Raw genomic sequence first — 57,076 nt, 5'->3', positions numbered from 1 at the left:
CGCAGCAAACCTTTGTGACCGATCATTATCTGCAACACGGCAGCCGTAACTTTACTGCCAAAGCATCCAAGCGTTATCCTGAATTGCGCGTGTTGAAATACGCACGCAGCGTGTTCTATAACAACTGCTTTGATGATGCTTTGCTGGAAATGCGCGGTTTGATTATCGACGCGCACAACCGCATCATCGTGCGTCCGTTTAAAAAAGTGTTCAATTATTCGGAACGTATTGCCAAATGCAGCCGTTATCCGATCATAATCGGCGACGAGAGACTGGTAGATGCGGTGGTGAAAGTAAACGGCTTCCTCGGCTGCTGTACTTTCGTATCGCTTTCAGACGACCATCCGTCCCACGGCGCGACGTTTGACGGCAAAGTGCTGTATTCGACTACCGGCTCGCTTGATAGTGCGTTTGCCGACATGACCGCCGCACATTGCGCTCAATACGAAACCCTGTTCCACGCTTATCCAAACCATACTTTTTTGTTTGAAATCACAGATGCGAAAGACGTGCACATCATCCGCGAAGCATTGGGCGAAACCTTAATCGGCTGCATTGATGTGGCGACCGGCCGTCAATTTTCTGAAGCGGAATTGGACGAAATCGGCAAACAATACGGCGTTCGCCGTCCAGAAACGCTGAAAAACATCACGTTCGGCGAGCTGAAAGGCCGTCTGAAAAATGTGGAGCACGAAGGTTTTATGGTGTTTGATGCCCAAACCGGCGAAATGCTGTTCAAACTCAAATCGCCGTATTACTTGATTTCCAAGTTTCTGGGACGAAGCAACGAAGGCAACATCGGACGCAAGCTCGACAAACGCCACGTCGACGAAGAGTTTTACCCTTTAATCGACCACATCCGCGAACATCGCGAAGCGTTCAACGCCATACCGGAATTGGATAAGATTGCGTTTATCCAAGCATTCTTGCGGCAATTGTAAGGCCGTCTGAAAATATATGGAGCAACATGTATTTATTTTCCGCGCTCGTATGCTTCAATTTCACCGACTTTAGGTGCATAGCCGCTGTTTGTGTCGTGACGCAAGTCCAACCAGATATCGACCAATGCCCAAGCAGCCGGAGCGGCAATCACGTTTTGCCCCATACATAAAACCTGCGCATCATAGTTTTCCACCGAGCCGTGGAGCGTGAGTAAATCATGCGCCGTTGCCGCCCGTATGCCGCGCACCTTATTGGCGGCGATTGCCGTACCCACGCCGGTGCCGCAAATCAACAGCGCACGGTCGGCGCGTCCTGCCGCGACTTCTTCGGCCGCGGCAAACGAGAGTTGCGGATAGGTCCCTTCGGGCGAGGATAAATCGACCAAGCTGCTGACGCGCGGGTCGTTTTGCAGATGCGCTTTGAGCGCGTCTTTCAATATTGCGCCGTTGGCCGGCGCGGCAATAACCAAACGCATAAAAACTCCTTGAAGCACACAATAAACATTACTCAGCATACGCCCGCGCGTGATACGATTCAAGCCTGCAACGCAGAAAGCACGGTATGAGCAAAACCTACTTCACATCAGACCTACATTTCTCACATAAAAACATCGCTAAATTCTGCCCCCAATTTCGACCGTTCGATAACGTGGAGCAGATGGATGAATTTTTAATCCGGATATGGAATGAAACCGTTACGCCTGAAGATACGGTGTACAACTTGGGCGATTTTTCCTTTGCCCAAGACCATAAGCAGATAGAGCGCGTTTTGTCGCGGTTAAACGGGCAACATCACTTGATTTACGGCAATCATGATCATGTGATTCGGCAGTATGCCGATTTTTTCCGCAGCCAAACCAAGCATGACGGCCATCCGCTGCTGTCGTCCATACTGCCGTATTTGAAACTCAAATTGCCGGAAATTAAGAATACACTGGTTCTCTTTCACTATCCGATTCAGGAATGGGACGGCTGCTATCAGGGCTGGTATCACTTGTACGGCCATTTGCATGACAGGGTGGCGGAAATCAAAGGGCGTGCTTTAAATGTCGGATTCGATTTGCACGGCCGTTTTTTGACGGCGCAAGACGTCGATAAGTTTTTGTGTGATTTGCCTAAAATTTCGTATTTTGGTGAAGCAGGATTTAAAGCCAACTCGCCGGAAGAAGCGGCAGAGCTGGTGTCTCGGAAACTGGCGCAGTTAAATCAGGTATAATTTCAGACGGCCTTTGCGGATTTCCGGCAAAGGCCGTCTGAATATCAATTTCCCATTTTTGAGTGATACATGGAAAACCTTTTGGCTTACTTACTACAAAAAATCAGCCTCCCCAACCAAACCGGCAAGGACAAGTCATGAGCAGTAAGCCTTTGAAGTATCCCGTTTCCGCTTTGGTTGTTTTGTATGATAAAGACGGCAATATCCTGCTGATTGAACGCACGGCGCCGCAAGGTTTTTGGCAGTCGGTTACCGGCAGCTTGGAAGAGGGCGAGCGTATCGAAGAAACCGCATGGCGCGAAGTGTGGGAAGAAACCGGTATCCGCCTTGCAGACGGACAGCTGGAAAACTGGCACGACAGCACCGTTTATGAAATCTATCATCACTGGCGCCATCGCTATCCCAAAGGCGTTTTTGAAAACCGCGAACACATCTTCTCCGCCCAAATTCCGCGCGATACGCCTATCGTCCTGCAACCGGACGAACACGTTGCCTACGGTTGGTTTAGTGCGGAAGAAGCGGCAGAAAAAGTGTTTTCGCCTTCCAATAAACGCGCAATTTTAGAACTGGTCAAAAGGCTGAATGCCAAAAAGGCCGTCTGAATACGACAGTTTCACATTTTCAGACGGCCTTGGGTTTGCTATACTTTCGCCGTTTGACTCTATTTAAAATCAAAGGAAACCATCATGGCAGACTTCAATAAAATCCTGACCCCGGGCGATGTGGACGGCGGCATCATCAACGTTGTCAACGAAATCCCTGCGGGCAGCAACCACAAAATCGAATGGAACCGCAAACTGGCCGCTTTCCAACTCGACCGCGTTGAACCGGCAATTTTCGCCAAACCGACCAACTACGGCTTCATTCCGCAAACTTTGGACGAAGACGGCGACGAATTGGATGTATTGCTGGTGACCGAGCAGCCTTTGGCAACCGGTATTTTCCTGGAAGCACGCGTTATCGGTGTGATGAAATTCGTTGACGACGGCGAAGTGGATGACAAAATCGTCTGCGTTCCGGCCGACGACCGTAACAACGGCAACGCCTACAAAACTTTGGCCGATTTGCCGCAACAACTGATCAAACAAATCGAGTTCCACTTCAACCACTACAAAGACCTGAAAAAAGCAGGTACCACTAAAGTTGAATATTGGGGCGATGTAGAAGAAGCGAAACAAGTCATCAAAGAATCTATCGAACGTTGGAACAAACAAGCCTAATCGGTTTGCCCCATCCAATATCAAGGCCGTCTGAAAATCAGATTTTCAGACGGCCTTTTCATATCTCAGCAGCCTATCAATCCTTCAAGCATTTTCAAACTGATATTTCAAACGAATCAATCATATTATTTTAAATAATTGTTCCCTAAAGCCGAAATTTCAGACGGCTAGAGAATAGGTTTTCTAGATTGCAATTACAGCATCAGCCCCAAAACGCTTTTTCAAATCCTGCCGCGCATTCTGGTGGCAGTTCCCGTTGTAGTAAATCATGCAGAGCAGAATATAATTCTGGAGGTATGTCGCAGCTTTCTTCATCGTAGAACTCCCCGCCTGCTTTCCGCCATTCGCGCTCAAAATCATAAATTGCCAATAAGGTTTGCATTAGTATTGCTACGGAAGGGGCGATAAGGCGGCGTTTTTCTATTGTACCGTAACCTATTATCAACCAATAAACAGGACTGCCGGGAGCGGTGGTATCAGCAAAAAGAATTGAATCGTCAAACATTATGCCAAATATCGCCCATTCTTCACGCCAGCCTTGTGTAGGCAGATATTGCTTGGTCTTCCTATCCCAGCCGAAGGCCCAATCGTGCCAACTGTTGGGCAATTTGGGATAAGTCACCCATTGTAAAAACAGAGTTTCCATCTCCAGCCAATAATTGGCAAGTAGATTGTCGGAATGCCATATGCCGTCCATATGGCGGTAGAAGTCGGCTAATGCACCCAAATGTAGATGACGGTTACCTTCCAGTGGGGGCAGTTTCTGCAACGTTTCTGTATAGGGAAAACCAAAGGTTTGTGCGAAGGTGCGTATAAGGGAGTGAGGCATAAAGTTTGCTTGCTGTATTTTTACGGTTTAAGTCCGTGGAAGATAATGGATTATAGTGGATTTAATTAAAATCGGGCTTGACGCAGGCTAATGATGTAAGCCATCGATTTAGTTTATTTTTGATCTGCCAACGTTCATCAGTCAGAACATAAATATAGTAAATTCAAATTGTCTATAAGTTAGTGCGATATTTTGCCAATATAACAAAATCGTCTTTAAAACAAACAAACCATTCTTTCTCATTTTCAGACGGCCTCATTAAAGTAACGCCTATACCAAAAATAAGGAGTGCTTCAATGACTGCTACCACAACCGATCCACGAGCCAAGCTGCCTGAGACGCCTTTGTCCGGCAACGAAGCCTTGAAAGAGCGCAGCGATTATCTGCACGGTACGATTAAGGAGGAGTTGAAAGACAATTTTACCGGCGGCTTTACTGCCGACAACTTTCAACTTATCCGTTTCCATGGCATGTACGAACAGGACAACCGCGATATCCGTGCCGAGCGTACCGAACAAAAACTTGAACCCTTAAAAAACATGATGTTGCGTTGCCGTTTGCCCGGCGGCATCATTACGCCGAAGCAGTGGCTGGGTATTGACAAATTTGCCGGTGAAAATACGATTTACGGCTCTATCCGCCTGACCAACCGTCAAACCTTTCAATACCACGGCATTTTGAAAACCGATTTAAAACAGGCACATCAGGCATTGCACAAACTTGGTTTGGATTCCATTGCCACAGCCAGCGATGTCAACCGCAATGTGTTGTGTACCAGCAATCCGGTGCAAAGCACGTTGCATCAAGAAGCCTATGAATGGGCGGCGCGCATCAGTATGCACCTTCTGCCGCGTACCATGGCATATGCCGATGTCTGGCTGGACGGTGAAAAAGTGTTTACAACCGAGCCGACCGAGCCGCGTAATAAAGAAATTGCTGATGAGGTCGAGCCGATTTTGGGTAAAACCTATTTGCCGCGCAAATTTAAAACTGCCGTCGTAATTCCGCCCGACAACGATGTGGACATTCATTCCAACGATTTGGGTTTTGTGGCGATTGCAGAAAACGGCAAGTTGGTGGGCTTCAATGTATTGGTCGGTGGCGGCTTATCCAGCGAACACGGTAATACCAAAACTTATCCGAACATTTCTTACGAATTTGGTTTCGTTCCGCTCGAATACACCCTCAACGCCGCTGAAGCTGTTGTCAGCACCCAGCGCGACTGGGGCAACCGCAGCGACCGCAAAGCAGCGCGTACACGCTATACGCTGCAACGCGTCGGCGTAGATGTGTTCAAAGAAGAAGTCGAAAGGCGCATGGGCATTAAATTTGAACCTATCCGCCCTTACGAATTTACGCATCGCGGCGACCACATCGGCTGGGTACAAGGGCATGAAGGCAACTGGCATTTGACTTTGTTTATTGAAAACGGCCGTCTGCTCGATTATCCCGGTAGGCCGTTGAAAACAGGTATCCGCGAAATTGCTAAAATCCATCCCGGCGACTTCCGTCTGACGGCAAACCAAAATCTGGTGGTTGCCAATGTACCGCCCGAATTGAAAGACACGATTGATAAAATCGCCAAAGACCATGGCCTTATCAGCAAATCGATTACCATCCAGCGTGAGAACTCGATGGCCTGCGTTGCCTTGCCGACCTGTCCGTTGGCAATGGCGGAGGCTGAGCGTTTCCTACCAACATTCTCCGATAAAATTGACGAAATGTTCGCCAAATATGGTTTGGAAGACGAATACATCGTTTTGCGCGTAACCGGTTGCCCCAACGGTTGCGGCCGCGCCATGCTGGCAGAAATCGGTTTGGTCGGTAAAGCGGTCGGCCGCTACAACCTTTACGCAGGCGGCAACCGTGAAGGCACCCGCATTCCTCGTTTGTTTAAAGAAAACATTACCGAACCTGAAATCCTTGAAATTGTCGAAGGCTGGGTGGCAGATTGGTCTCGAAACCGTTTAGATGATGAAGGTTTTGGCGATTTTGCCATCCGTACCGGCATCGTCAAACCTGTATTGGACGCTCCGCGAGACTTCTGGGCATAATGCATACAACCAGATCCGCAAGTCTACAATAAGAAAATAGAGAAAACCAAAGGCCGTCTGAAAATCAGATTTTCAGACGGCCTTTTATATTGTGCGTATTTATATTAAAGATGGAATATAAACCGAATCAGCGACGGCGGCCAAAGCCCCGACCCATACTTGGGCGGCGGTAGTTGGAAGGCTGACGCGCGGTTTCGCGGTAACGCTGTTGCTGTTGAGCGTTTTGTTGCTGGGCACGCAGGGTGCGCGTATTCAGCTGTTGGCTGGTGCGTCTGTTTGGACGTGCGGTTTGATAATAGTTGGCACGGGCTTGACGTGCAATCGGGCTGTTTTGATTGCTTGCCTGTGTGAATTTGTTGGCCAATGCGTTGCCGATAAATGCACCGGCTGCCGCGCCCACCAAGCTTTGCAGCAGCCAGCTGCCGGTGGATTGGTCGTAGATATATTGTTGGCCGTCTGTACCGGTTACCGGTTGGCCGTTGTTGCCGTTAGCTTGTGCCTCGGCAGGAATGGTGTCTTTCACGGCTTCAGGCGTGAGCTGGTAAACCGTATTGTCTTCTTGTTGGCCGTTTTGTTGTGCCAACTGTTGTTGTAATGCTTCGATTTGTTTTTGTTGCTGCTCAAGCTGCGCTTGGGTATTGTCTTTGCAGGCAGCAAGGGCAAAAGTGGAAAGGGCGGCTAAGGCAATCAGTTTTTTCATTGTTTTTCCTGAGAGAAGTTTGTCTTTGCCGAGATTTCGGCGGAGTGTGTTCGCCTAATATTAAACCATTTCCCTGTTTTTCAAGTAGTTTTACAAAATAATATTGGAAAGTTGCGCTGCAAATGCACGGCTGTTGGCAGCCAGATTGCCCAGTGCGGGCATTTCGTGTTCGGTTTCGATAATCAGCAGGTTGGCAGGGCGGCGGGTGTGCAGGGACATTTGCATTTCAGCGGGAGAGAAGGGCATGTGATGGCGTTTGGCGAAAGCTTCGGCGCGTTTGTTGGCGGTTTTGAGCATGGGCAACAGGGTAATATCCAAATGGAAACGGCGTACGCCCAAAACCAAAATACGCGCTGCGAAGAAATCCGCTTCATCAGTAAAAACGTTGGGGCTGCTTTGATTGAAGTCGTGGCGCTCTGCGGCAATCAAGGTCGCGATGGTGCGTACTTGCGGAATCAGGGCTTCGCTGATGAGGCTGTCAGGCGAATCAGGCAAAGTGTGCATGTTGAGCATGCTGTGGTGGCTGTTGCTGTCAACGACCATGCGGCAGGTGTGTAACATTTGTGTTTGGCTGTGGATTTTAGTTGAGGCAGTCATGGCTGTATTCCTTATTTCTTAAAAATGGGTGGATTTAAGCGGCCATGGTGGGTATAAAAAAAGCCGCTCAAATGAGGCGGCTCTAATTTGCGTATTTTCAATTTGGTCTGTTTTAGACAAGCGCAAAAAAGTACCGCACGTTTGTGTGGTACCAATAGAAGAAAGTAGCAGAGCGTTGCGCGGTTTGCATGATGAAAATACGTCTTTAATGTATAAAAGAATGGAACGTAGTTTAAAACAAGAATGCCAGTAATTTCAATATCCAATCGACAAAACCCACCAATAAATCTACAAGTTGTTGTAATCCTTCCAATTTATTTTCTTTCGAGTGAGTCAAATTTGCACAATTATAATGCAAAACCGGGTGAATTGATAACAATCCGAGCAGGCTCTTTAAAAAGGCCGTCTGAAAACTGAATTTCAGACGGCCTTTATTTTTGTTTATCCAATCAATAAATGTCGCGTTGGTAGCGTTTGTCTTCGCGCAGGTCGTTGAGGTAGTCTTCGGCTTCGTCACGGCTGAGTTTGCCTTGGGTTTCGATGACTTCGATCAGGGCGTTTTCGACATCGCGTGCCATGCGTGTAGCGTCGCCGCAGACGTAGATGTGTGCGCCTTGTTGCAGCCAGTTCCAAACTTCGGCGGCGCGTTCGGTGATTTTGTGTTGGACATAGACTTTGTGTTCGCCTTGTCGGCTCCATGCGAGGTCGGCGCGGGTGAGGAGGCCGTCTTTGCGCCAATCGCTCCATTCGAGTTGGTAGAGGAAGTCGTCGGCTAGGCGTTGGTTGCCGAAGAAGAGCCAGTTTTTGCCGCTGTCGCCATTGGCGGCGCGTTGTTGCATGAAGGAGCGGAAGGGGGCAACACCTGTGCCTGCGCCGATCATGATGATGGGTGTATCGCCCTTTTGGGGCAGGCAGAAGTTGGGGTTGGGTTCGACAAAGACACGGATTTCGCTGCCTTCTTCGAGGCGTTCGCCCAAGTAGCCGGAAGCTGCACCGGTGTAGGTGTGGTCGTGGTGGTCGAAACGGACGACGCCGATGGTGAGGTGGACTTCTTCGCCGACTTCATCTTGTGCGGAGGCGATGGAGTAAAGGCGAGGGGTTTGTGGACGGAAGAGGCTGTATAGGGTTTGTGCGTCCAGTGGGTGCGGATAGGCGGCAAGTACGCCTACGGGCGGTGTGGCGGCGAGGTAGGCATCCAGTTGGGCTTTATCTGCAACTATGGTTTTGAGTTCCTCGTTGTTTGTTAATTCGGCGTATTGTTGGACGAATGCCGGTGTGTTTTGGGTGATGTCTGCGGATTCGGTCAGGGCGGTGCGGATGTCGGTTTCGCGGCCGTCTGAAAGTTGGACGGTTTCGTTGCCGTTCAGTTGGTTGAGGTCGAGGATTTCTTGAACGAGGTCGGCGGAATTAAGCGGCCATACGCCGAGCGCGTCGCCTGCCTGATAATACAAACCTGAGCCGCTGAGATCGATTTCGATGTGTTCGACGTCTTTTTCCGCGTCGCGCGAGGTGATTTTTTGGCGCACGGATAGGGTGGCTATGTAGGGGTTTTCTTTGGTGTAGATGGCATCGTTGCTTGGTGTGGCTGAGCTGTTTGGTGCAGCGGTTGTACTTGGACTTGTTGCTTGGGCGGTTAACTCAGCCACTTTGGGTACGACGGCGGCAATCCATGCGTCGGCATCGGCCTGGAATTCTAAGTCGCAAATGCCCAAGTCGTTCAGACGGCCTGCACCCAGTTCGGCAAATTTGGCATCAAAGTCTTTGCCTGCTTGGCAGAAGTTGGGATAGGAGGAATCGCCAAGGCCCAAGACGGCAAAGGTGAGTTTGCTGAGATCAGGTTTCTTTTTGCCGTAGATGAATTTGTACAAGGGTAGGGCTTCTTCGGGCGGTTCGCCTTCGCCTTGGGTGGAGGTAACCAAAAGGACGATGTCTTCGTCGGGCAGGGTTTTGCTTTTGAAATCGCCTGCGCTGCTGAGGCGGGCTTCTACGCCGGCGGCTTGAAGTTTGGCGTGTAGGGATTCGGCAACGCTGCGGGCATTGCCGGTTTGGGAGGCGGAGAGGACTAACACGCGGCGGCTGACTGCCGAAGCGGCCGTTTGCAGGGCAGATGGTTCGGCTACTATACCGGATACGCCTTGGCTTTGCGCCCAGCAATAGCCGGAGAGCCAGGCAAGTTGGGTGGGGGATAGTGTGGAGAGTTGGACGGAGAGTTCGGGGGGAAGCGGATTGGCTTGGCTCATTTGGATTCCTTTATTGGACGGCTATAACCGATTGTTTGAATAATGGACAGTCGCCACTTTAAACAGGCCGTCTGAAAAAAGGAAAGAATGCTTGGTTTTAATTTAAGATGATTTCGTTATATTCGGGAAGGTATTAGGCCGTCTGAGCATACCTGTTCAGACGGCCTTGGATTGGATAGAAACGAGATTTTCAGTTTCCGCTGGAGAGTTTCATCACTACGACGCCGGAGATGATGAGAAATGCGCCAAGCCAGCGGCCGAAGTTGGCAGCATCGTTGAAAAATACAACGCCTACCAAAAAAGCCCCTGCCGCGCCTATGCCTGTCCAGACGGCGTAGGCTGTACCCATCGGAATACTTTTTTGGGCAAGGTAAAGGAAGTATCCGCTGCCGACGATGCAGGCAAGCGCGGCGGCAAAGCCATGCCAGCGGTAGCCTTCCTGTTGTGCCAGCTTCAAGCCCAATGGCCAGCCGATTTCCAGCATACCGGCTAAGATTAAATAAAACCAACTCATAATATGTCCTGATAGTGTGTTAAGGTTTCAGACGGCCTTAGAAAGATTGTTTTCTTCCGAGAGTTCAACGCGTTGTCCGATATCTTTTAGATTGGAGTATTGTTCGACCAAGCGCGGTACATCGTCCAAGCTCATTGCAAACATCCATAAATAAGTGCTGACGGAATAGATATGGCCGGCGCTTCCGTAGCCTTTAAGCGTCATGTGTATAAAGGCGAAGCCGAACAATACGCTCATCGCCATGCCGATACTGAGATAGCCTAAGGCTTCGCGGTTGGAAATCAGCACGCGTAGTTTGGCAAACCAGCCATAGTGGCGGTAGAGCTGATGCTCGTTGCCGTCGCGGATAAGGTGGTTGTCGCGTTCAAACCGATTGTTTAAATGGAAATATAGGTTTTCGCTGATGGCGGCAAAACGCGGCAGCAACCATAAAAACAGGGCAAGTATCGCGACAGCCAATACGCCCACCCAAAATTCCAATATCAGCAACATCATACATGCACCGAAGATGGAGACCAGCGAAGTAGCAGCGATGGGCAGGTGTTCTTCAAAAAAACTGACAAACTCGCGCGATAGGGCAACGCGTGCGGTAATGGCGGAATGCGGTACTTCTCGCTTGCGCTGTTCCAAAACGACCGGGACGGCTATTTCAGTATAGATTTTGGTAAATGTACGCGTATCGGCTATCCTTCGGGCGGCGCCGATTATCCACATTAATAAGACCACCACACCATACAACATTGCCTGCCAGACGTTGCCTTCCATAACGGCATTAATCGCCCAGCCTCCAAACACGGGATATACCAGCAAGAGCAGATTATCCAAGCCGACGAGAGAGAAGGTTGTGATGAGTTTGCGGCGGTGTGTTTGACCGATGTGTTTCAACATTTTCCACATGGTTGCCCTCCTTCCTTATTTAGTATTGAGGGTTTGCGCCATTAATTCGGCCAACGCGTCCAAATCGGCAAACAGTCGGGCTGCACGTTTTTCACCGAAGGCGGTAAAAATTCGTTTGCTGAATTCCTGCATGTTTTGCACCAATGGTGCGGCGGATTCTTTGCCTTGCTCGGTCAGCGACAATAAGCGTTCGCGTTTGTCTTGTTCGCTTTCGTGAAATGTCAGCAAGCCTTGTTCCGCCAGCGTTTTGCATGTGCCGGAAACGGTTTGCTTGGGCAGGCTCCATTCTTCGCCTATGTGTTTTTGAGTGCGGCTGCCTTCGGTGGCCAAGGTGTAGAGAACGGCGAAGGTATTGTAGTTGGTGTTTTGCTATTTAATCCATTGGTCAAATGCGCTGTCTATGTGGCTGATACGCATGCCGAGTTGGTCGAGCTGATTCATAAATTGGTCTCAATATTGACTAATTGGATGCGGATTATAGTCATGTTTAGGACTAATTGCAAATGGAGGGCCGTCTGAAACAATCATTTTCAGACGGCCTTGAAACCGTTAAAATAATTAATGTAGAAACGATATATTCAAACTACGATAAACCTAATAAAACCATCTTCAGCACATACGCCATGATTCATTTCTTATCTCAAAACATCTCCTCTAAACAAGCCACTGCCATCGGGCTGCTTGCCGTTGCTTTGTGGAGCTTTGTCATTTCTCTGATACGCTCTTTGAGCCTGCATATGGGGGCAGTGGGCGGAGCGGCAATGATGTACACCCTGTCCACCGTATTGATTTGGCTGATTTTCGGCCGGCCGCATTTACGCAATTACAACCGCAGCTATCTGTTTTGGGCGAGTGTGTTTTTTGTCGGCTGCGAACTGTGTTTGTCGCTCTCGGTCGGTTTTGCGCAAAACGCGAGACAGGCGGTGGAAATCGGCATGGTCAATTATTTGTGGCCGACGTTTACCATCGTCGGAGCGGTATATTTCAACAAACAGCCGTCAAAATGGTGGATAGTCATCGGCTTTGTGCTGTCGTTTTTAGGGATTGCCACTGTATTGGGCGGCGATGTCGGCTTGTCAATTTCCGGCATCTACCACAATGTCCGCACCAATCCCGGCGGCTACATCATGGCATTTGCGGATGCGGTGTTTTGGGCGGCATATTGTACGCTGACGGCGCGCGTGAAAGCGGAAGGCAGCAGCGTCGGCTTTTTCTTTGCGCTGGTGTCGATATTGTTGTGGATAGAGTATTTTCTCAGCGGCGCGGATACGTTGAGTTTTGATTCCGTATCGCTCGGCTATGCCGTTGCCGCCGCGTCTTGTATGGGCTTGGGCTATGCAGTGTGGAATATCGGTATTTCGCGCGGCAACCTGACCGTATTGGCAGGCGCATCTTATTTCATTCCGGTATTGTCTGCGGTAGTGTCATCATTTTTGATTAGCGCGCCTTTGTCCATGACATTTTGGCAGGGTGCGGGAATGGTGTGCTTAGGGTCGATTGTATGTTGGTTGGCGACCCGGAGAAAACGGATGGTGTGAGGTAATATCCCATAGTTTTGCGATATAACGAAAACAGCTTTTTTAACAACCAAACATTCTTTCCCATTTTCAGACGGCCTGTTTAAAGTAGCAGTCAGTTTGAGAAATCACGAGAAATGGGAAAGAATCATGACCGTAGCTTCCGCTCCGCTTTTACGCTTCATTACCGCTGGCAGTGTCGATGACGGCAAATCCACCCTCATCGGCCGCCTGCTCTACGACAGCAAAACCTTACTGACCGACCAGATTGACAAGCTCAACCGTGCCACTGAAAACGGCGAAACGCCTGATTTTGCCAGTTTGACAGACGGCCTTGCCGCCGAGCGCGAACAAGGCATTACCATTGACGTGGCCTATCGTTATTTCGCCACGCCCAAACGCAAATTCATTATTGCCGACACGCCGGGACACGAGCAATACACCCGCAACATGGTAACGGGTGCATCGACCGCCGATGCCGCCATCGTCCTGATAGACGCAACGCGCGTCGATTTTTCCGGCAGCGAACCCGTCCTTCTGCCGCAAACCAAACGCCACAGCGCGATTCTGAAACTCTTGGGCTGCCCCAACGTCATCGTCGCCGTCAACAAACTCGACCTGCTCGACTTCGACGAAACCAAATATCAGGCCATTACCGCAGCCTACCGCAAACTGGCTGAACAAATCGGTCTCCAAGCCCAAATCCACTTCCTGCCCATCAGCGCGTTAAAAGGCGACAACATCGTCAACGCCAGCAGCCAAACCCCGTGGTATCAAGGTTTGCCGCTTTTACCCCTGCTCGAAAGCCTGCCCGTCAACCGCCAAAACGCCGCCGACCAAGCCACCCACTTCCCCGTACAGCGCGTCGCACGGCAAGACGGCAGCAGCAGCGACGACTTCCGCGGCTATCAAGGCAGGCTGGAAGCAGGTCGTCTGAAAACCGGAGACGAAATCAAAGTCCTGCCTAGCGGACACACCGCCAAAATCGCCGAAATCTACAATCCAAACGGCAAAACCGAATCTGCCGAGGCAGGGGAAGTGTTGACTGTCGTTTTGGATACCGATATCGATATTTCACGCGGCAACAGTATTGTTTCAGCCGACAGCGCCATTGTTCCCGAACAACAATTTCAAGCCGCGCTTTGCTGGTTTGACGATATTCCGCTCAATCTGCGCCGCAAATATTTGCTGAAGCACACTACCCAAACCACGCCCGTAAAAATCAGCGAAATTGCCTATGTTTGGGACGTGAACACCCTCAGCCGCGTCGAATCCGCCGAAACGCTCAAGCTCAACGACATCGGCAGCGTCAGCCTCAAAACCCAGCAGCCGCTTTCTGCTGCCGCATACGAAGACAACCATGCACAAGGCGCGTTTATTTTGATTGACGAAGCCACCAACCATACTGTCGCAGCAGGCATGATACGCAAAGTCAGTGAAACAAACAGTTTTGAAATTTAAAAGAAAGTTGCAATAAAAAAAGGCCGTCTGAAGTTTCAGACGGCCTGTTATTTTATCCAAGGCGAAATGCTTATGCGCCGTAAACCGGATATTTATTGCACAAAGCAGTCACTTGTTCGCGGACTTTGGCGAGGTTGGCTTCGTCTTCAGGGTTGGCCAATACGTCGGCAACCAAGTTTGCCAATACGCGCGCGTCGGCTTCGTTAAAGCCGCGTGTGGTCATGGCGGCGGAGCCGATGCGGATGCCGGAGGTAACGAATGGTTTTTCCGGATCGTTCGGGATGGCGTTTTTGTTGACGGTGATATGAGCTTTGCCCAAAGCGGCTTCGGCGGCTTTGCCGGTGATTTTCATCGGTTGCAGGTCAACGAGGAAAACGTGGCTTTCAGTACGGCCGGAAACGATGCGCAAACCGCGTTTAACCAACTCTTCCGCCATAGCGGCAGCATTGATTTTCACTTGTTTTGCGTATTGTTTGAACTCAGGTTGCAACGCTTCTTTAAACGCCACGGCTTTGGCAGCGATAACGTGCATCAACGGACCACCTTGCAGGCTTGGGAAGATAGAAGAGTTCAGCGCTTTTTCGTGGGTATTGTCACGGCACAAAATCACACCGCCGCGAGGGCCGCGCAGGGTTTTGTGGGTGGTGGTGGTTACGAAGTCGCAGAATGGTACGGGGTTAGGATATTCGCCGCCGGCAATCAGGCCGGCATAGTGCGCCATGTCGACAAAGAGGTATGCGCCGACTTTATCGGCGATTTCGCGGAATTTTGCCCAATCGATTTGTAGCGCATAGGCAGATGCGCCGGCCACAATCATTTTAGGTTTGTGTTCAAGCGCCAAGCGTTCTACTTCGGCATAATCGAGAACTTCGTTTTCATCCAAACCATAAGTAATGGCGTTGTAGAGTTTGCCGGAGATGTTAACGCTTGCGCCATGGGTCAAGTGGCCGCCGTGTGCCAGAGACATGCCCAAAATGGTGTCGCCCGGTTTCAAAACTGAAGCATATACGGCTTGGTTGGCTTGCGAGCCGGAGTGCGGTTGGACATTGACATATTCTGCGCCAAACAACTCTTTAGCGCGGTCAATCGCCAATTGTTCGACAATATCAACGTATTCGCAGCCACCGTAGTAGCGTTTGCCAGGATAGCCTTCGGCGTATTTGTTGGTCAATTGCGAACCTTGGGCTTCCATAACGGCACAGCTGACGTAGTTTTCAGAGGCGATTAGCTCGACGTGGTCTTGCTGGCGCTTGTCTTCTTGGGCGATGGCTGCTGCCAAATCGGGGTCATATTGTGCGAGGGTAACGCTTTTTGAAAACATGTTCTCGATTCCTTTGTGATGGGCTGAAAATATGGGATGGAGTGCTGCGGATTGGTTCAAGATGAACTATTTTTCTTGCATTGTCAACAATTGTGTCGGGTGTTTGGTTTCAGACGGCCTGAGATTGAAGGGTTTATTTGAAAATATCATCTTGTTTTAAATGAAAATCCATTTTTTCCAGAAGTGCGACCAAATCGGATTCGGCTTGGGCGGCTTTAAGATTTTTTGCCAGTTCTACCAAGGCTACTGCATTTAATCGTTCTTTCTCCAACCGTAGAGCTTCTTCGCTGAAGATTTTGATATTGTCTGCCGATTCGGCGGCATCTATTTTTTCAAATGGATAAAATGATTCTTCGTGCACGGCCAAACCGTCAGGCAAGGGGGCAGCATGGTTGAAATCGGCATCATTGACCGGCATCCATGAAGGATGGTTTTCAAGCAGGATAAATTGTCCGTCCATGCCGTTGATATGACGGAATAGGGTGGTTCGGCCATTGTGTAAACGCATAAGCCCGATTGTATGCCCAAGTCGGCAAACCGTCTAGAAACCTGTTTCTTTCCATTGGGACGATGGCTAATGGTGATATTATTAATTTTGACATAAAACAGTTTCGGCTTAAAAAAGACTGGATAAAACGCCCGTGTTTGTTATAATGAAGCTAAAGATTAATTCGTCCTAGTTTTTGGCAGCAGTACTTTTTTATTTAATTAACAAGAGAGGAAAACAAAATGTTTCCAGAATATCGCGATCTGATTTCTAAACTGAAACAAGAGGATGCACACTTTGCCCGTTTGTTTGAGGAGCACAACGAGCTGGACGATAAAATTACCGGTTTGGTGAATAACGTGGTAACCAGCGGCGCCGAAGAAATCGAGGAGCTGAAAAAAGCCAAACTCAAACTCAAAGACGAATTGTATGCCCTTTTGCAAAAAGCAGCAGGCAAATAATTAAAATTTGAATAAGGCCGTCTGAACGGTATGATGGAAATCTCAGATTCCCTTTCATGCCGGTTTAGACGGCCTTTTTAATTATTAGGCATTTGGTTATTTTTATTGGCTTAATTTAACGAATAATTGTAAATCACTCTTAATTGCATTGAAAACTCTGTTAAGTTTATTTAAAATCTCGAATAATTTTTATTTTGATTTTTAACAAACAAAGTTAAAGAGAAACGATGCAATGAAAACATTCACACTCGCCATTTTGCCTTTGGCGTTAATTAGTGCATTCTCACACGCAGCTGAAGAGAAAGCAGTTGAGCAGGCTGAAGTCGATACCGTTTACGTTACTGCCGAGAAGCAGTTGCAGCAATCGCTCGGCGTATCGCGTATTTCGAAAGACGACATTGACAAGCGTCCGGCCGTCAACGATATTTCCGAATTTGTCCGCACCATGCCGGGCGTCAACCTGACCGGCAATACAGCGACGGGTCAGCGTGGCAACAAACGCCAAATCGACTTGCGCGGTATGGGCCCTGAAAACACATTGATTCTGATTGACGGCAAGCCTGTGAACTCGCGCCAATCCGAGCGTATCAGTATGCGCGGCGAACGCAATACGCGCGGCGACAGCAACTGGGTGCCGGTTGAAGAAATTGAATCCATCACCGTTTTGCGCGGTCCGGCGGCAACGCGTTATGGCTCGGGTGCGATGGGCGGCGTGGTCAACATTGTCACCAAAAAAGTACCGAAAGAATTCAAAGGATCAGTGAACTATTACACTAACCAGCCGCAAGACAGCAAGGAAGGGGCAACCAACCGTGTCGGCTTCAACCTTGGCGGGCCGATTATCCAAGACGTATTGGGCTTCCGTATCTACGGCAATTTCAACAAAACCGATGCCGATTCCACAGACATTAACCGCGATTCTATCACCACTGTTACTACGAAAAACGGCCCGATACGGGAACGCGGACGTGTCGTTGTGCCTGCCGGACAAACCCGCACTGTTACCAACACCACCTATGGAGCGGCAGGGGTGGAAGGTGTGAAGAATAAAGACATAGCCGGCCGCCTACAATGGAAAATCAGTCCGTCACAAACCCTGATTTTAGACAGCAGCTACAGCCGTCAGGGCAATATCTACAACGGCGATTCGCAAAATTCCAATGCTGCCAATACACGGACCGTCATTACAGATACTGCCACAGGCGTGGTGATTTCCGACACCGATTCGACCCTGCGCGAAATTTACCGGAGCGGCATTAAGGAAACCGCTCGCCTCTACCGTTCCTCCTACGCCCTGACCCATGACGGCGCGTGGGACTGGGGCGACACCAAAAACGTATTGAGCTACGAACGCACCACCAACAGCCACCTGCCCGAAGGTTTGGCAGGCGGGCCTGAGGGCAGCTATGTCGGCACGGAATACGTCCAAAGCCGTCTGAAAAACCTGCGTTTCAGCAGCGAGGCCAACATACCGTTCAAACTCGGCGTAGAAAACGTACTGACCGTCGGTGCGGAATTTACCGACAGCAAACTGGACGATCCCTCATCCAACCGCCAAGGCTTTACCGACCAAGGCCAAACATCGACCTTCCCGGGCGTTTCCGCCATACGTGGCGGCAAAACATCGCAGCAGAACAAGGCAATCTATGTCGAAGACAATATTTCGCTGACCCCGTCCACCAAACTGATACCGTCCCTGCGCTACGACCACAACAGCAAAAGCGGCGGCAACTGGAGTCCCGCGCTCAACTTCTCCCAGCAGATCGGCGCAAACTGGCTGGTCAAAGGCGGCATCGCGCGCGCCTACAAAGCCCCCAACCTGTACCAAAGCAACCCCGAATTCATCCTGTACACGCGCGGTAACGGCTGCCCCGTGGAATTGGGCAGCGACCCACACTGCTACTTTATGGGCAATGCCAACCTAAAACCCGAAACCAGCGTCAATAAGGAAATCGGCATCGAATTCGAAAAAAACGGCTGGCAGGCCTCGGCAACCTACTTCCACAATGCCTACCGCAACAAAATCATCACCGGCACGGAAATCATAGCCCGCAGCAGCACCAGCTCAGGCATCCTCTACCAATGGGACAACTCACCGAGGGCGACTGTTTCCGGCCTGGAGGGCAACCTCGTCATCCCCCTGCACAACACGCTGAAATGGAGCAACAACTTCACCTACATGCAGAAATCGGAAGACTACAAAGGCAACCCCCTGTCGCTGATTCCGAAGTTCACTATCAACAGCACGCTGGCCTGGACGCCGAACGAACGCTTTGACGCCAACCTGACCTTCACCCAATACGGCCGCACCAAACCGCGTTCGGTCGCCATCAACAACATCGAACAAAGCGGCAGCGGCGGCAGCGGAGAAACCCTGGCTTCAGCCCGCAACCAAACCGTTTTGGGCGGATACAGCATCTGGGGCATCAACGCCGGTTACAACTGGAACAAACGCGTGGCCGTGCGCGGCGGCATCAGCAATCTGTTCGACAAAAAACTGTACCGCACCGGCAACGGCGCGCAGACCTACAACGAGCATGGCCGTGCCTTCTACGGCAGTTTGAAAGTATCGTTTTAAGTAGAAGCGTATTAAATCAGGCCGTCTGAAACGGTGTGAAATGAAATCTAGGATTTCTGACACATGGTTTCAGACGGCCTTCTGATTTTAAATTTAGAAGTATTTGTTGTTACGGAATTTGCTTCTCTTTTTGGAAAAGTAAAAGGGCGGTTTTGCCGCCCTGAGAATACAAACTACTTATTCGACCCAAGTCACCATTTCATCAATCGGCTTGCGTGATTTTTTAGTGATTTCTTTGGCGCGATAGCCGAATGTTGCCGCTACGGATACGCCCCATTCGTTGGCATCAAACAGGCCTTCTGCTGCCAATACTTCGTTCATTTTGTCGTAGTTGAAGCCTTCGATTGGGCAGGAATCGATGCCGATGGCCGCTGCACCTGTAAGCATATTGGCCAAAGCAATATAGGTCTGCTTGCCGCTCCAGTCAAAGAGTGCGCGTTGGTCGTCGGCAATTTTAATGTCGGTTTCTTGGAAGCTTTTGTATCTTGCCAATGCTTTTTCCAGTTGCTCTCCTTGCAGGCCCCTGCGTTCGGCAACACTGCGGAAGAACGGGGTATCGTAACGGGCATTTTTCTTGGCAAGGATAATCACCAGATGGCTGCAGTCATCCAGTTGCGATTGCATCCCCCAGCTGAAAGGCTTGATTTTCTCACACAGGGCTTTGTTTTGAATCACCAAGAATTTCCATGGCTCGGAGCCGACGGAGCTTGGGGAGAGGCGGGCAAATTCTAGAATCGCTGCAAAATCTTCTTGGCTGATTTTTTTGTTGGGATCGTAATAACGGGTGGAGCAGCGATTTTCGAATACTTGCAGCATTTGTTCGCGTGTAATTTGATTCATCTGGTTTTCCTAATAAATGAAGATGTTATTCCAATATCCGGTTCCTTTTGAGGCATCATTACCGGCATAACCTTAAGGAGGAAACAGGCTGGGGCAACACCATGTTAAATCAAACCTGACGGTCAGGCTATCTTTTAATTCTGAATTTCGCAAAAAAAATTCGATAAATATCAATATCAATACGAAAAGGCCGTCTGAAACTTTAAACGTTAAAGTTTCAGACGGCCTTTGATTTCAAATCCTAATTACAGATGAGGATTAATCAGGTTTTCTGGAGAGAGGATGCGGTTGAGCTCTTCTTCGCTCAACAGGCCGCGCTCCAGTACGACTTCGCGCACGCCTTTGCCGGTTTGGGCGCAGATTTTTCCGACCAAGTCGCCATTGCGGTGGCCGATGTATGGGTTCAGATAAGTGACCAAACCGATGGAGTTGAAGACGTAGTGTTCGCAGATTTCGCGGTTGACCGTAATGCCTTTGACGCATTTGTCGGACAGGTTGACCGCGGCATTGCCCAAGAGGGAAATAGTTTCAAACATACATTGGGCGATGACCGGCTCCATAACGTTCAGCTGCAACTGACCTGCTTCGGCTGCGAAAGTGATGGTGGTGTCGTTGCCGATGACTTTGAAGCAGACTTGGTTGACGACTTCGGGAATCACGGGATTGACTTTGGCAGGCATAATGGAAGAACCGGCCTGCAATTCAGGCAGGTTGATTTCTTTCAAACCAGCGCGCGGACCGGAAGAGAGCAGGCGCAAGTCGTTACAGATTTTAGACAGTTTGACGGCTGTGCGTTTCAATGCGCCGTGTACCATCACATATGCGCCGCAGTCGGAGGTCGCTTCGATCAGGTTTTCAGTCAGTTTGCAAGGCAGGCCGCTGACTTCGGAGAGTTTCTCAACAACCAAAGCCGCATAGCCTTTAGGCGTATTCACGCCGGTACCGATGGCTGTGGCGCCGAGGTTGACTTCAAGCAGTAGGGAGCGGGTACGGTCGAGGTTGAGGATTTCTTCTTCCAACAACACTTGGAAAGATTGAAACTCTTGTCCGGCAGTCATCGGCACGGCATCTTGAAGCTGGGTGCGGCCCATTTTCAAAACATCTTTAAACTCTTCGGCTTTTGCGGCAAAAGAGTTTTTCAAGATGGCCAGTTTGTCGAGCAATTCGCCGATGCTGTAATACACGGCAAGGCGGAAGCCGGTAGGGTAGGCGTCGTTGGTGGATTGGCTGGCGTTAACATGGTCCATCGGATTGACGATGTCGTAGTGGCCTTTTTCGTGACCCAAGACTTCTAATGCGAGGTTGGCAATGACTTCGTTGGTATTCATGTTGACCGAAGTACCGGCGCCGCCTTGATAAACGTCGGACGGGAATTGGTCGAGGCAGCGGCCTTTGACCAATACTTCATCGCAGGCTTTTTCGATGGCGGCCGCGATTTCCGGCTTGATGGCACCCAATGCGCCGTTGGCTTGCGCGGTGGCTTTTTTAACCATGACCATGCTGCGGACAAATTGCGGTACGTCGGAAATTTTTTGCGTGGAAATTTTAAAGTTTTCAATGGCGCGCAAAGTATGGATGCCCCAATATACTTCAGCAGGGATCTCGCGGTCGCCCAATAAATCGTGTTCGATTCGTACAGTCATTTCTCTTACCTTCTCGTATAGTTGTGTTGGTGTGCGTTATGCGTTTGGAACATTAGCCCAGTTTGGCAAGATTGTCCAGTCGGTAAGGCTTAATCGTCAGGGTGAAGGCGCGCTGCTTCGCGTTCCTTGGCAACCGTATCTTTGTCTTTCAGCTTCGCACCCAGGCCCAACATTTTTTCATATTCGGATTGTGGCGTTCCGTCATCCTGCATACCGAACGCGCTGGCGTTGACCCAGAGGGCGAGCAGGGAAACGATAATGGCGAAAAAGCTGACGATATACCAAAACATTTTTTTCTTCCTTGTGTGTCTGCGTGTGCAGATTGTTGTGGTTTGTAAAGATGTGAATGTAGCACAAACGCGGTTGGGTTTAAATTCTTCTCCCGCATCCTTTCATTGATTTACCTGTAATTGTTTAGAAAGGAAAAGGCCGTCTGAAAAGTAAGACTTTTCAGACGGCCTTGGGGGCTTTGTCGGGAAGATTAGCCGCCGCATGCGCCGCAGCAACCGCCTTCGCCATGACCGCCGCGTTTTTCTTCGTTGTTGATAACGGGCAGCTCGGTTTCTTCGGTTTGCTCTTTTTTATCTTCAGGCAAATCGTTTACTTTGATTTTGTTTTCTTCGGCCATGATACATCCTTTCAATGGATTGAGGAGTGGAAAGATTCATAAAGATAGCATCTTTAAACGAATAAACCAAGCAGCACAAAACTGCCTTGTGATAATGCCATGACTTGGAACAATAAATTTGCTTGTAAAAGCGTTAAGGCCGTCTGAAAAAATCCAAAGAGGAGTGTTGGTTTTATGGTTTGAAATGGCAGCAGAAAGATTTAAGAATGCTTGATTTGAAGGGATAAACTGACATTGATTTCAAAAAACAATACAATGTTATCATCATCTGGAAACAGCCAATTTATCGGAGCATATATGTATTCACACCACAGCGAACGCCATTTCAGCGACCGCAACAACTGGCTTCGGGCAAGCGTATTGGGTGCCAATGACGGCCTGATTTCCACTGCCTCGCTGTTGACGGGCGTAGCCGCTGCCGCGCCTGATTTCCAAACCCTGCTGTTGACGGGCGTTTCGGCGCTTATCGGGGGCGCAGTATCAATGGCGGCGGGGGAGTACGTTTCTGTGTCCAGCCAATCGGATACGGAAAAAGCCGATTTACACAAAGAGCGTTTTGAGTTGGCAAATAATCCTGATGCGGAGTTGGAAGAGCTGACGGAAATTTACCGCCTCCGCGGTTTGTCCGATGCGCTTGCCGCAGAGGTGGCCAAAGCCTTGATGGAACACGATGCGCTCGCCGCCCACGCGCGTGACGAAATCGGCATTACCGAAGCTTCTTCCGCCCGTCCCATGCAGGCTGCGCTGGCTTCTGCCGCTTCATTTTGTGCCGGCGCGATTTTGCCGTTACTGGTCGCATTGACAGCTTCTAGCGCCATTGTTCCGGCCTTGGCAGTTTCCACTTTGTGCGGACTGGCAGGACTAGGCTATGTCTCCGCCAAACTCGGTGGCGCGCCTGTTGTTCCCGCCGTTTTGCGCGTGTGCCTATGGGGCGTTGCGGCATTGGTGATAACCGGATTTATTGGAAAACTGGCCGGCGTGGCCGTCTGAATGTAAGGGCTTATATTCTTTTAAACCTGTATCCAGTAAAATTGAAAATCTATTTGATCGCTAAAGGCCGTCTGAAAATTTTTCAGACGGCCTATGGTGCTTGTATTTACTTACTTACAAACTGTTTTGTCATGACCTATCCGATTCCCAAACCTCGTGAAAAATCCCGTTGGCTCAATCTGTCTCAAGGCTCGCTGCCCTTGGCTTTGGCGCGTTATCTGCCGCATAAGCAGCTCAAGGTTGTCTTGACCCAAGATGCGGAACAGGCGCTACGCCTTCAGACGGCCTGGCTGTTTTTCCGTCCGCACGATACGGCGGTATTCCTGCCGGACTGGGAAACGCTGCCTTACGAGCGTTTTTCACCGCATCAGGATTTGGTGTCGGAGCGCTTGTCAGCATTGTGGCAGATTAAAAGCGGCACTGCGGATGTGTTGTTCGTACCGGTTGCCACGGCGATGCAGAAGCTGCCACCCGTGCCGTTTCTGGCAGGGCGTACGTTTTGGCTGAAAACAGGGCAGACTTTGGATATAGGCCGTCTGAAAAGTGATTTGGTGGATGCAGGTTATAACCATGTTTCCCATGTTGTCGCGGCAGGCGAGTTTGCCGTGCGCGGCGGTATAGTCGATTTGTTCCCGATGGGCAGCGAAATACCGTACCGCATCGATTTGTTTGACGATGAAATCGACAGCATTAAAACCTTCGATACTGAAACGCAACGCACCATTTCCCCCGTTTCCGAAATCCGCCTGCTACCGGCGCACGAGTTTCCCACCGACAGCGAGGCGCAAAAGATTTTCCGCAGCCGCTTTCGTGAGGAAGTCGATGGCAATCCGAACGATGCCGCTGTGTACAAAGCCGTCAGCAACGGCCACTTCGGCGCGGGCGTGGAATATTATCTGCCGCTGTTTTTTGAAAACGAGCTGGAAACGCTGTTTGACTATATCGGCGAAGATGCGCTGTTTGTCTCTTTGGGCGATGTTCATGCCGAGGCAAACCGTTTTTGGAGCGACGTCAAATCGCGTTACGCCATGGCACAGGGCGATGAAACATATCCGCCTTTGCTTCCACAGCATTTGTATCTCTCTTCTGATGTCTTTGCAGGCCATCTGAAAAACTACGGACAAGTGCTGCCCGATGTTTCCGGCAAGGAACACACCCTGCCCGACCTTGCCGTCAACCGCCAATCCGACGAGCCGTTGCAGGCATTGAAGGATTTTCAGACGGCCTTTGAAGGACGGATTTTGCTGTGTGCCGAAAGTCTGGGACGGCGCGAAACCATGCTCGGTTTCTTGCAGCAAAACGGCTTAAAAGTCAAAAGTGTATCCGACTGGCAGGGCTTTTTGTCGGCACATGAGCCGCTGATGATTACAGTGGCGCCGTTGGCTTACGGGTTTAAATTAGAAGATCAAAACATCGCGGTCATTACCGAATCCGATCTTTATCAATATGTTGCCCGCTCACGCAAACATCATCGTAAGAAACACGCCGCCGTTTCAGACGGCCTGTTGCGCGACCTTGCCGAAATCAATATCGGCGATCCTGTTGTACACGAAGAACACGGCATCGGGCGCTATATGGGCTTGGTCACAATGGACTTGGGCGATGAAACCAACGAAATGATGTTGCTCGAATACGCGGGCGAAGCGCAGCTTTATGTGCCTGTTTCGCAGCTGCATTTAATCAGCCGCTACTCCGGTCAGGCGCATGAAAACGTTACTTTGCACAAGCTCGGCAGCGGCGCGTGGAACAAAGCAAAACGCAAAGCTGCCGAAAAAGCGCGCGATACCGCCGCCGAGTTGCTCAATCTCTACGCCCAACGCGCTGCCCAATCGGGATACAAGTTTGAAATCAACGAGATGGACTATCAGGCGTTTGCCGACGGTTTCGGCTATGAAGAAACCGAAGACCAGGCCGCCGCCATTGCCGCCGTGATTAAAGATTTGACGCAGGCGAAACCTATGGATCGCCTCGTGTGCGGCGATGTCGGCTTCGGCAAAACCGAGGTCGCCCTGCGCGCCGCGTTTGTGGCGGTAATGGGCGGCAAACAGGTCGCCGTACTTGCCCCGACCACGCTTCTGGTCGAGCAGCACGCGCAAAACTTCGCCGACCGCTTCGCCGATTTCCCCGTGAAAGTCGCCAGCCTTTCGCGTTTCAACAACAGCAAAGCCACCAAAGCCGCGCTGGAAGGCATGGCGGACGGTACGGTCGATATCGTTATCGGCACGCACAAATTGGTGCAGGACGACATCAAATTCAAAAATTTAGGTTTAGTGATTATCGATGAAGAACACCGCTTCGGCGTGCGCCAAAAAGAGCAGCTCAAACGCCTGCGCGCCAATGTCGATATCCTCACCATGACCGCCACGCCAATTCCGCGCACCCTCAGCATGGCGCTCGAAGGTCTGCGCGACTTCTCGCTGATTACCACCGCACCCAGCCGCCGCCTCGCCGTCAAAACCTTTGTCAAACCCTTCAGCGAAGGCAGCGTGCGCGAAGCCGTGTTGCGCGAACTCAAACGCGGAGGACAAGTGTTTTTCCTGCACAACGAAGTGGATACCATCGAAAACATGCGCGAGCGGCTGGAAACCCTGCTACCCGAAGCCCGCATCGGCGTGGCGCACGGACAACTGCGCGAGCGCGAGCTGGAGCAAGTCATGCGCGACTTTTTGCAGCAAAGATTCAACGTGTTACTCTGTTCCACCATCATCGAAACCGGTATCGACATCCCCAACGCCAACACCATCATCATCAACCGCGCCGATAAATTCGGGCTGGCGCAACTGCATCAGCTTCGCGGGCGCGTCGGCCGCAGCCATCACCAAGCCTACGCCTACCTGCTCACGCCCGAATACATCACCAAAGACGCAGAAAAACGCCTCGACGCCATCGCGGCGGCAGACGAACTCGGCGCAGGTTTCACCCTCGCCATGCAGGATTTGGAAATCCGCGGCGCCGGCGAAATCCTCGGCGAAGGGCAGTCCGGCGAAATGATACAGGTCGGCTTCACACTCTATACCGAAATGCTCAAACAAGCCGTGCGCGACCTCAAAAAAGGCCGCCAGCCCGACCTCGACGCGCCGCTGGGCATCACCACCGAAATCAAACTGCACAGCCCCGCCCTGCTGCCCGAAAGCTACTGCCCCGACATCCACGAACGGCTCGTCCTCTACAAACGCCTTGCCGTCTGCGAAACCGTGCAGCAAATCAACGCCATACACGAAGAACTCGTCGACCGCTTCGGCCTGCCCGAACAACCCGTCAAAACCCTCATCGAAAGCCACCACTTACGGCTTGCGGCAAAAGAATTAGGCATTGATGCCATTGATGCGACCAGCGAAGCGGTAACGGTAACCTTTGGTAAAAATAACAATGTCGATCCAACCGAAATCATCCTGCTGATTCAAAAAGATAAAAAATACCGCCTTGCCGGAGCCGATAAGCTGCGATTTACCGCAGAGATGGAAAATATCGAAGTGCGGATTAATACGGTGAAGAACGTATTGAAGACTTTGAAAGACAGGGTGATAGCAAAGTAGAGGCTAGTGAAAAAAGGTCGTCTGAAATGATTTTTCAGCTTTCAGACGACCCTTTATAAAGACGATATGGAATATAAAAGCAATTAATCTTGTCAAATCTTTTAACCGCGTGCGTCCCAAACGTTCACTATAAATAGACTTCATGTAGGCTATGACTTGCTTAAACGCTCCGTCATCGCAATTTATTGTTATTTCAACGATAATATCGGGTTACAATCTAACATTTAGATTAAATTTATTCAGACAAACAATTATTTGGAGACAATAAAATGCTAGATGAAAAAAATAAGCTAATTTTTCAAACTTGTTTATTGCTGGTTCGTCATATTACAAATTTAGTTGAACACGAAAAGAGTACAGGAGTACGAATAGGTTACCATAGCCGAATATTCGATTCTTTATTACACCCACAAGAGTATTTTATTTCTTTAGGGAAATCAGAAAAATTATTAGATGGGGTTCAGGGTCGTATTGAGCACGTTGTCCCTTGTGCGTATATAGTTGAAAAGCTTGAAGAGTTAATTAAGGAGCAAAAATATACACAAGAAGAATTGGCGCATGCATTACAGAAAAATTGGAAGGTGGCACATATTACGAAAGAAGAAGCAAAGTTTATGGACTTCAATTTAAAACTCAAATCCACCATGCCAAAAGATTGGGATTTTATGACAGGAAGGCCTGAAATTAGATTGGAAGCAGCAGGAATCAGATTAGTCCCTAACAATCCACATTAAACAACACACGCTCATATTTACGTTGTTTATTTCAAGTGGCACACGATAGCAAGCCATAGCCTGCATTAAACCTGTAGGCAGGGTGTGTGCGGTACGCACGCGAGCTTTAAGTGTAAATATAGAAGCAGTATAAAAAGGTCATCTGAAAATAAATACAATAAAGGCCGTCTGAAAAATTTTCAGACGGCCTTCCTATTCCGGCAATATTTCAAGATTTTTCTGCGCAGAAAAAGGAATACAGCAACTGTATCATCTTGGTTACCCTCGGGTCGGCAATGTAATATTGCCGTTCCCGATGGTTCACTTCAAACGATACCAAACCGGCTTCACGCAGTAGGGCTAATTGGCTGGACATTGCCGCTTGTGGCAGTCCGGATGATTCAGCCAACTCGGTTACATTGTGCGGCCTTTCATGTAGTTTGCACAATACGGCGAGGCGGTTGGGATTGGCCAGTAGTTTGAGAAAAGCGGTGGCTTCTTCGTAGGGTGGTTGATTGTCGGCAGTGGTCATTTTTCACGCTTGTCGGCAAATGAGGAGGTCGAATTATCAGTCATAATAGTCTTAGCAGCAACTTTCAGACGGCCTTTGCTTAATGATTCCATGGCATTTTGGCCAGCAGGCGTGCCATGCCGCAGAATCCGGTTAACCCCGCCGTTAACAGGCCTGCACCGACCATTACGTCTATCAGATAAAACCAAGGCGATACCAGCCAACCTGCCAGCACGCCCAACAGAATCAAACTGCCCGCAATGGTTTGCACCTGCCGCATGATGTCCGGTGCGGCACGGTCGGCAACAGTAGGAAGCCCTGCAGCCTTCCATGCCTGTAAGCCGCCTTCTAGAATATAGCATTCTCGACCTTGGCCAAGCACTGACAATATTGTTTCTGCCCGTGTTGTACGTTTGCCGCTCAGGCAATAAAAAATCAGGCATGGGGCTGTATCATCGGGCAGTTTGTCTCGCTGCTGTTCAGGCGGAAGGGATAATGCACCGCCAATATGCCCGCCCCGATATTCGGCTTGGCTTCGGATATCGACTGCCAACGCGTCCTCACGGATTTTTGCCGTAGCTTCGGAAGGCGTGATTCGCGGGAGTTGTCCGACCGTACTCATGTTTTGTCTTCGTTATTTTTTGTTGATGCGGCAGGTGTTGATGCCCAATAAGCTGTACAGTGCGCAGTTGCCAATCAGTGCTGTGCCCAGAGGGACGATGCCCAGCCAACCCCACCAGCCAATTTGTCCGGTAGCGGCTGCAGCAATCAGCGCTACGCCGATAACAATACGGATTACGCGATCCAAAGTACCCAAGTTTCGTTTCATTTTATTGCTCCTTGTTTCAGAATGAATTGTCTATCAATAAATATATATAACAAAAATCATATATGAGAAATATTATAGCTTTAAAGATGACTTTGTCAAATGGTTTACAGTAAAAGTGTAATGAATATTTGGATTGTATTTTTAAACTCCAACGTCATGGTTAAATGTAAAAATACAGCCTTATATTTTCAGACGGCACTGGAGATGATCTATATAATATTTTATTTATATTGGAAGAATTGGTAGTCAGTTTTCAGAAGGAATCAAATCATGACCGATTTGGAAAAGAAGCCCAATGGAGAAGATTTGAAGACTGGATAATCCGTTGTGTAACTAGAAAGGGAGAGGAGATACTTTAAAATCAAATTGTCTACGAATTATAAAAGGCCGTCTGAAAACTGAATTTCAGACGGCCTTTGGTTTCTTTATAACGTCGTTCGTATCATCAGAAACGATAGTTCACGCCCAAGGCGAACTCGCGGCCGCGTTCGTAGAAGGGAGTGCGTCCGTTGCCGTCGGGGAAGCGTTGGCTGTGCGAACGGTATTGCTTGTTGCCGATGTTGTTGACGGCGAAGTTGACGTTCAGGTTGTCTTTTTTCAGCGGCTGCCAGTTGGCGTAGATGTCGTGTACGCCGTAGCCTGATTTCTTGCCGTGTATCGTGCCTTGTCCGCGGGCGACATCGGTGTATTTCACGCTTTGGGCGTAGCGGCCGCGCCAGCCGATTTCGAGTTTGGGGTTTTCAAACTGATAAGACAGGCCGGTCAGCCATTGGCGGCCGGTGTTCCAGAAGGTGAACGAGCTTTCGTGGTCTTCTGCTTGAATCGGGCTTTCGCCGTAGTACATTTCGCCGTTCAGACGGGGTTTGACGTAGGACACGCCGGCACGCGCGGTCAGGCCGCCCCAGCGGTAGGACGCGTCAAGTTCGTAGCCGTAGGTTTTGAGCGTGCCGCCGTTGTAAATCTTGCCGCGCTCGGTGATGGAGGCGGTGTTGTTGTTGATTTTTGCCCAACGATAGACGATGAGGTCTTTGATGCGTTGGTGGAACACGCTGCCGCTGACGTTGAAGTTGTCGTTGCGCCATTTGAAGCCGATTTCGGCACGGCGGGCGGTTTCGGCTTTGAGGTTGCTGTCCAAATCGGCGGCAGCGCCTGCGCGTTCGTTAGCCAGTAGGGCTTCGTTCAGGCGGGGCGCGCGGCTTGCCTGATTGAGGTTTGCCAAGAGGGAGAAGTTGTCGTTGATGTCCCAAATCGCGCTGATGCTGGGGTTGAGCTGACCGTGCGACGCGCTTTGTTTGCTGGCGGCGTTGTATTTGAAATGGTCGTAACGCAGGCCGGTGGTCAGGGTAACGGGGTGCAGGTTCCAAATGCCTTCCGCGTACACGCCGTATTCGGCTTTTTTCTCTTTGTCGCGGTCATATAGGCCGAGAATCTTCAGCCATGCGCCTTTGTCGGAAGGCTCGGAGGTTTCGTGGCGGTAGTTGACGCCGTATTTCACCATGTGTCCGTCGCCGAAGGAGCTGGCGAGGTTCAGATTCGCGCCGGTCGCTTTGATTTTGCTTAACTCAAGTTTGCCGATAGGAACGCCACCTTGCGCAGTGCCGGAAGCTTGGGCTTTTGGAGAAGGGGCGCCTTTGGGCGGTTTGGTGTCGTCGGTATTGATTTGGAAGACGTTGGCATCGATTTTGTCGATGAAGCCGACGTTGCGGCCGCGGTATTCCAGATTGTAGGTTTGTTCTTTTTGATAAGTGCCGTCCACGCCGATGTAGCTGTCAACGTTTTGGAACTCGGCTTTGTCGGTGCGGTTGCCTTTTTGGTATTCCTGACGGTAGGTCAGGCGGATGCCGTGGTCGTCGTTGAAATCGTAGCCGAGTTTGGCGAGGTAGCTGTGCTGTTTCAGACGACTGCCGAGGTTGACATTGCCGTTGCCGTCTTTGTAGTCGCGGTTGTTGAGGAAGTTGCCTGCAAACAGGGCATCGAAGCCGTTTTGATAGCCGTAAACCGCTGCGCTGCCGGTTGAGCCTTTATTGCTGCTCAAGCCTGCGCCCAGTTTGAAACCGAAAGGTTTGCCGTCGGTCAGGAGGTCTTTTGCGTCAACCGTTGTTACGCGGATGGTACCGCCGACCGCACCCAAACCCGCGCTTGCCGCGCCTGTGCCTTTTTCGACGTTGATGCTTTTCACCAAAGCAGGATCAAGCTGGAAGCGGCTTTGGTGGTGGAAGATTTTTGTGGATTGGCTGGTGTTGTCGACTTCTAGGTTAATTTTGTCTTCACCAACGCCGCGGATGCTGTAAAACTGCGCTACGCCGTTGCCGCCGCCGACATCCATACCGATTTGATCTTTCATGACTTGTTTCAAATCGGTCGAAGTTTCGCGGTCGAGCTGGTTGCGGGTTACACGAGTCGGTACGGCAGTACCGGTGACCTTAATTTCATTCAGCTCGGCAGTTTCTGCGGGTTGCAAATTTTCGGCATGAGCGAAGCTTGTTGATAATGCGAGTGTAATGATACTAAGGCGGAATACAGGAGAGTAGACCTTATTCATGATTTTTCCTAAGTAAAAAATTGACTGCTTATTCTAATTGTTATAATAATGATTATCAAATTCTTAATGGATATTAATAAATATATTCTGTTTTATTCCAGTCTCAAATTAATAGGATTTTTATAAAAATCAATTAGTTTATATTTTAGTTAAATTTGGTAAAGATTCTTTGGTTGGGAAATGGGTTGAGTCTTACTTTTTCCGAGAGGGAGAGAAAGGATAGCTTGAATATCCGTCAATAAAGAATTTTATCTATCAGTGTTTTATTTAAAAGGCCGTCTGAAAAATATTTTTCAGACGGCCTAAATATTTATGTTTTACAACAAAGGGCTCATTAGACGGACGGCATTTTCCACAAGGCCGCGGAGTTTGGAGCGTTGTTGCCATGATTTGATGGCAATGTAGCTGCTGCTTTTAAGGTAGCTGCGCTGTAGGTGGCAGATTTGTTTGGTGGTATCGCGATCGTAGATGGCGAGGCTGATTTCGAGGTTGAGGAAGAAGCTGCGCATGTCCATGTTGACCGTGCCGAAGAGGGAGTAGTCTTCGTCAATGGTCATGGTTTTGGCATGTAAGAGCCCACCTTCAAACATGGCAATTTTGACCCCGGCTTCCAGCAACATAGGGTAGTAGGCGCGTGAGGCGTAGCGTACCATCAGTGAATCGACTTTGGCTGGCAGTATCAGGGTCACTTTGACGCCGCGTTTGGCGGCAACGGTTAATGCCATGAGAAGCGGCTCGTCGGGGACAAAGTAGGGAGTGGTAATCGTGATTTGTTTGGTGGCGGCATAGATGGCGCTGATGATGGTTTCGTAGATAACGAAGCTGCCTTGCTCGGGAGCGGATGGAATGATTTGGGCAACAATATCGCCTTGCTGCATTTTTTCGGGAAGGATTTTAGGTAGCAGGCTTTGGGCTTGATTGAGGTATGTTTGTACGTTTTGGAGGTTTTCATCGGTTTCGACGGCAAGGTCGGCGAAGAAGACGGCAGACAGTTCCAAAACCATAGGCCCTGTACAGCGCATCATGACATCTACCCATTCTCCGACGCCGGAGTTTTGTTTGAAATAGCGGGGGTCGACAAGGTTGAAGCTGCCTGTGTAACCGATTTTGCTGTCGATAACGAGGATTTTGCGGTGGTTGCGCAGATCGGTGCGCGTGAATAATGTACGCCAGATGCCGACAGGCAATGAGGTATGTACTTCAACGCCTGCTTGGCGCAGTATCTCTACCCAATCGCTTTCAAAAAAGCTCCTGCTGCCGACGGCATCGGCCAGTATGGCGCAGTCTACGCCTCTGGTTTTGGCGGCAAGGATTTCATTTAGAATTTCTTCGATGCGGCCTTTGGGTTCGATAATGTAAAAGGCCAACAGGCAGGAGTGGGTTGCGGCGCATATGTCGGCAAGCATGCTGTCAATGATGGTGTCGGTGGTTGAGAGCAGGCTCATGGCGTTGCCTCGGGTTGCACCCAGCCCCGTTCCTTTTTCGGCAACTTTACTGATGCCGTGGTAACGTGATTTCACTTGGTCGGCAATATCGAGATACATATCGGTAAGGTGGGCGGCGGCAAAGTTGCGGTAGAAACGGTTCATTTCGCCGGTACGTTTGGCGCGGGCCGTACCGAGACGCGGCTCGCCGATGAGGATGTAGGCGATGGTTCCGAATACGGGAAAAAGGAAAAGGATAATCAGCCAGGCAAAGGTTGAGCCGATGTTTTTTTGTTTGTACAACACGCGCAGCATGCAGGCGAGTGCGGCGCAGGTATGGGCGAAGATAAAAATCTCGGTCCAGGTGATGTCTTTTAAGAAATTCATATTCGGTGGGGAGTGGATGAGTTTTTAAGTTTTGGGGTGTCAGCTGATAAGCTTCAGATATTAAGTATATAGAAAAACCGTCTGAAAACAAATTTACACGATAATTGTGTTTTTGCTTTCAGACGGCCTTTGCGTTGCTTTCATTAACGGTGATACTGACGGGACAGTTCGTGTACGGTATCGACCAGAATTTTGGCGTGTTCGGGGTCGGCGTGTTGGTTGATGCCGTGGCCGAGGTTGAATACATGGCCGCTGCCGTTGCCGTAGTCGGCAAGGATGCGTGCGACTTCGGTGCGGATAGATTCGGGCGTACCGAAGAGGGCAAACGGGTCGAAGTTGCCTTGCAGGGCAACTTGTTCGCCGACGCGACGGCGGGCTTCGCCGATGTTGTATGTCCAGTCCAAGCCCAATGCATCTGCACCGATTTCTGCCATGCTTTCCAGCCATAAGCCGCCGCCTTTGGCAAATACGATAACAGGCACGCGGCGACCTTCGCTTTCGCGTTTGAGTCCGGCAACGATTTGTCGGATGTATTTCAGGCTAAACTCTTTAAACGCTGCATCGCTCAACACGCCGCCCCAAGTGTCGAAAATTTGTACGGCTTGTGCGCCGGCATCGATTTGGGCGTTGAGATAAGCGGTAACGGCTTGGGCATTGGTGTCGAGGATTTTATGCAGCAAATCAGGACGCGAATACATCATGGTTTTAATGGTGCGGAATTCTTTGCTGCTGCCGCCTTCAACCATGTAGCAGGCGAGTGTGAACGGGCTGCCGGAGAAGCCGATGAGCGGAACTCGGCCGTCCAGTGCTTTACGGATGGAAGTTACGGCATCAAAGACGTATTGCAGTTTTTCCATGTCGGGAACTTGCAGTTTTGCAATGTCGGCTTCGTGTTGCAAGGCGCGTTCAAATTTCGGGCCTTCGCCTTCGGCAAAATACAGGCCCAAACCCATGGCATCGGGAACGGTCAGAATATCGGAAAACAGAATTGCTGCGTCCAGATCAAAACGTTCTAAAGGCTGGATGGTAACTTCGGTTGCCAGCTCGGTGTTTTTGCACAAATCGAGAAAGCTGCCTGCGCGTGCGCGTGTGGCTTTGTATTCAGGCAGATAGCGTCCAGCTTGGCGCATCATCCAGATGGGAGTGTATTCGACAGGTTGTTTGAGCAGGGCGCGGAGGAAAGTGTCGTTTTTCAGAGCAGTCATGATAAATAGGCTTTCTGATTTGGTATGTTGGACAAAGTTCAGACGGCCTTAGATATGTATAGAGGCTGTCTGAAATGATTAAATGGTTGGTTTTGTTGTAGATTTCATATTGTCGCTTAATGCGAAATCAGCACATCAATTTGGTTGAGGAAGGGCTGCCGGATGTTCTTCTTCGGCCACGCTTTCCAAAACTAGATTGCGTTGTTCTTGCGCTTTTTGCGGTTGATCGGTTTCATCAAACACGCGAGCCAAGACCAAATGTGCGGATACGCTGGGTTGCAGGGCGATACTGGCTTCGAGGTAGCCCTGGGCTTTGCCCCAAAGTTTTCGGCCGTAGGCCAGTTGGCCAAGATACATCAACAGCAGTGCATTGTCGGGTTGTTCCTGTAACCAAGAGTCTGCTAAGTCGATGGCTTTTTGTTGCTCGCGCTCGCTTAGGAAACGCACGGATTCGACAAATGCCTCCAAAAGCTCGGGCTGGCGGGTTTGCAGATAATGGGTTTTAACCCATTTGACTGCATCGGCATACAAACCCAAACGCTCGTATTTTTCGGCAATCGCGACGCACAATTCGCCAGACTTCACACTTTCGGGAATCTGTTTCAAACAGGCTTTCAGACGGCCTGCATCGGTTACTTCGCTCAAGAGGCGGCGATATGCCCAGTTTTGATACTGTTCGGCTTCGTAATCGTTGATGGCGCCGGCTTTGACCAGTTTTTCCGCTTTTGCCAAGACATCTGAAGCATCGCCGTGATCAAAGGCATAACGTAATTGCAGACGCACCAAGCGGCTCAAGTTGCCGTTGATTTTTGCTGCGGCTTCAAGGTTTTGTGCGGCAGTCGGATAATCGCGGCGGCTCAGTGCAGATTCGGCCAGCAAAAGATGACGGGAAAGCTGTTGTTTTTGTGGCAGGTGTTCGATTTCGTGTAGGTAGCGGTCGCGCAATTCGAAGTTTTCCATTTGGTCGGCTGCGTGCGCGCCCAACATCAAAGCCAGGGTGCGGTTGTCGCCGGCTTCTTTGTTTTGCAAGACTTTGGCAGCTTCTTGTTCGGCTTTTTCAAAACGACCTTCAAAATATGCCAGACCTGCGCTGTTCAAAGAGGCAGAAGCCTGACGGCCTTTGCGGGCAATGCCGAAGCGTTGCATACGCGCCGGAAGGTTCAAGAGGCCGAACACGAATTTAACCAGGAAATACAAAACGAATACGCTCAATAGCAGGCCTAAAACAAAGGCATGCAGATTGATACGTAGCATGGTTTGCTCAACCACGACATACACGTTACCTGTATAAATGCCGGAAGCCAACGCTAAACCAACGGCGGCTGCAAACAGAATGACAATCCAAACGACGGTTTTCATGCTTGCTCTCCTTTAATTTTGGCAGCAGGCTTGGTTTGGTTTTGTGGTTTGGCAGCTTCGGCGGCCGGTTCTTTTTTGTTTTCAGACGGCAAAGCAGGTGCTTCCAGAGATTGAGGTGCAGAAGCGGCAGTGGGTGCAGCAGTTGTGGCTTGTTCGGTAGCTGCAGCCGGAGCGGAAGCGGTTTTCTCGGTAGCTTGGGTTTGTGCAGCTTCTTCGGTCGTCATTTGTGTACGCGAACCTTCTTGATAAGCGCGAACGGCGCTCAAGCTGGCTTTCAAGCTGTCGTCTGAGATCATGCGGACATCAAGGGCTTTGAGTTCGGCCAACTCTTTCAACCATGACTGGGTAGCAGGGGATTTGCTGTCGAAGTATTGTTTTACAGTTGCTTCAACGTTGTTCAAATCGCTTTGATACACTTCGCCGTTGTGTTGCAACAGGGCAATGCGCGCATCCAAAAGGCGCAGGCGCAGGTTTTCACGGATGAAGTAGGTTTGATCGGGTGAAATCAACATGGCGTCGTTGCTGTCCAGATGACGGACTTCAACCAAGCCTTTGAGGGCATTGAGGGATTTTTCCCATGTGTTTTCCCACCAAGTTCCTGAATTGGCGGCTTCGACAGGCGCGGCACCTGGTTTCAATACGCCGTCCAAAACCAAAGGCAGGCCTGAAATACCGGTTTCCAAACGGTCGATACGCAAGGCAGTGGCGGAAATATCGACATAAGGACGGTTTTTCAGCGCGGCCAAATCATTGCTGATGGCTTGCTTGATGGGGATAAGCTCAGGCTGTTCAAAACGGCTTAAGCGGCTGTCGATGTGTTCCAATACGCTGACCGCGCCTTGAAGGTTGCCTGACAGCATCAATTGTTGCGAAGCAGTGTTCAACATGGATTCGGCTTCGTCGACCAACCAGTTGATACGACCTTTGAGTAACTCTTGATAAGCTTTCTGCGTTTGCAGGATTTGATCGCTATTGTTTTTTTGACCGTTGTTCAGGCGGTCTAACTCGGCCTGAATAGCGGTTTGGCGGTTGAGGTTGTCTTTTAAAAGGCTGGCGTTTTCAGATTCGCCCAATGCGGCTTTGTCGATTTTTTGGTTGAATTCGAGCTCTTGGTTTTTTAAAACATTTTGACCCTGTACAAACAGGAATCCGCTCGCGCCCAAGCTAAGCAGTGCCAAGACGGTTGCACCTGCAGCCAAGGCTTTGCCGCCAGATTGTTTGATGATAACAGGGGCGTTGTTTTGTGGGAGATTGTTGGACTCGGTCATGCTCGCCTCCACTCGCTGAGGTTGGGTAGGTTTGATTTGTTCAGAAGGCCTGGTGTTTTCAGAACGTTCAGGCGCCGGAGCTGCCGTATTGGCAACTTGTTGGGTATCTTTATTGTCTTCGACTGGGTTCACTGCTTGGCTCCTTTGTGGCATGGATAAAAGTGCAGCGGATAAAGAAGTGACGGTTTCTACATGTTTGGCGCCGACGATGCGAAGCGCATCGGCAATACGCGGATGGTGGGTGAAGTATAGCAAGGATTCGAAGAATCGGGAAAATTGCGGCGGAATCTGATGGAAAAATTCGCGCGCGAGCTCGCCGGATGTGACGTAGGCGGCGGCGATGTCTTCGGTTTTAAAGTTCTGCCAATCGATGGCGTGTGGCCGTCTGAAATAGATTTCGGCGATGTCGATTTGGAAACCCAGTTCGGTCAGTTTATCTGCTAAAAAATCACGGCCTCCATGGCCTCGAATGATTAGAACTCGGGCGTTGGGTGGCAGGTTTTTCCAAATAGGCATTCTCAAGACGGCTTCGCTGTCGTTGCCGTCTTCGGGAGAGAATACGGGATAGGGGGAGAATTGCGCCAAAGTATGTTGGCTGGTTTGGCCGACGGTAATGTGTGCTTTAGGGCCGTCTGAAAAGTTCAGATGCGGCGCTGCGGTTTCAATAGCGGTGGGGCTGACCCAAAACACGACATCGGCTTGCTTAAATTGTTCGGGAAGTTTGTTTAGTGCCGAACGGTCTGCCTCTATTTCGATCGGACTCAATACTTGAGCCTGCCAACCAGCTGCATGGCAGGTTTGGATATCTTGCTGTGGACGGTTGGACGGACGGATGATGAGTAGAGTAGGCATAATGTGGGATAAATTATTAAGGTTTAGGCCGTCTGAAAGAAGGGTTTCAGACGGCCTGCTGCCGGGGATACGTTATTGATCGACGAATGCGCGCTCAATCAGGTAGTCGCCGCGGACACCGGTTTTCGGAGAAACGGTCAGGCCGAATTCGTCCAAGACGTTGCAGGTGTCTTTCAACATAGCAGGGCTGCCGCACAACATGGCGCGGTCGTCTTGCGGATTGATTTTAGGCAGGCCGATGTCTTCGAAGAGTTTGCCGCTGCGCATTAAATCGGTCAGACGGCCATGGTGTACATAGTCTTCGCGTGAAACAATCGGATAGTAAATCAATTTTTCTTTAACCAAGTCGCCCAGGTATTCGTGTTCGGGTAATTCTTTGGTAAAGCGGTCGTAGTATGCCAAGTCTTTTTTGTAGCGTACGCCGTGAACCAAGATGATTTTTTCGAATTGCTCGTAAATTTCAGGGTCTTTGGTAATGCTCAAGAAAGGTGCGATGCCGGTACCGGTGCTCAAGAGGTAGAGGTGTTTGCCCGGATTCAGGTCGCCGGCAACCAATGTACCGGTCGGTTTTTTACTGATGAGGACATCATCACCGACTTTAAGGTGTTGCAGGCGGCTGGTCAATGGGCCGTCTTGTACTTTAATGCTGAAAAATTCCAGATGCTCTTCCCAGTTGGCAGAAGCCACGCTGTATGCGCGCATCAGCGGTTTGCCGTCAACCATCAGGCCGACCATGACGAACTGGCCGTTTTCAAAGCGCAAAGATTCGTCACGGGTGCAGGTGAAAGTGAAGTAAGCGTCGGTCCAGTGGTGTACGGACAAGACTTTCTGGGTGTTGAATGCTGCCATTGATATTTCCTGTCGGATAAGGCCGTCTGAAAAGGATAGGTCGGGGCGGCCAAGGTTAATAAAAAGAATGGAATATGCTGTTCAGCTACTTACTTGCCGGTTTGGCTGATTTTTCGCTGAGGCTGTGCAGGTCGGAATAGCGTCCGCCTGCGTTGATCAATTCATGATGAGTGCCTTGTTCGACTACATTGCCTTCATGCATCACAACGATGTTGTCGGCTTTTTCGATGGTCGAAAGTCGGTGGGCAATCACTAATGTGGTACGGTTTTGCATCAGGTTTTCCAATGCGGTTTGTACCAAACGTTCGGATTCATTATCCAATGCACTGGTGGCTTCGTCCAAAATCAAAATCGGTGCATTTTTCAAAAGCGCACGCGCAATGGCGAGGCGTTGACGTTGGCCGCCAGACAGTTTTAAACCGTTTTCGCCAACTTCAGTGTGCAGGCTTTGCGGCATTTTTTGGATAAATTCCCAAGCATTGGCGGCTTTTGCAGCATTGATAATTTCTTCTTCGCTGAAGTTACCGGCTTGAGCATAGGCAATGTTTTCAGCAATCGTACCATTAAACAGGACAACGTTCTGGCCGACGAAAGCCATGCGGCTGCGTAGGCTTTCGAGTGTATATTCATTGATGTTGATGCCGCTAATCAAAACCTTACCTTCATCCGGATTAAGGAAGCGCGGCAACATATTGGCCAAGGTGGTTTTGCCGCAGCCTGATGCGCCGACCAATGCGGTCACTTTGCCTTGCGGTACAAGCAGGTTGATGTGGTTCAAGCTGTTGCGTTCGGCTTCAGGATAGCGGTGTACAACGTCGCAAAATTCGATATCGCCAGGGTTTGGGCTGAGGATTTGTTTGCCTTCGTTGCTCTCTTCGGGTTGATCCAAAAAGGTGAAGACACTTTCAGCCGCCGCCAAACCGCGTTGAAGGGATTGCATCACGCCGGTCATGCGTTTGATGGGATCAAACATCATGATCATACTGGACAAAAACGACATAAAATCGCCTGCGCTGAAGCCGGAAAGCCCTGCTTGGCGTGCGGCTGCGTAAATAATCGCAGCCAGAGCAACCGAGGCCATTAATTGCGTAATGCCGGTACCGGCAGAGCTGGCGGAAACCTGTTTGAGCAGGTTGCGGCGAACATCATTGGCAATACGGTCGAAGCGGCGGTTTTCATAATCTTGACCGCCGTAGATTTTTACAACGCGTTCACCATTAATGCTTTCGCCCAAGACCTGCATCAGCTGGCCAAGATAAATTTGGTTGTTGGCAGACAGTTTGCGCAGGCGTTTGCTGACTGTTTGGATACATACAGCAACAACCGGCAAGATGATAAAAGTAATCAGGGTCAAACGCCAGTTCAGATAAGTCAGCAAGCCCAATAGGCCGACTACGCTCACGCCGTCTTTAGCAATCACGGTAATGACGTTAAACCCTGCATCGGTAATTTGATTGACGTCGTTCAAGATACGAGACATCAAACGGCCGCCGGTATTGCTGCTGAAATACGAAGTCGGCAGGTGCATCATTTTGTTGAACATTTCACCGCGCAAGCGCTGCACCAAGTGGCTGGACAGATACGTCGTGCAATATTCGTTGATGAAGTTAAACAGGCCGCGAACGAAAAACAGCGCCACAATTGCCAGCGGCAACCATGACATGCTTTTCATGTTTTTATCGACAAAACCTTCATTGATCAAAGGTTTGAGCAAGTAACCGAAAGCCGGCATCGTACCGGCGACAATCAGCATGGCCACTACGGAGACGATAAACATCTTCCAATAGCTTTTCAAATATCCAAGCAAGCGCTTGTATAGCTCCCAGTTGGATGTGGCTTGTGTTGTCTGCATATCAATCCAAATTTAGAGCAAACATGCAATTCTAAACGAAAATATCTGTCATTACAATGTTTGCAATTGAAAGTCAAAAGGAGTTGGTATTGTTTTAACACCTTGATTTTATATTAGGAACGACTGCGGCGTGGTGGGTTTGGCAATAATGTTACCCACTTCTCAAATATCGGTTGCGGCCGTCTGAAACTTTTTCAGACGGCCTGTGCAGTCGTCAAGGACGGCCGGTTAAGCCAGGGCTTCCTTAATGATGTCTTTCACTGCTGTTGCATTATTAGGGACAACACGGACACGTTGCGGCAGGTTTTCCAAGCCTTCCAATGCGGCCGGACGAGGGATGGAAACTTCGCCGACAGCCTCATGGATGGTGGCTTCAAATTTGGCGGCCAGTGCGGTTTCGAGGCAGACGATGGTTTCGCCGGCTTCGCGGACTTCACGCGCTACTTTGACACCATCAGCTGTATGCGGATCAATCAATTCACGGTCTTGCTCGTAAACCTGTTTGATGGTGGCAAGGCGGTTGGCATGGGTCGATTTGCCGGAAACAAAGCCATATTGTTGATGTACTTTGTTTAAGACAAATTCCAAATTGAAACCTTTGCCGGAACCTACTTCCGCCCATAAGGTTTTGATTTCGTCTGCATCGCGGTCCATCAGGTCAAACACAAAACGCTCGAAGTTGGAGGCTTTGGAAATATCCATAGACGGGCTGGAAGTAACGTGGGTGTGTTCGCTGTTGCGCGGGCGGTATGCACCGGTTTTGAAAAATTCGTCCAATACGTCGTTTTCGTTAGTGGCGACAATCAAGCGGTGGATGGGTAGGCCCATTTGACGGGCGATATGACCGGCGCAGACATTACCGAAGTTGCCGCTTGGTACGCAGAAGCTGACTTTTTCGTCATTGCTCGAAGTGGCGTTGAAATAACCGGCAAAGTAGTACACGACTTGGGCGACAATGCGGCCCCAGTTGATGGAGTTGACTGTGCCGATGTGGTATTTGGCTTTGAATTCGGCATCGTTTTGTACGGCTTTGACGATGTCTTGGCAGTCGTCAAACATACCTTCAACGGCGATATTGTGGATGTTGGCATCTTGCAAGCTGAACATTTGCGCGCGTTGGAATGCGCTCATTTTGCCTTCCGGAGACAGCATGAAGACATTGATGCCTTTTTTACCGCGCAGGGCATATTCGGCGGCAGAGCCGGTGTCGCCACTGGTGGCGCCTAAGATATTGAGTTCTTTGCCTTCTTTGTTCAATACATATTCAAACGCATTGCCCAAGAATTGCATGGCCATGTCTTTGAATGCCAAAGTCGGGCCGTTGGAGAGGGCTTGGATTTTGATGCCGTCTGAAAGTGTGCGCACCGGAGTGATGGCTTTGGTACCGAATACTTCTTCGGTGTAGGTACGGTTGATGATGTCGCGTAAATCATCAGCAGGGATGTCGGTAGCAAACAGGCTCATAACTTCAAACGCCAGCTCAGGATAGCTGAGTGTGCGCCATTGGTCTAAAGTAGCACGGTCGATTTGAGGGTATTGCTCAGGCAGCATCAAACCGCCGTCAGGAGCCAAACCCATCAATAAAACTTCGCTGAATTGCTTGCGTGCGGTCGCACCGCGGGTGCTGATGTATTTCATGGTTTCTTCTCTATGTATTTAAAATTCAAATAGAAAGTCAAAACGAATTCAGACGGCCTCGATATTAAAAAAGGCCGTCTGAACGATTATTTGTAGAGTCGTTTGAAGCAGGCGGTAACCGTTTTCGCAGTAACGGACGCAATGGCCTGATCGCGGGTTGCCGGGCTCAAGACTTGCATCATTTCGGTTGCAGTCAATTGGTTTGGTGCTTCTTCGCTGGCGCAGCTGCAGATTTTATTTTCCCATTCGGCTTGTTTTTCCGCACTCATGGCCAAAGCAATGACACGCCATTCGTTACGTTTGTTCAATTCGGTACGGCATTGGCTGTCTACCGCCATTTTCACTACGCTGCTGCCGATACCTGTACCGCTGCCCAAGCCGCCGAAAGATTCGCCGCCGGTAGCGCATGCACCCAATAAGAAAGCTGATGTAACAGCTGCCAAAAGAGTTTTTGAAGTCATGATGTTTCCTGTTAGCAAGGCCGTCTGAAACGCCCGAAGAGTTCTCAAAATAGCATGTATTATACCGTAATGCGGCCCGATATGTGAGTTTGCGAAACTGCCGTATAATGCTAGCGAGTTTTCTTTTTAATCAATCAGCACGAAAGCCGCTATGTCCGACCTTTTCGCCCGCCAACCCGAAGCCCCTTTAGCCGAACGCTTGCGCCCGCATTCTTTAGATGATGTCATCGGGCAGCAGCACTTAATCGGCGAAGGTAAACCTTTGCGCGTGGCGGTGGAAGGCGGGAAGCCGCATTCTATGTTGCTATGGGGGCCGCCGGGTGTAGGCAAAACCACGCTGGCACGGATTTTGGCGCAGAGTTTCAATGCCCAGTTTCTGCCGGTTTCCGCCGTATTTTCCGGCGTGAAAGACATACGCGAGGCAATCGAGAAAGCTGAAATTGCCTTGCAGCAAGGGCGCGCGACAATTTTGTTTGTTGACGAGGTACACCGCTTCAACAAAGCGCAGCAGGACGCATTTTTGCCTTATGTCGAAAGCGGCTTATTAACCTTTATCGGCGCCACCACGGAAAATCCGTCATTTGAAGTCAATCCGGCTTTACTTAGCAGGGCGCAGGTGTATGTCTTGCAATCCTTGTCTTCAGACGACCTGAAGAAGCTGATTACCAAAGTATTGGCTTTGCCTGAATACCAAGATTTCACGATTGAAGCAGATGCGCAAGAATTGCTTGTGAATACCGCCGATGGCGATGCGCGCAGATTGTTGAACTTGATCGAGCAGCTTTTACGCGCTGCTAATACACGTCGTCTGAAAACCCTGACCGCCGAATTTCTTGCCGACAGTTTGGGTGCGCAAATCCGTCGTTTTGATAAGGGTGGCGATAGTTTCTACAATCAGATTTCCGCGCTGCACAAATCCGTGCGCGGTTCGCATCCTAACGCGGCCTTGTATTGGTTCTGCCGTATGCTCGACGGCGGTACCGACCCGCGCTATCTTGCCCGCCGCATTGTCCGCATGGCATGGGAAGACATCGGCTTGGCCGATCCGCGTGCCTTAACGATTGCCAATGATGCCGCCGCTACTTATGAGCGCTTAGGCTCGCCCGAAGGGGAGCTCGCACTGGCGCAAGCCGTGTTGTATCTCGCCGCCGCCGCGAAATCCAACGCGGGCTACAAGGCATACAACCAAATGCGCCGTTTCGTCAAAGAAAATGCCAGCGACGAAGTGCCTGTCCATCTGCGCAATGCGCCGACCAAACTGATGAAAGAATTGGGTTATGGACGCGAATACCGCTATGCCCATGACGAACCTAATGCCTACGCCGCTGGCGAAAGCTATATGCCCGACGGCTTGGATGAACCCGATTTCTATCAACCTGTCCCTCGTGGATTGGAAATCAAAATTGGCGAAAAGCTGAAATGGTTGAAATCCTTGGATGAAGATGCACTGGATGATTAAAACAATAAATGTACATAATACAAATCTAAGATCAAATTGAATTTTTCAGACGGCCTTTGCTGTTTGAATATTTTTAACCTATACCATACACACACACTTTTTCATGAATATTTTTGAAGCCTTACTATTATTGTGCCTGCTGATTGTCATTAGCGCGTTTGTATCCTGTTCCGAACTTGCGCTGGCTTCGGCACGCAAAATCAAATTGCAGGTCATGGCGAAAGACGGCGGCGATACGCGTGCGCTTGACGTAATCAATATGCAGCAGCAGCCGGGCAGTTTTATTACCGTTGTCCAAATCGGTTTGAACGCCGTCGCCATTCTTGCCGGTATTGTCGGCGAGGCAGCAATACGTCCGTATTTTGGCAAACTATTGGAGAACGCAGGTAGTTGGGGCAGCACAGTTGCCTCTTTGCTGACATTCTCGCTGGTTACAGGCAGCTTTATTTTAATTGCCGACCTGATGCCCAAGCGTATGGCAATGACCCATCCCGAAGCGGTGGCGGTACGCATTGTGCGTCCGATGATGTTTTTGATTTTTATCTTAAAGCCGTTTATTTTGATTTTTGACGGATTGGCAAACGCAATATTCAAGCTCTTCAAAATTTCCACCGTCCGTCAGGAACAACTGACTTCGGAAGACATTTACGCCGTCGTCGATGCCGGTGCGCAGGCTGGTGTGTTGAAAGAACAAGAACACTATCTGATTGAAAACATTTTCGATATGCAAGAGCGCAAGGTAACTTCCACCATGAGCACGCGCGAATACATTGTCTATTTTGATAAAAACGACAACAGCGATACCGTGTTGGAAATGATGTCGGACAAACCGCACAACAAATTCCTTGTGTGCGACGGCGATTTGGAACGCGTTATCGGCTATATCGAATCGCATACGTTGCTGACCTTATTTTTAAGAGAAAAAGATGTCCGGCTGACCGACAAGCGCGTGTTGCGTAAAGCCTTGTTTATCCCCGATACGCTGTCGCTTTACGATGTCTTGGAAACCTTCAAGACTTCTGGCGAAGACTTTGCCGTCGTAGTGAACGAATACGCGCTGGTGGTTGGCGTGGTAACGCTGAAAGATGTGATGAGCATTGTGATGGGCGAGCTGGTCAATACCGAAGAAGAGCCGCAAATCATCCGCCGTACCGAAGACACATGGTTGGTGGACGGCGCGACCCCGCTCGCCGATGTCATGCGTGCGTTGGATATCGAAGAGTTTCCCGATTCGGAAAACTACGAAACCATCGCCGGCTTTATGATGTATTCCCTGCGCAAAATCCCGAAACGTACAGATTTTCTGGTTTATGCCGGTTATAAGTTTGAAATTATCGATACTGAAAATTTGAAAATCGACCAGCTTTTGGTTTCCAAACAAGGAAATATGGTGGGAAAAATGTAACGGGTTGCTGGGAACACTTGAAAAGAAAATTAAAAAATGAATAAAAAGGAAAAAATATTATGACGACAACTGAACCTCAAAAATACGCCCGCAGCCTGCACGCGCCCATCAGCCTCGGCACGACTTCAGACGACCGCTTTATGCCGCGCGGCTTTCTTTCATATTTTGCCTCGCTGCCGAAATTGGTTTTAACCGAAAAATTAGATGGGCAAAACAACTGCTTTGCCGCGCACGGCCTCTATGCCCGTAGTCATGCTGCACCTACCCAGCATCCGTGGGATAAACCTTTGCTGCAACGATGGCAGCAAATCAAAGATGATTTGGGCGATCTCGAACTTTTTGGCGAGAATATGTACGGCATTCATTCGATTGCCTATTCTCAACTGGAAAGCTATTTTTATCTATTCGCCGTCCGCCGTGGCGGACATTGGCTTTCATGGGAAGAGGTTAAATTTTATGCGCAGCTGTTTGATTTTCCGACTGTGCCAGAAATCCCAATTGTCCAGCCGCTTGCAGATTCCACTCAAAAATACGCCAATGAAGATATTGCTTTAGCGCAATGGCTTGCCGCTAATTTGGGAGAGCCGTGGACAGACAGCGTACAAACTGCCGGTAAGCTTGGCGGCTACGATCCGAAAACAGGAGCGGCATGCAGTGAAGGTTTCGTTATCCGGAACGCCGCTGATTTTGCCACCAACAACGGCAACCTGCCTGTTCAATTCAATGAATTTGATAATCTTTTCAAATTGGTGCGAGCCAAACACGTTAAAACCGACGTTCATTGGACGAAAACTTGGAAGCCTGCCCGTCTTATCGATTACGACAAATACCATTGGCAAAGCTGGCAGTTTCAGACGGCCTGAAGTCCAATTATCCAATAATAAGAAAGACAATTATGTGGACATTCCCAGATTACATACCCGGTCAACTTCCTGATTGGCAAGCCTTAGAACGTCGTTTCAGCTGGTTTGCCGATATGAAGGATGTTCTGCAAGACCCTGAGTGGCATGCTGAAGGCGATGTATTTACGCATACCAAAATGGTGTGCGAAGCCCTTTTACAACTGCCCGAGTTTCAAGCGCTTGATGAACAGGAGCAACATATTCTGTTTGCTGCCGCCATACTGCATGATGTGGAAAAACGCAGTACGACCAAGCGTGAAATAGAAAACGGTAAAGAGCGTATCGTTTCGCCGCATCACGCAAAAAAAGGCGAGCATACTGCCCGTACTTTACTGTATACCGAATTTGCCGCTCCATTTGCCGTAAGAGAAGCAATCGCCAAACTTGTGCGCTTGCACGGATTGCCTTTATGGGCAATTAACAAGCCTAATCCTGATCGAGCTGTCATAGCGGCCAGTTTGCAGGTTAACACTGCACATCTTGCCATGCTGGCTAAAGCCGATGTCCTGGGTCGTATATGTTGCGACCAACAGGATATTTTGCTGCGCGTTGATTTGTTTCGTGAACTCTGTGAAGAAAATGCTTGTTGGGGTAAGGCACGTACGTTCGCCAGCGATTACGGACGCTATCTCTATCTTAACGGCCGTAGCGAAATGCCGGATTATCAGCCATTTGATGATCAGACCTTTGAGGTGTACGCCATGTGCGCCATAGCAGGTAGCGGCAAAGACAGCTACATCAGGCAACATCTTGCCCATTTACCTATGCTGTCGCTCGATGAGATTCGCCGTGAGCGTAAACTCAATCCCGCAGATTCCAAACATACCGCCGAAGCAGTGCGTTTGGGTAAAGAGCAGGCAAAAGAATACCTGCGAGCCCGTACGTCATTTGTCTTCAATGCGACCAATCTCAACCGCGACTTGCGCAGTAAATGGCTGCCGATGTTTGCCGATTACGGCGCACGTGTGCATCTCATTTATTTGGAAGTGCCTTACACGCAATTACTATCGCAAAACCGTAACCGCGAACATTCTGTTCCGAATGATGTGTTGCACCGCATGATAGAAAAGCTGGAAATCCCTGATTACAGTGAAGCGCATACGGTAGATTTTGTGGTCTCTTCTTAAAAAGTAAAGGGTTTTTGTAAGTAGGCCGTCTGAAACAATCTAATGTTTCAGACGGCCTTTTTATGAAATTAAAATTACTAGAGCTAAGGGGAAGGTCTTTATTCGCAATTTAAGCCTTTTGTTTTTTCAGCGAATGTATCCATGGCAATTTGGCACATGCGTTCACGTTGGCCTACGTCGGCAGCAGGCAGGATTTGGCGCAGGTATTTTGTGTTGTCACGTTGGAACGATGCTTTATCGCCTGCTTTTTGGTAACACGCATCCGCACGGGTAAAGTATTGCTGGCAGATTTTCGGCAATTCTTCAAAGGACAAGGGTTTGCTTTTGTGCATGCCGTGTGCGGAGACGGAGAGGGAGGAAAGGGCGCACAGCGCGATGATTAAGGTTTGGGAAATGGTTTTCATGGTAAGCCTATTTATTGAAGTGGTGTTTAAATCAATTGTTCGCCCCAATGCAGCTTTTGGCGCAGGGTTTTGAAGTATTGGTAATCGGTGGGATGGAGGACGCGCAAGGGATTGTGATAGCGGCGAATGATGATGCGGTCGAAGTTTTGCACGTCGATATGGGATTGTCCGTCAAAATGTGCGCGTGCGTCGCCGCTTTTGGTAATGAGGATTTCGATTACGCTGGTGTCGGAGATGGCAATCGGGCGGTTGGTCATGGATTGCGGACAGATAGGCACAAGCGTGAAGGCGTGCAGACCGGCTTGCATGATGGGGCCGCCGGCGGCAAGTGCATAAGCGGTCGAACCTGTCGGCGTGGAAATAATCAGGCCGTCCGAACGTTGGGTATAGACAAATTCTTGATTGATAAATACTTCAAATTCAATCATTTGGCCTGCACCGCCACGAGACAGTACGGTGTCGTTGAGGGCTAGGGCGCGTTCGATGGTTTCGCCGTCACGAATGATACTGGCTTCAATGAGGATGCGCTCTTCGGGCAGATATTTGCCTTCCAGTACGGGGCGGATACCCTCAACCATGGTGTCGCGTGAGATTTGGGTGAGAAAGCCTAAGTGGCCTTGATTGATGCCGATGATAGGAACGGCGCGCGGAGCAACTTCGCGGGCAGCGGAGAGGAAGGTACCGTCGCCGCCGAGCACAATGACGAGGTCGCAATATTTGCCCAGTTGGGCTTTGTTTACGGTTTCGCAGTAGGCGGAATCTTGGATATAGACGCAGTGTTCTTCTACGCTCAATTCATCCAGATAGATGGTGAAGCCGTTTTCGCGCAGAAAAGAAACCAATGTGTGGACGGTATCTTGAATTTCGGGCGTATTGGGACGTGTAACGATACCGATGTTTTTAAATGGGCTTTTCATGATAGTAGGCCGTCTGAAATTAAGTGTCTAATCTATCCAGATATCGCGCTCGAGGCGATCGAGGCGTTCGTTTAGGCGGGCAACGTCGTCACGCAGTTTGTCCACTTCTTCCAACCATGCGGCAAGCGTGGCTTGGTCGATAACAGGGGATTCGGGTTCGCGTGAAAAGTCGCTGATTTGCTCGGCAATGCTTTTGCCGATTTTTTTCATGGTGCGGCCGATGTCGCCGGCGCGCGAGCTGATACTTTCTGCGGCCACATGACCGAATACACGCGCCAAATCTTCGCTCGGATAATAGCGCAGTCCACCCAAAATAGGAAGGACGGACATGCCCAAGACCAAGTCGCCTTCGAGGCTGATGTCGCCCACGCCGGGCTGGCCGCCTTGGAGGATTTTTTGGATGGCGCTGTTGTGGAATGTGATGTTGGTGTCGGCGGTTTCATTTGCGGTTTCAAGAAAACCTTGTTCGCTGATGCGTCCGGTCAGTCTGAAACCGGTCAGGCTGATGCAGATGATGCTGCCTGCAAATTCAGACAGCTCGCGCTGTTGCTCTGGATTTTGCTGTATCAGGTGGTTGATAAGGGGAAATAGGGCGGACATGGTTTACTCTAAATGCCGTCTGAAACGGATTAATGGGTTGAGTCGCAATTTTACAGGCTTAGCCCGTCTGCGCAAACGGTATTTACAATTTTGCCGTTGCTTTTGTCATCAACGATGAAATCAGGAGCCGGTAGCCCGAGTTTGGCCGCTTCGGCAGTATAAAATTCGGCCCGGCTTGGGTGGCGGGGTTCGACAATATTGCGGATACGCTTGCCGTCAGCTTGGCAGGCCGTTTGAAAAAGGACTTGGACGGCAAGATCCTTATGAAGAATATTGACGGGTTGATTGCCGCCTTGAATGCGTGTTTTCTGAACCAGCTTGGTAACGGGATGACGGTCGGCAGAGTAAAGCCCGCCCAGTCGCAGTATATCGATATGGGGGACGGCGCTTTCAAGCAGGGCTTGCTCGACTACGAGGATTTGACGGGCAGATTCGGTTTGCGGATCGGGCGGCGTGCTTTCATCGCATATGCGTGCTTGGTCGCCATACACGCTGGTGCTGCTGGTAAAGATGATGTGTTGTACCTTAGATTGCTCGGCAAGTTGAATCCATTTTTTTAAGGTATCGGCGTAATGGTTTAATGATGAAGGCGGAAGCAGGCAAAACCATGTCGGCTTGTTGATATGGTTTTGCCATAAGGTCGAACTGTGAAAAATATCGTTTTGGTTTAAATCGATAATGTCGAGTTCAATTGGCAGATTGATGTCGTCGGAGGTCAGGTTGCGTTTGACGGCGGCTACCTGACTGCCTTGCTCATAAAATTTTTGTGCCAGCGGCAGGCCGAGATAGCCTAAGCCGAGAATGGAAATATCGGGAAGGTGCATAAATAAAGCATCCGAAAATTAACAGGCCGTCTGAAAATAGCTTTAACTTGGTTAAAGCCACGTTTTCAGACGGCCTTTGTATGGAAAAATTAATGGTTGCTGCCGATTTTTTGGTCGAATTCGGCACGGTGTTCCGGCAGGAGGTAGGGGCGTAACAGGCTGAGTGTGCGGCTGATGCCCCGTACTTTGGAATCCTCGGTCAACTTGGCTCGACCGCGCAGGGAGCTGTCGAAGTCGAACCAGTATTTCGTCACCATCCACATATTGACGGCAAGGTCGTTCATGGCGGTTTGGTCTGCGCTGATGATGTTCAGACCGTTGAGCTGGGTCAGCAGGTTGACCAACAGCGGGGACACTTTGGCTTGGGTAAAGGTATTGTGCTCGCCCAATAATTCGGCACTGCGGGCAAGCAGGGTATTCACATCGCTGAAAAGGAAACGGTATTCCCACATCACATCATAAATACCGGCCATGTAGTTGATGGAGTCTTCCACATTAGACGGCAATACGGCTTCGTTAAGGTAGACAAGCAGGGCTTCGCTGTAACGCTTGAACAATTGGACAATAATTTCGTCTTTGTTGCGGAAATGGTAGTAGAGGTTGCCCGGGCTGATGCCTAAGTGGGCGGCAATATGGTTGGTGCTAATATTGCGCTCGCCTTCTTCGTTGAACAAGGCGAGGCTGGCATTGATGATTCGTGTGTAAGTGTTGACTTTAGCAATGCGCGGCATGGAATACACTCCTTTGTTTTATAGGCTGTATGAAGTCGGCAGCCAGTTGGGTTCTGCGTGTAATTCTACCTGAAATTGAGTAAATACTGTATTACAAACATATTGTGCCAGCTGGTGGACATCTTGAGCGGACGCATTGTTTTTATTCACCAAAACCAAAGCCTGTCTGTCATGCACAGCCGCCCCGCCGATCTGATGGCCTTTCAGACGGCATTGGTCAATCAGCCAGCCGGCCGCGAGTTTGACCGAACCGTCAGGCTGCGGATAGCGTGGCATATTGGGGTATTGTTGCAACAAATCGGCAGCTTTTTCAGCGCTGACAACAGGGTTTTTAAAGAAACTTCCGACATTACCAAGCACGTTAGGATTAGGCAGTTTACTGTTGCGGATTGCACACACTGCATCGGAAACATCTTTAGCCGTTGCCTCGCGGTCTTGGCTTAGTTCGGCAACCGCTGCCGCCAAATCGCCATAGCCCAAGTTCGGCACAAAATGCTCTTTTAACGCGAATACAACCGAAACAATCACATAACGGCCTTTGCCTTCCTGTTTGAATAGGCTTTCACGATAGGCAAAGTCACAGTCGGCATTGGAAAGCTCGACAAAGGTTTCCGTATCCAAATCAAAGCAGCGTACGCTATGGATAACATCTTTCGCTTCAACACCATATGCACCGATATTTTGTACCGGAGACGCGCCGACCGTGCCCGGAATCAGACTGAGGTTTTCCAGCCCGCTTAAACCCAGCCCAACCGTGTGCAAAACAAAATCATGCCAAATTTCCCCAGCCTGAGCCTCGATATAAACCAGGCCGTCTGAACGCTCAATTTCGCGTATTCCCTTGTTTTCCATATGCACAACCAGACCGGCATAGTCCTCCATCAAAAGGATATTGCTGCCGCCGCCGAGCCATAAAACAGTATTTCGGTTGAACTCGGGCAGCCGGACGATGTCGCGCAACTCGTCGGCGTGTTTGAGTGCGATAAAGGCTTGGGCTTGGGCGCGAAGGCCGAAAGTGTTGTAGGGGGTGAGGTCGGTTTGGTATTGGATGGGTTGCATGATGATTTGTGATTTTGTGGATTCAGGTCGTCTGAAAACTTACTATTTAACAATTACGATAGGTAATGGGGTTTTGGGGCGCTTTATAGTTTTCTTGGGAAGAATAGGTCAGCTTGTCCACGATTTCTTGATAAATATTGGACTCTTTTGGTAACGGCTTGCCTTCAAACATCCAACGACCTTGAATAATATCGTCGGCAGAAATCCATCTTTCAATTTCATATACTGCCAATGTCCAGCCGCGATAGACTGCAACTGCATATTTTGCTTTTTCACGCCTACTTCCGATTTTCCAATATTTCCGTGTGCGCTCATAAATTTCCTTATGCCTATCGGCTTCAGGAATATTCCCTGATCTGATGTCTTTTTTCAGTTTCTCGTATTCGTTATTAATCGTAATTAAAACAATAGGTTTATCAGTTTTCAATTCTTGCGCATCATATTTTCGTTTTAATTCGGACAAGCTCATCAATCCTACTTCAGAAGAATGCGTGCCGCCTTGAATATTAGTCAGCGGCTGCTGGCTCGGCTTGACTAGGGAGAGTAGGTCTATTGCCATTGCTTCATATTCAAAAGCCTGTTTGTCTGTTTGGATGTTGTGCCGCAGAATGTAATACACGGGCTGGTTTCCGCTTTTATGTATTTCCCTAATCAAAGCAATTTTATCACTTGGCGTTTCTGTTTCTTGTAATGAACCTAGGGCATGATGGAAAACGCGATTGCCCACGCCTTTACCTACATAGAAAATATTGCCATCTCTAGGGTCAATCAAGCAATAAATATAGTAAGCAAGTTTTTCTATAATGGAAGTTGAAAACATTTTTTTCCTTAAGAGTGAATAAGCCGTAAATGAAATATCAATGGAGGTCGTCTGAAAGAAATTTCAGACGGCCTTATGTGATTTGACCATCTCTTTACTGCAAAGCTCCAAGCACCATACCAATGCAATGGCGGCAATCGTCAGCGAAACGGTCAGCGCGGTCCAGAAGCCGTAAATGCCCATATCGGCATGATAGGCAAGCAGGTAGCCGGGCAACAGGCCGCAGCCCCAGAAAGCCACGGCATGGATGAACATCGGCATTTTGGTCACTTTATAGCCGCGCAGCGCATATGAAGCGATACATTGGGTGGCATCTGCCAGTTGGAATAGGGAAGCGAAAAATAAAACGGTTGCGGCAATGCCTAATACTGCCGCATCGTTGGTGTACATACCTGCCAACTGAAAGCGAAAGACAACCAAGAGCAGCGCGGTGCAGGTGGCAAGTAGCCAGCCCAACACCAGCGAAACGCCTGAAATATAACGCGCCCGCAAAAAATCGCGCCGCCCGAGCGAAAAGCCAACGCGTACCGTGCTTGCCGAGCCGACACTTTGCGGAACCATATACAAAATACCCGACAGGCTGATGACGACTTGTTGCGCGGCGACATAATCTTCGCCGAATGGCGCCACCAAAAAGACGATAAACGAAAACGCGCTGGCTTCTAGAAAATAAGACAAGCCGATGGGTGCGCCGATTTTCCAAATCTGTTTAAAGGCCGCCAAATCGGGTTTGCCGATTTTTGCCGTCAAGCCAAACGGACGGAAGAATTTTTCTTTGGTGATATAAAGCCACAAAGCCAATGCGCTGAACCAAAATACCGCTGCCGTTGCCACGCCGCAACCTGCGCCGCCCAAAGCAGGCATACCGAATTTGCCGTAAACGAACACATAGTTCAGCGGTACATTCAACGCAAATGCCGCGAAGCTGACCAACATAATTACGCGCGGACGGTTCAAGCTTGAGGCATAGGCGTGCAGAGCGCGGTGTATCATGGCGGCCGGCATAGCCAAGCTGGTAAAGAACATATATTGCGCCATCGTGTCTTCGACATAATTGTTCAATGTCAGCCAATGACGGAAAGGCGTAATCATCGCCCACATCAACAACATGCCGAATACGCCCAAACACAAGCCAAACCAAATGCCTTGCATTCCTGTTTTGCCGACTTCTTCGGTTTTACCTGCGCCGTACAACTGGGCAATCATCGGGTTCAACGCCGCCATCACGCCCATAAAGGTAATGTAAATCGTGGAAAATGCGCTGCTGCCCAAAGCCACCGCGGCCAAATCTTCCTTACCTGCGCCACCAGCCATTACCGTATCGACAAAACCAATACCCACTTGCGCCACTTGCGCCAACAGCATAGGCAGGGCGAGGGCAGTAAGCAGGCGGGTTTCTTTTAAGAAAACAGGAAAGGCAAAGCGGTTGAGGTTCAGTAGCATAATGTGTGCGATTTGAGGATAAAGGCCGTCTGAAAACAGAAACGTAAAATTATAAAGGGTAAAGTTGATAAGCAGGCAATATGTTGTTTAATCGCTAAATTTTTCAGACGGCCTTAAAAGTCGGATGTCTTTTTACTGCTTCCAACCAGCTGTCCGGCGTTTGAAACTGCATCAGGCCGTCTGAAAGCGATACTGCGGCTTGGGTAGTCGAAGCGCGGGTCAGTTTTTCGTTGGTTTCAGCATCGTAAATGGTGTAATCGATACGCAGGCAGCTTTCGATTTCAACGATATCCATATCAACGCGGATTTTTTGGCCGAAACGGGCAGGACGGATGTATTTGAGGTTCATCTGCACAATCGGCCAGCTGTACCCCTGTCGCCCCATTTCATTGTAGTCATAACCGATGGAAGACAAAAAAGCGCAACGTGCGGTTTCAAGGTATTTGACATAGTTGCCGTGCCACACGATGTGCATGGCATCTACGTCAAAAAAAGGAACTTCGGTTTTAAAGCTGTGTTGGCAGTAGATGTGTTTTTTCATGGTTTAAAAGAGTAAGTGTGATGGTTTCAGACGGCGTCTTCGCCCCAAAAATCATAAAAATTGAACCATTGTAGCGGATTTTGCGCACATTCTTGCGCCAGAATGTCGGCAAAACCCTGCATCGCGTCTTTGACGGCAGCCTCGCGGTTGCCGCGTTTCCAGCTGGAAGTATCGGTAAAGCGGCGCAGTTTCAAATGATAGCGGCCGTTTTGTTTGACGCAAAACAGCGTGTTTACCTGCGTTTTTAAAAGCGAAGCCAACAGCCATGCGCCTTGCGGCATAGGGGCAGTGTGGCCTAAGAAATTAATGTCGGCGGTTTTCTCGCCGCGTACAGGCACGCGATCGGCCGCGATGGCAATCCATTCGCCGTTTTCGATACGGTGGTTTAATTCCATCATCAGGGTGGTGTCCAAATCTGTCACCTGAATCAGACGGATATGATCTGCGCCGGCTTTTTGCAATGCCTCGTTAAATGCCTGCGCGTGTTTGCTGTGCACCAATACGTTGAGTCTGAAATTTTTATGGTGCGACACCAGCGCACGGCAAACTTCGGTATTGCCCAAGTGTGAGCAGGCAAAAATCTGGCCGCGTTCGTTGCGCTTGACTTGCGAATAGATGTCGTCCGGATCTTCAATTACCAAATCTTCATAACGGATTTTGCGTTGCCACACGGCAAAACGGTCGCAAACTGCTTCGCCAAATGCAACGAATTGTTTGAATACGCTGTGTTTCGGCAGGACGGTATGGGGAAAGGCCGTCTGAAGACGGGTTTGATAGCGTAAGACATGACGGCGCGGTTTGGGCGCGGTTGCATAAAAATACAGCACCACAAACCAAATGCACGGCCTCATTAAAAAGGCCGGCAGATGGCGCACCATCAATGTAGTCAGGGCGAGAAACAGGCGGCTGCCGCGTTCGGGTTGGGCCGCCCAATGGGTTTGTTTATGGTCGGTCATGGTTTCAGACGGCCTTTCCAAAAACTTTGCCCAATCGGTGTTTCAACATACCGAAAAACAGCCGTGTGTGCATTTTGCTGATGCGGACATTGTCGGCAAAGGCATCGAAGTGGGACACGCCGTCGGCGGCGTATTGGACGGGTGTTTTAACCCAAACCGGTTTGACGTCGCGCCAGTACAGGCGGATAAGGATTTCCGTGTCGAAGTCCATACGGTCGCCTACGGTTTCTTCGCGGACGACGGATAGCGCGGGTGCAAGCGGATAGAGGCGGAAGCCGCACATGCCGTCTTTGATGTCGCATGACCAAGTGTGCAGCATATTCCAAAAGTCGGTAATTTTGCGTCCGTAAAGCCGTGCTTTGGGCGCGTCGTCGCCGTATTGCGGCCAACCGCAGACAACGGCTTCGGGATTTTGTTCCGCAGCAGCAAGGAGTTTGGGTGTATCGTTTAAGCAGTGTTGGCCGTCTGCATCAACCTGCAAGACGTGGGTATAACCATGCTCTTCGGCGTATTCCAAACCGGTTTTGACCGCTGCGCCTTTGCCGCCGTTAATGGGGCGGTAAAGGACATCGATGCCGTCTGAAACCAAAGCCTGCAATACAGGTTTGCATTCTTCGCGTGAACCGTCGTCCACAATTAAAACGTTTAAACCGAAGCTGCGCATGGTTTCGGCAACGTGGCTGATGGTGGTCGGGTGGTTGTAATGTGGAATGAGGGCCAGGGTTTTCATCAATATTCTTTAGGCGACGTTAACACAATGCAGAGTATAACAAATAAACATGCCATAGCGTTTGAAAAGGCCGTCTGAAACGGCACTGACAAAATCGTTTGATTTCGTTTTTCACTGTTTCAGACGGCCTTTTATATGCCATTAATTCAGCATTGTACATGACTGACATCGAGGCATAAATCATGGAACTCGTTGAGCGTGCTGCGGTGTCCGATGCTGATGATGATGCTGTCGGGCAGTTTTTGTTTTAAAGCACGGTAGAGCATGGCTTCGGTCGGTTCGTCCAAAGCGGCGGTGGCTTCGTCGAGCAGGATGATTTTGGGCTTGGAGAGCAGGGCGCGGACGAAGGCGACGCGTTGCAGTTCGCCGGGGGAGAGTTTGTGTTGCCAGTCGTCGGTTTTGTCCAATTTATCAATGAGATAACCTAGGCGGCAGGTATTCATGGCTTCGGCTAACTCAGGATGCTGTTTGTCGATGTCGGGGTAACAAATCGCGTCGCGCAGGCTGCCTTGCGCCGTGTACGGGCGTTGCGGCAGGAAGAGGATGTCTTGATGCGGTGGATGGCTGACTTTACCACTGCTGCCGAAAGGCCAAAGCC

General features: G+C 49.8%; 52 protein-coding genes and 3 pseudogenes (2 of these 55 running past the window's edge). 16 read left to right on the top strand and 39 right to left on the bottom strand.

The window, feature by feature from the left end; genetic code table 11:
• A pseudogene (locus HMPREF2952_RS10715) lies at positions 1 to 941 on the top strand (RNA ligase); it begins 538 nt to the left of the window's first position.
• Positions 942 to 973: 32 nt separating this feature from the next.
• Here HMPREF2952_RS10715 and HMPREF2952_RS10710 read toward each other — a convergent pair.
• Entirely contained in the window at positions 974 to 1,417 is a 444-nt protein-coding gene (locus tag HMPREF2952_RS10710; protein ID WP_039862203.1) for an RpiB/LacA/LacB family sugar-phosphate isomerase, read from the bottom strand.
• 86 nt (positions 1,418 to 1,503) lie between these two features.
• Here HMPREF2952_RS10710 and HMPREF2952_RS10705 point away from each other — a divergent pair, with 86 nt between their 5' ends.
• From HMPREF2952_RS10705 to HMPREF2952_RS10695, 3 genes are all read left to right on the top strand, one after another.
• Positions 1,504 to 2,157, top strand: a complete 654-nt coding sequence (locus tag HMPREF2952_RS10705; protein ID WP_004520016.1) for a metallophosphoesterase — start codon at positions 1,504 to 1,506, stop codon at positions 2,155 to 2,157.
• Positions 2,158 to 2,294: 137 nt separating this feature from the next.
• A complete protein-coding gene (nudB, locus tag HMPREF2952_RS10700) occupies positions 2,295 to 2,759 on the top strand; it encodes a dihydroneopterin triphosphate diphosphatase (protein ID WP_004520014.1) in 465 nt (154 codons plus the stop codon).
• Between the two features lie 84 nt (positions 2,760 to 2,843).
• Positions 2,844 to 3,377 carry an inorganic diphosphatase gene (locus HMPREF2952_RS10695; RefSeq protein ID WP_004520013.1) on the top strand — a complete coding sequence of 178 codons (534 nt, stop codon included), beginning with the start codon at positions 2,844 to 2,846 and terminating at the stop codon, positions 3,375 to 3,377.
• A 202-nt stretch (positions 3,378 to 3,579) separates the two neighbouring features.
• On the opposite strand, the gene HMPREF2952_RS10690 is transcribed toward HMPREF2952_RS10695, so the two are convergent.
• Positions 3,580 to 4,206 carry a hypothetical protein gene (locus tag HMPREF2952_RS10690; RefSeq protein ID WP_004520011.1) on the bottom strand — a complete coding sequence of 209 codons (627 nt, stop codon included), beginning with the start codon at positions 4,204 to 4,206 and terminating at the stop codon, positions 3,580 to 3,582.
• Positions 4,207 to 4,502: 296 nt separating this feature from the next.
• On the opposite strand from HMPREF2952_RS10690, the gene cysI reads away from it, so the two are divergent.
• Entirely contained in the window at positions 4,503 to 6,260 is a 1,758-nt protein-coding gene (gene cysI, locus HMPREF2952_RS10685) for an assimilatory sulfite reductase (NADPH) hemoprotein subunit (protein ID WP_070695666.1), read from the top strand.
• A 127-nt stretch (positions 6,261 to 6,387) separates the two neighbouring features.
• On the opposite strand, the gene HMPREF2952_RS10680 is transcribed toward cysI, so the two are convergent.
• The 6 genes and pseudogenes from HMPREF2952_RS10680 to HMPREF2952_RS10655 form a co-directional block, all read right to left on the bottom strand.
• A complete protein-coding gene (locus HMPREF2952_RS10680) occupies positions 6,388 to 6,960 on the bottom strand; it encodes a hypothetical protein (RefSeq protein ID WP_004520009.1) in 573 nt (190 codons plus the stop codon).
• 90 nt (positions 6,961 to 7,050) lie between these two features.
• Positions 7,051 to 7,557: a hypothetical protein gene (locus tag HMPREF2952_RS10675; protein ID WP_003685697.1), complete on the bottom strand. Its 507-nt coding sequence runs from the start codon at positions 7,555 to 7,557 to the stop codon at positions 7,051 to 7,053.
• Between the two features lie 449 nt (positions 7,558 to 8,006).
• A complete protein-coding gene (locus HMPREF2952_RS10670) occupies positions 8,007 to 9,797 on the bottom strand; it encodes an assimilatory sulfite reductase (NADPH) flavoprotein subunit (protein ID WP_049344187.1) in 1,791 nt (596 codons plus the stop codon).
• Between the two features lie 190 nt (positions 9,798 to 9,987).
• Positions 9,988 to 10,311 (bottom strand): DMT family transporter, encoded by a 324-nt coding sequence (locus HMPREF2952_RS10665; RefSeq protein ID WP_004520006.1) that lies wholly within the window; start codon positions 10,309 to 10,311, stop codon positions 9,988 to 9,990.
• Between the two features lie 27 nt (positions 10,312 to 10,338).
• A complete protein-coding gene (locus HMPREF2952_RS10660) occupies positions 10,339 to 11,208 on the bottom strand; it encodes an ABC transporter six-transmembrane domain-containing protein (RefSeq protein WP_070588398.1) in 870 nt (289 codons plus the stop codon).
• Between the two features lie 15 nt (positions 11,209 to 11,223).
• Positions 11,224 to 11,649 (bottom strand): annotated as a pseudogene (locus tag HMPREF2952_RS10655) (MarR family winged helix-turn-helix transcriptional regulator).
• Positions 11,650 to 11,831: 182 nt separating this feature from the next.
• Here HMPREF2952_RS10655 and yddG point away from each other — a divergent pair.
• Positions 11,832 to 12,746 (top strand): aromatic amino acid DMT transporter YddG, encoded by a 915-nt coding sequence (yddG, locus tag HMPREF2952_RS10650; protein WP_039862220.1) that lies wholly within the window; start codon positions 11,832 to 11,834, stop codon positions 12,744 to 12,746.
• Positions 12,747 to 12,875: 129 nt separating this feature from the next.
• Positions 12,876 to 14,186 carry a sulfate adenylyltransferase subunit 1 gene (locus tag HMPREF2952_RS10645; RefSeq protein WP_049336816.1) on the top strand — a complete coding sequence of 437 codons (1,311 nt, stop codon included), beginning with the start codon at positions 12,876 to 12,878 and terminating at the stop codon, positions 14,184 to 14,186.
• Positions 14,187 to 14,256: 70 nt separating this feature from the next.
• Here the strand turns inward: HMPREF2952_RS10645 and glyA are convergent, their stop codons facing one another.
• Together glyA and HMPREF2952_RS10635 are read right to left on the bottom strand one after the other, a co-directional pair.
• Positions 14,257 to 15,507, bottom strand: coding sequence for a serine hydroxymethyltransferase (gene glyA, locus HMPREF2952_RS10640; RefSeq protein ID WP_004520001.1), 1,251 nt, complete (start codon positions 15,505 to 15,507; stop codon positions 14,257 to 14,259).
• A 133-nt stretch (positions 15,508 to 15,640) separates the two neighbouring features.
• Positions 15,641 to 16,015 (bottom strand): hypothetical protein, encoded by a 375-nt coding sequence (locus HMPREF2952_RS10635; RefSeq protein ID WP_039862199.1) that lies wholly within the window; start codon positions 16,013 to 16,015, stop codon positions 15,641 to 15,643.
• A gap of 221 nt (positions 16,016 to 16,236) precedes the next feature.
• On the opposite strand from HMPREF2952_RS10635, the gene HMPREF2952_RS10630 reads away from it, so the two are divergent.
• Both HMPREF2952_RS10630 and HMPREF2952_RS10625 read left to right on the top strand, forming a co-directional pair.
• The gene (locus HMPREF2952_RS10630) at positions 16,237 to 16,455 is read left to right on the top strand and encodes an HP1242/YdcH family protein (RefSeq protein WP_003746288.1); all 219 of its coding nucleotides are present in this window, start codon (positions 16,237 to 16,239) and stop codon (positions 16,453 to 16,455) included.
• A 232-nt stretch (positions 16,456 to 16,687) separates the two neighbouring features.
• Positions 16,688 to 19,033 (top strand): FepA family TonB-dependent siderophore receptor, encoded by a 2,346-nt coding sequence (locus HMPREF2952_RS10625; protein ID WP_049336815.1) that lies wholly within the window; start codon positions 16,688 to 16,690, stop codon positions 19,031 to 19,033.
• Between the two features lie 177 nt (positions 19,034 to 19,210).
• Here the strand turns inward: HMPREF2952_RS10625 and HMPREF2952_RS10620 are convergent, their stop codons facing one another.
• The 4 genes from HMPREF2952_RS10620 to HMPREF2952_RS11365 form a co-directional block, all read right to left on the bottom strand.
• A complete protein-coding gene (locus HMPREF2952_RS10620) occupies positions 19,211 to 19,873 on the bottom strand; it encodes an NAD(P)H-dependent oxidoreductase (RefSeq protein ID WP_070588404.1) in 663 nt (220 codons plus the stop codon).
• A gap of 245 nt (positions 19,874 to 20,118) precedes the next feature.
• Positions 20,119 to 21,516, bottom strand: coding sequence for an aspartate ammonia-lyase (aspA, locus tag HMPREF2952_RS10615; protein ID WP_049336813.1), 1,398 nt, complete (start codon positions 21,514 to 21,516; stop codon positions 20,119 to 20,121).
• Between the two features lie 89 nt (positions 21,517 to 21,605).
• Positions 21,606 to 21,806 carry a hypothetical protein gene (locus tag HMPREF2952_RS10610; RefSeq protein ID WP_004519993.1) on the bottom strand — a complete coding sequence of 67 codons (201 nt, stop codon included), beginning with the start codon at positions 21,804 to 21,806 and terminating at the stop codon, positions 21,606 to 21,608.
• Positions 21,807 to 21,997: 191 nt separating this feature from the next.
• A complete protein-coding gene (locus tag HMPREF2952_RS11365) occupies positions 21,998 to 22,144 on the bottom strand; it encodes a hypothetical protein (RefSeq protein ID WP_049336812.1) in 147 nt (48 codons plus the stop codon).
• Between the two features lie 297 nt (positions 22,145 to 22,441).
• On the opposite strand from HMPREF2952_RS11365, the gene HMPREF2952_RS10605 reads away from it, so the two are divergent.
• From HMPREF2952_RS10605 to HMPREF2952_RS10595, 3 genes are all read left to right on the top strand, one after another.
• Positions 22,442 to 23,134: a VIT1/CCC1 transporter family protein gene (locus HMPREF2952_RS10605; protein ID WP_004519991.1), complete on the top strand. Its 693-nt coding sequence runs from the start codon at positions 22,442 to 22,444 to the stop codon at positions 23,132 to 23,134.
• Between the two features lie 131 nt (positions 23,135 to 23,265).
• Positions 23,266 to 26,670, top strand: a complete 3,405-nt coding sequence (gene mfd, locus HMPREF2952_RS10600) for a transcription-repair coupling factor (protein WP_049336826.1) — start codon at positions 23,266 to 23,268, stop codon at positions 26,668 to 26,670.
• 269 nt (positions 26,671 to 26,939) lie between these two features.
• Positions 26,940 to 27,404, top strand: a complete 465-nt coding sequence (locus HMPREF2952_RS10595) for a hypothetical protein (RefSeq protein ID WP_049336811.1) — start codon at positions 26,940 to 26,942, stop codon at positions 27,402 to 27,404.
• Between the two features lie 208 nt (positions 27,405 to 27,612).
• Here the strand turns inward: HMPREF2952_RS10595 and HMPREF2952_RS10590 are convergent, their stop codons facing one another.
• The 13 genes and pseudogenes from HMPREF2952_RS10590 to HMPREF2952_RS10535 all read right to left on the bottom strand — a co-directional run bounded on the left by HMPREF2952_RS10590 (position 27,613) and on the right by HMPREF2952_RS10535 (position 42,560).
• Positions 27,613 to 27,915 (bottom strand): ArsR/SmtB family transcription factor, encoded by a 303-nt coding sequence (locus tag HMPREF2952_RS10590; protein WP_049336810.1) that lies wholly within the window; start codon positions 27,913 to 27,915, stop codon positions 27,613 to 27,615.
• 79 nt (positions 27,916 to 27,994) lie between these two features.
• On the bottom strand, positions 27,995 to 28,516 hold the full coding sequence (locus HMPREF2952_RS10585) for a rhodanese-like domain-containing protein (RefSeq protein ID WP_049336809.1): 522 nt from the start codon (positions 28,514 to 28,516) through the stop codon (positions 27,995 to 27,997).
• A 12-nt stretch (positions 28,517 to 28,528) separates the two neighbouring features.
• On the bottom strand, positions 28,529 to 28,723 hold the full coding sequence (locus HMPREF2952_RS10580) for a YgaP family membrane protein (RefSeq protein ID WP_003746314.1): 195 nt from the start codon (positions 28,721 to 28,723) through the stop codon (positions 28,529 to 28,531).
• A 445-nt stretch (positions 28,724 to 29,168) separates the two neighbouring features.
• Positions 29,169 to 31,265, bottom strand: coding sequence for a TonB-dependent receptor plug domain-containing protein (locus tag HMPREF2952_RS10575; RefSeq protein WP_070695665.1), 2,097 nt, complete (start codon positions 31,263 to 31,265; stop codon positions 29,169 to 29,171).
• Between the two features lie 317 nt (positions 31,266 to 31,582).
• A complete protein-coding gene (gene cls / locus HMPREF2952_RS10570) occupies positions 31,583 to 33,076 on the bottom strand; it encodes a cardiolipin synthase (RefSeq protein ID WP_070695664.1) in 1,494 nt (497 codons plus the stop codon).
• A gap of 143 nt (positions 33,077 to 33,219) precedes the next feature.
• Positions 33,220 to 34,281, bottom strand: coding sequence for a uroporphyrinogen decarboxylase (gene hemE / locus HMPREF2952_RS10565; RefSeq protein WP_070504695.1), 1,062 nt, complete (start codon positions 34,279 to 34,281; stop codon positions 33,220 to 33,222).
• A 135-nt stretch (positions 34,282 to 34,416) separates the two neighbouring features.
• Positions 34,417 to 35,640, bottom strand: coding sequence for a heme biosynthesis protein HemY (locus tag HMPREF2952_RS10560; protein WP_070695663.1), 1,224 nt, complete (start codon positions 35,638 to 35,640; stop codon positions 34,417 to 34,419).
• Positions 35,637 to 36,908: a uroporphyrinogen-III C-methyltransferase gene (locus tag HMPREF2952_RS11585; RefSeq protein WP_224783372.1), complete on the bottom strand. Its 1,272-nt coding sequence runs from the start codon at positions 36,906 to 36,908 to the stop codon at positions 35,637 to 35,639. Before HMPREF2952_RS11585 ends, HMPREF2952_RS10560 begins: the two co-directional genes overlap by 4 nt.
• 159 nt (positions 36,909 to 37,067) lie before the next feature.
• Positions 37,068 to 37,760: pseudogene (locus tag HMPREF2952_RS11580) on the bottom strand (uroporphyrinogen-III synthase); the annotation flags it as partial.
• Between the two features lie 72 nt (positions 37,761 to 37,832).
• Positions 37,833 to 38,609, bottom strand: a complete 777-nt coding sequence (locus tag HMPREF2952_RS10550) for a ferredoxin--NADP reductase (RefSeq protein WP_003746329.1) — start codon at positions 38,607 to 38,609, stop codon at positions 37,833 to 37,835.
• An 85-nt stretch (positions 38,610 to 38,694) separates the two neighbouring features.
• Positions 38,695 to 40,461: a lipid A export permease/ATP-binding protein MsbA gene (gene msbA, locus HMPREF2952_RS10545; RefSeq protein ID WP_004519977.1), complete on the bottom strand. Its 1,767-nt coding sequence runs from the start codon at positions 40,459 to 40,461 to the stop codon at positions 38,695 to 38,697.
• Between the two features lie 228 nt (positions 40,462 to 40,689).
• Complete coding sequence (gene thrC, locus HMPREF2952_RS10540; RefSeq protein ID WP_004519976.1) at positions 40,690 to 42,099, bottom strand: threonine synthase; 1,410 nt, start codon at positions 42,097 to 42,099, stop codon at positions 40,690 to 40,692.
• Positions 42,100 to 42,185: 86 nt separating this feature from the next.
• Entirely contained in the window at positions 42,186 to 42,560 is a 375-nt protein-coding gene (locus HMPREF2952_RS10535; protein WP_070695662.1) for a hypothetical protein, read from the bottom strand.
• Positions 42,561 to 42,711: 151 nt separating this feature from the next.
• On the opposite strand from HMPREF2952_RS10535, the gene HMPREF2952_RS10530 reads away from it, so the two are divergent.
• The 4 genes from HMPREF2952_RS10530 (at position 42,712) to HMPREF2952_RS10515 (ending at position 47,453) form a co-directional block, all read left to right on the top strand.
• Positions 42,712 to 44,019, top strand: coding sequence for a replication-associated recombination protein A (locus HMPREF2952_RS10530; RefSeq protein ID WP_070695661.1), 1,308 nt, complete (start codon positions 42,712 to 42,714; stop codon positions 44,017 to 44,019).
• Between the two features lie 103 nt (positions 44,020 to 44,122).
• Complete coding sequence (locus tag HMPREF2952_RS10525) at positions 44,123 to 45,424, top strand: polyamine export protein PaeA (protein ID WP_049336803.1); 1,302 nt, start codon at positions 44,123 to 44,125, stop codon at positions 45,422 to 45,424.
• Between the two features lie 59 nt (positions 45,425 to 45,483).
• A complete protein-coding gene (locus HMPREF2952_RS10520) occupies positions 45,484 to 46,287 on the top strand; it encodes an RNA ligase family protein (protein WP_004519970.1) in 804 nt (267 codons plus the stop codon).
• A gap of 32 nt (positions 46,288 to 46,319) precedes the next feature.
• Positions 46,320 to 47,453 carry an AAA family ATPase gene (locus HMPREF2952_RS10515; RefSeq protein ID WP_004519969.1) on the top strand — a complete coding sequence of 378 codons (1,134 nt, stop codon included), beginning with the start codon at positions 46,320 to 46,322 and terminating at the stop codon, positions 47,451 to 47,453.
• Positions 47,454 to 47,551: 98 nt separating this feature from the next.
• On the opposite strand, the gene HMPREF2952_RS10510 is transcribed toward HMPREF2952_RS10515, so the two are convergent.
• The 12 genes from HMPREF2952_RS10510 to HMPREF2952_RS10455 all read right to left on the bottom strand — a co-directional run.
• The gene (locus HMPREF2952_RS10510; protein WP_003746349.1) at positions 47,552 to 47,857 is read right to left on the bottom strand and encodes a hypothetical protein; all 306 of its coding nucleotides are present in this window, start codon (positions 47,855 to 47,857) and stop codon (positions 47,552 to 47,554) included.
• 26 nt (positions 47,858 to 47,883) lie between these two features.
• Positions 47,884 to 48,774 (bottom strand): NAD(+) kinase, encoded by an 891-nt coding sequence (locus HMPREF2952_RS10505; protein ID WP_036491160.1) that lies wholly within the window; start codon positions 48,772 to 48,774, stop codon positions 47,884 to 47,886.
• A gap of 27 nt (positions 48,775 to 48,801) precedes the next feature.
• Positions 48,802 to 49,374, bottom strand: coding sequence for a ubiquinone biosynthesis accessory factor UbiJ (locus HMPREF2952_RS10500; RefSeq protein ID WP_004519967.1), 573 nt, complete (start codon positions 49,372 to 49,374; stop codon positions 48,802 to 48,804).
• Positions 49,375 to 49,424: 50 nt separating this feature from the next.
• Positions 49,425 to 50,198 carry a Rossmann-fold NAD(P)-binding domain-containing protein gene (locus tag HMPREF2952_RS10495; RefSeq protein ID WP_004519966.1) on the bottom strand — a complete coding sequence of 258 codons (774 nt, stop codon included), beginning with the start codon at positions 50,196 to 50,198 and terminating at the stop codon, positions 49,425 to 49,427.
• A gap of 89 nt (positions 50,199 to 50,287) precedes the next feature.
• Positions 50,288 to 50,929, bottom strand: coding sequence for a TetR/AcrR family transcriptional regulator (locus tag HMPREF2952_RS10490; RefSeq protein ID WP_004519965.1), 642 nt, complete (start codon positions 50,927 to 50,929; stop codon positions 50,288 to 50,290).
• A gap of 18 nt (positions 50,930 to 50,947) precedes the next feature.
• Complete coding sequence (gene murB / locus HMPREF2952_RS10485) at positions 50,948 to 51,988, bottom strand: UDP-N-acetylmuramate dehydrogenase (RefSeq protein ID WP_004519964.1); 1,041 nt, start codon at positions 51,986 to 51,988, stop codon at positions 50,948 to 50,950.
• A gap of 46 nt (positions 51,989 to 52,034) precedes the next feature.
• Positions 52,035 to 52,808: an LEM-3-like GIY-YIG domain-containing protein gene (locus HMPREF2952_RS10480; RefSeq protein ID WP_004519963.1), complete on the bottom strand. Its 774-nt coding sequence runs from the start codon at positions 52,806 to 52,808 to the stop codon at positions 52,035 to 52,037.
• Between the two features lie 63 nt (positions 52,809 to 52,871).
• The gene (locus HMPREF2952_RS10475; RefSeq protein WP_049336801.1) at positions 52,872 to 54,251 is read right to left on the bottom strand and encodes an MATE family efflux transporter; all 1,380 of its coding nucleotides are present in this window, start codon (positions 54,249 to 54,251) and stop codon (positions 52,872 to 52,874) included.
• Between the two features lie 103 nt (positions 54,252 to 54,354).
• Entirely contained in the window at positions 54,355 to 54,792 is a 438-nt protein-coding gene (locus HMPREF2952_RS10470; RefSeq protein WP_070625666.1) for an acyl-CoA thioesterase, read from the bottom strand.
• A gap of 26 nt (positions 54,793 to 54,818) precedes the next feature.
• Positions 54,819 to 55,748, bottom strand: a complete 930-nt coding sequence (locus HMPREF2952_RS10465; protein WP_070695660.1) for an LpxL/LpxP family acyltransferase — start codon at positions 55,746 to 55,748, stop codon at positions 54,819 to 54,821.
• Between the two features lie 4 nt (positions 55,749 to 55,752).
• Positions 55,753 to 56,478 carry a glycosyltransferase family 2 protein gene (locus HMPREF2952_RS10460; protein ID WP_049322164.1) on the bottom strand — a complete coding sequence of 242 codons (726 nt, stop codon included), beginning with the start codon at positions 56,476 to 56,478 and terminating at the stop codon, positions 55,753 to 55,755.
• 146 nt (positions 56,479 to 56,624) lie between these two features.
• On the bottom strand, positions 56,625 to 57,076 hold the 3' portion of the coding sequence (locus HMPREF2952_RS10455; RefSeq protein WP_070695659.1) for an ABC transporter ATP-binding protein/permease. It continues 1,315 nt past the right edge of the window; only the last 452 of its 1,767 coding nucleotides appear in the window; its start codon lies beyond the right edge, outside the window — the gene reads right to left on this strand; its stop codon occupies positions 56,625 to 56,627.

The organism is Neisseria sp. HMSC068C12, from assembly GCF_001814095.1.
Classification (GTDB): Bacteria; Pseudomonadota; Gammaproteobacteria; order Burkholderiales; family Neisseriaceae; genus Neisseria; species Neisseria perflava.
This window is presented reverse-complemented; position numbering and strand designations above follow the sequence as displayed.

Coding starts and splice junctions, on each gene's coding strand:
- HMPREF2952_RS10710 (WP_039862203.1), bottom strand. CDS start 1,417: ATGCGTTTGGTTATTGCCGCGCCGGCCAACGGCGCAATATTGAAAGAC.
- HMPREF2952_RS10705 (WP_004520016.1), top strand. CDS start 1,504: ATGAGCAAAACCTACTTCACATCAGACCTACATTTCTCACATAAAAAC.
- nudB (WP_004520014.1), top strand. CDS start 2,295: ATGAGCAGTAAGCCTTTGAAGTATCCCGTTTCCGCTTTGGTTGTTTTG.
- HMPREF2952_RS10695 (WP_004520013.1), top strand. CDS start 2,844: ATGGCAGACTTCAATAAAATCCTGACCCCGGGCGATGTGGACGGCGGC.
- HMPREF2952_RS10690 (WP_004520011.1), bottom strand. CDS start 4,206: ATGCCTCACTCCCTTATACGCACCTTCGCACAAACCTTTGGTTTTCCC.
- cysI (WP_070695666.1), top strand. CDS start 4,503: ATGACTGCTACCACAACCGATCCACGAGCCAAGCTGCCTGAGACGCCT.
- HMPREF2952_RS10680 (WP_004520009.1), bottom strand. CDS start 6,960: ATGAAAAAACTGATTGCCTTAGCCGCCCTTTCCACTTTTGCCCTTGCT.
- HMPREF2952_RS10675 (WP_003685697.1), bottom strand. CDS start 7,557: ATGACTGCCTCAACTAAAATCCACAGCCAAACACAAATGTTACACACC.
- HMPREF2952_RS10670 (WP_049344187.1), bottom strand. CDS start 9,797: ATGAGCCAAGCCAATCCGCTTCCCCCCGAACTCTCCGTCCAACTCTCC.
- HMPREF2952_RS10665 (WP_004520006.1), bottom strand. CDS start 10,311: ATGAGTTGGTTTTATTTAATCTTAGCCGGTATGCTGGAAATCGGCTGG.
- HMPREF2952_RS10660 (WP_070588398.1), bottom strand. CDS start 11,208: ATGTGGAAAATGTTGAAACACATCGGTCAAACACACCGCCGCAAACTC.
- yddG (WP_039862220.1), top strand. CDS start 11,832: ATGATTCATTTCTTATCTCAAAACATCTCCTCTAAACAAGCCACTGCC.
- HMPREF2952_RS10645 (WP_049336816.1), top strand. CDS start 12,876: ATGACCGTAGCTTCCGCTCCGCTTTTACGCTTCATTACCGCTGGCAGT.
- glyA (WP_004520001.1), bottom strand. CDS start 15,507: ATGTTTTCAAAAAGCGTTACCCTCGCACAATATGACCCCGATTTGGCA.
- HMPREF2952_RS10635 (WP_039862199.1), bottom strand. CDS start 16,015: ATGCGTTTACACAATGGCCGAACCACCCTATTCCGTCATATCAACGGC.
- HMPREF2952_RS10630 (WP_003746288.1), top strand. CDS start 16,237: ATGTTTCCAGAATATCGCGATCTGATTTCTAAACTGAAACAAGAGGAT.
- HMPREF2952_RS10625 (WP_049336815.1), top strand. CDS start 16,688: ATGAAAACATTCACACTCGCCATTTTGCCTTTGGCGTTAATTAGTGCA.
- HMPREF2952_RS10620 (WP_070588404.1), bottom strand. CDS start 19,873: ATGAATCAAATTACACGCGAACAAATGCTGCAAGTATTCGAAAATCGC.
- aspA (WP_049336813.1), bottom strand. CDS start 21,516: ATGACTGTACGAATCGAACACGATTTATTGGGCGACCGCGAGATCCCT.
- HMPREF2952_RS10610 (WP_004519993.1), bottom strand. CDS start 21,806: ATGTTTTGGTATATCGTCAGCTTTTTCGCCATTATCGTTTCCCTGCTC.
- HMPREF2952_RS11365 (WP_049336812.1), bottom strand. CDS start 22,144: ATGGCCGAAGAAAACAAAATCAAAGTAAACGATTTGCCTGAAGATAAA.
- HMPREF2952_RS10605 (WP_004519991.1), top strand. CDS start 22,442: ATGTATTCACACCACAGCGAACGCCATTTCAGCGACCGCAACAACTGG.
- mfd (WP_049336826.1), top strand. CDS start 23,266: ATGACCTATCCGATTCCCAAACCTCGTGAAAAATCCCGTTGGCTCAAT.
- HMPREF2952_RS10595 (WP_049336811.1), top strand. CDS start 26,940: ATGCTAGATGAAAAAAATAAGCTAATTTTTCAAACTTGTTTATTGCTG.
- HMPREF2952_RS10590 (WP_049336810.1), bottom strand. CDS start 27,915: ATGACCACTGCCGACAATCAACCACCCTACGAAGAAGCCACCGCTTTT.
- HMPREF2952_RS10585 (WP_049336809.1), bottom strand. CDS start 28,516: ATGAGTACGGTCGGACAACTCCCGCGAATCACGCCTTCCGAAGCTACG.
- HMPREF2952_RS10580 (WP_003746314.1), bottom strand. CDS start 28,723: ATGAAACGAAACTTGGGTACTTTGGATCGCGTAATCCGTATTGTTATC.
- HMPREF2952_RS10575 (WP_070695665.1), bottom strand. CDS start 31,265: ATGAATAAGGTCTACTCTCCTGTATTCCGCCTTAGTATCATTACACTC.
- cls (WP_070695664.1), bottom strand. CDS start 33,076: ATGAATTTCTTAAAAGACATCACCTGGACCGAGATTTTTATCTTCGCC.
- hemE (WP_070504695.1), bottom strand. CDS start 34,281: ATGACTGCTCTGAAAAACGACACTTTCCTCCGCGCCCTGCTCAAACAA.
- HMPREF2952_RS10560 (WP_070695663.1), bottom strand. CDS start 35,640: ATGAAAACCGTCGTTTGGATTGTCATTCTGTTTGCAGCCGCCGTTGGT.
- HMPREF2952_RS11585 (WP_224783372.1), bottom strand. CDS start 36,908: ATGACCGAGTCCAACAATCTCCCACAAAACAACGCCCCTGTTATCATC.
- HMPREF2952_RS10550 (WP_003746329.1), bottom strand. CDS start 38,609: ATGGCAGCATTCAACACCCAGAAAGTCTTGTCCGTACACCACTGGACC.
- msbA (WP_004519977.1), bottom strand. CDS start 40,461: ATGCAGACAACACAAGCCACATCCAACTGGGAGCTATACAAGCGCTTG.
- thrC (WP_004519976.1), bottom strand. CDS start 42,099: ATGAAATACATCAGCACCCGCGGTGCGACCGCACGCAAGCAATTCAGC.
- HMPREF2952_RS10535 (WP_070695662.1), bottom strand. CDS start 42,560: ATGACTTCAAAAACTCTTTTGGCAGCTGTTACATCAGCTTTCTTATTG.
- HMPREF2952_RS10530 (WP_070695661.1), top strand. CDS start 42,712: ATGTCCGACCTTTTCGCCCGCCAACCCGAAGCCCCTTTAGCCGAACGC.
- HMPREF2952_RS10525 (WP_049336803.1), top strand. CDS start 44,123: ATGAATATTTTTGAAGCCTTACTATTATTGTGCCTGCTGATTGTCATT.
- HMPREF2952_RS10520 (WP_004519970.1), top strand. CDS start 45,484: ATGACGACAACTGAACCTCAAAAATACGCCCGCAGCCTGCACGCGCCC.
- HMPREF2952_RS10515 (WP_004519969.1), top strand. CDS start 46,320: ATGTGGACATTCCCAGATTACATACCCGGTCAACTTCCTGATTGGCAA.
- HMPREF2952_RS10510 (WP_003746349.1), bottom strand. CDS start 47,857: ATGAAAACCATTTCCCAAACCTTAATCATCGCGCTGTGCGCCCTTTCC.
- HMPREF2952_RS10505 (WP_036491160.1), bottom strand. CDS start 48,774: ATGAAAAGCCCATTTAAAAACATCGGTATCGTTACACGTCCCAATACG.
- HMPREF2952_RS10500 (WP_004519967.1), bottom strand. CDS start 49,374: ATGTCCGCCCTATTTCCCCTTATCAACCACCTGATACAGCAAAATCCA.
- HMPREF2952_RS10495 (WP_004519966.1), bottom strand. CDS start 50,198: ATGCACCTTCCCGATATTTCCATTCTCGGCTTAGGCTATCTCGGCCTG.
- HMPREF2952_RS10490 (WP_004519965.1), bottom strand. CDS start 50,929: ATGCCGCGCATTGCTAAAGTCAACACTTACACACGAATCATCAATGCC.
- murB (WP_004519964.1), bottom strand. CDS start 51,988: ATGCAACCCATCCAATACCAAACCGACCTCACCCCCTACAACACTTTC.
- HMPREF2952_RS10480 (WP_004519963.1), bottom strand. CDS start 52,808: ATGTTTTCAACTTCCATTATAGAAAAACTTGCTTACTATATTTATTGC.
- HMPREF2952_RS10475 (WP_049336801.1), bottom strand. CDS start 54,251: ATGCTACTGAACCTCAACCGCTTTGCCTTTCCTGTTTTCTTAAAAGAA.
- HMPREF2952_RS10470 (WP_070625666.1), bottom strand. CDS start 54,792: ATGAAAAAACACATCTACTGCCAACACAGCTTTAAAACCGAAGTTCCT.
- HMPREF2952_RS10465 (WP_070695660.1), bottom strand. CDS start 55,748: ATGACCGACCATAAACAAACCCATTGGGCGGCCCAACCCGAACGCGGC.
- HMPREF2952_RS10460 (WP_049322164.1), bottom strand. CDS start 56,478: ATGAAAACCCTGGCCCTCATTCCACATTACAACCACCCGACCACCATC.